The following is a 57,671-nucleotide window of genomic DNA, read 5'->3' as shown; positions in this document are numbered from 1 at the left end:
TCTGATTTTATTTCCGTGAGTTGGTTTTGCCAATAATCCGTTGTCTCTAAATTTTAAACAGATTACCCAAGCCAAATCAGATTCTTCGTCAGTATTGATTACGATAGCATTCAAAAGTCCTTTTCCGCGAACAAGCGTAATTAAATTATTTTTCTCAGCGATTTTATTCAATCCGTCTCTTAAAATAACGCCAAGACGTTCTGCGTTTTCGGCTAATTTTTCGTCTTTAATTACATCTAAAGCTGCAATTGCAACGGCCGCTGCAACAGGATTTCCACCAAAAGTAGATCCGTGCTGACCTGGTTTAATGACGTTCATGATTTCATCATTACATAAAACAGCAGAAACTGGATAAACTCCACCAGAAATTGCTTTTCCTAAAATTAAAACATCAGGCTGAACGTTTTCGTGATGAACCGCCAATAATTTTCCTGTACGCGCAATACCTGTCTGCACCTCATCGGCAATAAAAAGAACATTATGTTTTTCGCAAAGTGCTTTCGCTTTCGCTAAATAACCTTCAGAAGGAACATAAACTCCTGCTTCACCCTGAATTGGCTCTACTAAGAATCCAGCAATATTTTTTGATGAATTTAAAGCATTTTCAAGTGCTTCAAGATTGTCATATTCAATTTTGATAAAACCATCTGTAAAAGGTCCGAAGTTTTTACGAGCCGTTTCATCATTAGAAAATGAAATAATTGTAGTGGTTCTTCCATGGAAATTATTCTCGCACACAATAATCTGCGCTTGATTTTCAGGAATTCCTTTTACTTCATAAGCCCATTTTCTAGAAATTTTCAAAGCTGTTTCAACTGCTTCAGCTCCTGTATTCATTGGAAGAACTTTATCAAAACCAAAATATTTGGTTACGTATTCTTCGTAGTTTCCTAATTTATCATTGTAAAAAGCACGAGAAGTCAAAGTCAGTTTTTGTGCTTGTTCCACCATTGCATTTACAATTTTCGGATGACAGTGACCTTGATTTACCGCAGAATAAGCCGATAAAAAGTCATAATATTTTTTGCCATCAACATCCCAAACGTATACTCCTTCTCCGCGCTCTAAAACTACTGGAAGCGGATGGTAATTGTGAGCTCCATATTTATTCTCTTTTTCAATCAAAACTTCTGATTTTGACGAAAGTGCTTTTTCTGTACTTATCATAATCTGCTTTTTATTTTTACAAAAATATCAAAATTAAATTAAAAAGCGCTTTAAAAATTTATTTTTGACTTAAAAATAACAATTTTAAAGTCAAAAATTATATTTCACAACAACAAAAAGACAATATTTATTTTTAATAGAAAACCAGTTTTATAATCCATTATTAAAAAAAATAATTACTTTTATAAATTAGCAACAACAGATTTTAAAAGATTATCATTGAATGGATTTATTAGACGAATTTGATATTAGTATTATTAAAGAATTGGAAAAAGACGGGAGAATGGCTTTTTCTGCCATTGCCACCAATTTGAAAATATCAAATACAATGGTGCACCAGCGTATTAACAGGATGATAGAACAAGGTGTTATTGGTGGTATAAAGCCGATAATTCAGGAAAAGAAAATTGGATACGATTGGGCTTCTTTTACGGGGCTTACACTAAACAAAGATTCTGATTCTGAACGAATTATTGAAGCTTTAAAGGAAATTCCGGAAATTACAGAATGTTATTATGTAACAGGTTCTTTTACTTTATACATTAAAATCATTGCCAAAAATCACGAACATATGCGCCGTATTCTTTATGAAAAAATTGACGGAATTCCGGGTATTGATAAAACCGATTCTATTGTAGAATTAGGTTGTGCATTTAAAAGAAATATTTCACTATAAATATATTTTTATAGACTGAAAATTTTTGGTTATAAACCTCACAAGATTTTACTTGTGAGGTTTTTTTGTAACATAATATTTCTGATATTTGTTAAAAATTGTATAATTATGAAAAATACCGTACTAATTTTATTCAGTGCAATCTTATTTTCTAACCTTATGAACGCACAATTAAAACCTGTAAAATATACTGAAGGCAGCCAGCAATTAAATGGCTTTTTTATTAAATCTGCCAAAAAAAGCGCCAACAATCCTGGAATCTTACTTTTACCAGCTTGGCTCGGAATTGACAATGCTTCCAAAGGCATTGCAGAAGAACTATCTAAACTAGGTTATCATGTCTTTATCGCCGATATTTATGGAGAAGGAAACTATCCAAAAAATACTAGAGAAGCAGGAAAACAAGCTGGTTTTTATAAAACAAATTATGAAGCTTACCAAAAACGTATTGATACAGCTTTAAAAGAATTAGTAAAATCGGGTGCAAATGCAGACAATATAGTTGCCATTGGATATTGTTTTGGCGGAACTGGCGTTTTAGAAGCTGCTCGAGGTCATCTAAACGTAAAAGGTGTCGCTTCTTTTCATGGCGGTTTAGGCAAAGATGCCAGTAGAAAAATTGAATCAATTTCTACTAAAGTTTTAGTTTGTCATGGAGCTGATGATCCATTTGTTTCAAAAGATGAGATATTGGCATTTCAACAAGAAATGAGAGATTCGAAAGCAGATTGGCAAATGATTTATTATGCAAATTCTGTTCATTCGTTTACCAATCCAGAAGCAGGAAGCGACAACTCTAAAGGTGCTGCTTATAATGCTGTTGCTGCAAAAAGATCTTTTGATCATTTACAGCTTTTCTTAAACGAAGTTTTAAAGAAATAATACCACCCCAACCAAAAACAAATTAATCAAACCAGTTCAATGTCACACAACAAAATTAGAGAAGATAAAACCTGTTTAAATTGTAGACACGTTGTAGAACAAAAATTTTGTCCAAATTGCGGACAAGAAAATAGCGACAGCCGAAAAACTTTTCATCATTTATTTATTCATTTTTTTGAAGATTTAACGCATTACGAAAATGCCTTTTGGAAAACGATTAAAAACTTACTTTTTAAACCTTCAACTCTTACCAAAGAATATCTTTCAGGAAAACGTTTGTCGTATTTAGCGCCTGTGCGACTCTATATTTTTATCAGTTTTATTACTTTTTTATTGATTGCAATGTTTCCAAGTAAAATAACTGAGGATCTAACGAAAAATGACAAAGAAATCACTTCTAATTTTGAAAAAGAAATTAGCAGAGAAAAAGAAAGCTGGAAAGAAAAATCATATTTAAAGTCAAAAACCGTCGACAAATCATATTTTCATTTGAAACCAATGAAAGAAATTGATTCAATTCAGAAATATGGAAAGGAAAGCGAAAAACTAAATGCGACAACTTATTGGGTTTATGAAAAAGCCGTTCATGTTACGGAAAAATATACCAAAAGAGAAATCATTGAAAAATTTATTGAAGCTTTCTTTCATAATCTACCTAAAATTCTCTTTATAGTCATGCCATTTTTTGCTTTTTTCTTGTGGCTTTTCCACAACAAAAAGAAATGGTATTATTTTGACCACGGAATTTTTACCCTCCATTATTTTTCATTTCTGCTGCTCATTTTTCTTATTATGTTTATAATTGATAGGCTTCTTGGTCTTTTTGGAAACGAAAGTCCATTAACGTATGTATCAGGAATTACAACCTTTATTGGCACAATTTGGATGTGTTATTATTTTTATCCTGCACATCACCGTTTTTATGGTGAATCCAGAATTGTATCGTTTGCTAAAAGCGTTTGTTTATTCATAATAAACTCACTTTTTATTTTATTTTTACTAACCCTTTACGTTCTTTACACATTTATTAATTTACACTAACTATAGGAATGAAAAAATTACTCCTTTTATTATTAGTTGTTTCTGCGTATTCATGTAAAACCTCGCAGTCAACAGCAAACAAAGACAACTCAGATCCAACAAAATACATTAATGCTATTTCTGAAAAAGATCTTAAAAAAATGCTTTATACTATTGCTTCTGACGAAATGGAAGGCCGTGAAACTGGTTCTCCAGGACAGAAAAAAGCAGGTCTTTATATGATTGAACAATACAAAAAAAGCGGTGTATCTTTTCCAAAAGGAGCTCAAGATTATTACCAGCACATTCCTGCATCATACTTAAATGCAAGACGTAACGAGAATTTAGCTGACTCTGAAAATATCTGGGCATTCATTGAAGGTTCTGAAAAACCAGATGAAATTTTAGTAATTTCTGCTCATTACGATCACGTTGGAATTAAAAATGGTGAAGTTTATAATGGAGCCGACGATGATGGTTCTGGAACTGTAGCAGTTATAGAAATGGCTAAAGCTTTCGCGAAAGCCAAAAAACAAGGCCACGGACCAAAACGTTCTATTTTGTTTCTTCATGTAACTGGAGAAGAACATGGATTACACGGATCTCGTTTCTATTCTGAAAACCCATTATTTCCAATTGCCAATACAATTGCCGATATCAATATCGACATGATTGGCCGTCGCGATGTTGAACATTCAAACACCAACAATTATGTATATGTAATTGGTGCTGACAGATTATCTTCAGACTTACATAATGCTGTTGTAGCTCAAAATGAGAAATACATTAAAATGGACTTAGATTTTAAATTTAATGATCCTAAAGATCCAAATCATTTTTATGAGCGTTCTGACCATTACAACTTTGCAAAACATGGCATTCCTTCTGTTTTCTTCTTTAATGGAGTTCACGCAGATTACCACGGTAAAGACGATACAGCAGAAAAAATCGAATACGATGCTCTAACAAAAAGAACAAAATTAGCTTTCTCAATTGCTTGGGATTTAGCCAATAGAGAAAATAGACCAGTAGTGGATAAAAAATAAGTTACTAAGGTTCTGAGATTCTAAGGTTCTAAGGTTCTAAGGTTTCTTTAAAACGATTATAAAAAAAGGATGAGTAAAACTCATCCTTTTTTTATAATATATCTTCGGCTCTTATTCTAAAAGACACTAAAAAAAACTTAGAATCTTAGCATCTCAGAACCTTAGCACCTTTACTAGTCATTCATAGAAATCAAAAACTCTTCGTTATTTCTGGTTTTCTTGAAGCGGTCGTTCACGAAATCCATAGATTCTACTGGGTTCATATCAGAAAGATATTTACGCATGATCCACATTCTTTGCAATGTTTTTTCGTCTAATAATAAATCGTCACGACGTGTACTTGAAGAAGTAAGATCGATTGCTGGGAAAATACGTTTATTGGCTATCTTACGGTCTAATTGAAGTTCCATATTACCAGTTCCTTTAAATTCTTCGAAAATTACTTCGTCCATTTTAGAACCCGTTTCTGTTAATGCAGTTGCAATGATACTTAAAGAACCTCCGTTTTCTACATTTCTAGCTGCTCCAAAGAAACGTTTTGGTTTTTGTAATGCATTAGCATCGACACCTCCACTTAAAACTTTTCCAGAAGCTGGCTGAACTGTATTGTAAGCTCTAGCCAAACGTGTAATAGAATCTAATAAAATTACAACATCGTGTCCACATTCTACCAACCGTTTTGCTTTTTCAAGAACAATGTTGGCAATTTTAACGTGCTCTTGCGGTTCTCTATCGAAAGTTGAAGCGATAACCTCGCCACGAACACTTCTTTGCATATCTGTAACCTCCTCTGGACGCTCGTCAATAAGCAAAACAATTAAATATACTTCAGGATGGTTGGCTGCAATTGCGTTTGCAATATCTTTTAAAAGCATTGTTTTACCCGTTTTTGGCTGAGCAACGATCATACCACGCTGTCCTTTACCAATAGGAGAAAACAAATCTATAATTCTAGTTGAAACTGAACTTCCTTTTTCAGCAAGTTTAAATTTTTCTGAAGGGAAAACTGGTGTTAAGTGTTCGAAAGAAACTCTATCACGAACAACTTGCGGATCGTGTCCATTAATTTTTAATACACGAACCAAAGGGAAAAATTTTTCTCCTTCTTTTGGAGGGCGAACCACTCCTTTTACTGTATCTCCAGTTTTTAGACCAAATAATCTAATTTGCGAAGTTGACAAATAAATATCATCTGGAGAAGCTAAATAATTATAATCTGATGAACGTAAAAAACCGTAACCGTCTGGCATCATTTCAAGAACACCTTCACTTTCTATAATTCCATCAAATTCAAAATCTGAATCTCTGAAATTATTGCTTTTTTTATTTTTATGATTAGGGTTTTGATTTTGATTGTTATGATTTCCGTTTCCATTACCATTCCCGTTTTGATTTTGATTCTGATTCGGGTTTTGATTTTGGTTCTGGTTCTGATTTTTATTCTGATTCGGATTGATCTTTTTTGCAGGAGCAATGGCTGGAGTTTTTTCAGCAGTTTCAGCAGTTGGTTCTGAAATAACTGGCTCTGTTGTAGCAGTTTCTAAAACTGGTTCTGCTGTAGCTTCTTTTGTTGCTACTACTTTTTCTTTTTTCAGTGCTACTTTCTTCTCATATGCCGACTTATTGAATTTTACAATTTTAGGCTCTTTCTTTGCTACTGATGATTTATTATCTTGTGCTTCTACAGGCGTTGTTTCAGCAATTGGCTGCGTCGTTTCAGCAATATCATTTTTTTGAACAGTTTCCTCTACTTTATCAAATTCTAAAACGGGTGTATTTTTGGTATTTGCTGCTTTAGTTTTTGCTGGTGCAATTCTAGCACGTTTTGGTTTTTCTTCTTTTGATTCAGAAACTACAGCTGTTTGAGGAGCTTCTGCAGGCGCAAGAGTACTTTCTTGGTGAGCTAAAATCTGACTAATTAAAGTCTCTTTTTTGACACCATTAATCTTAATTGTTTTAGCTAACTTAGCTATTTCTTGAAGCTCAGAAAGCTTCATTTCTTTTAATGCAGAAATATCAAACATGAATATTCTATGAATTTAATTATTTTAAAAGGAAATACTGTAAAAAGAATAGGTAGATAATTAATTTGAATTGACCGCAGTATGAAGTGCTTACGGTATTATGATGCAATAATACGAATAAAATTTAATCATACAATAGTATTTTAAAAAAAGAAAATATATTTTTGTAAAACATTTTTAGACCATGATACAAAGAATTCAAACTGTATATTTAATTTTAGCTTTTGCAGCAACTGGCATTTTAATGCTTTTTGTTCCTTTATGGACAACTGCCGCAGGAAAGCCTTTCTTTTTTATGCAGGACCAACTTTATACTGTTTTATTAGGCTTAACAACTATGCTTAGCATTATTAGTATAATTTCATTTAAAAAGAGACAAAATCAGTTTGTTTTAAACAGACTAAACATAATATTAAACTTAATTTTATTAGGATTATTTGTATATCGATCACTAAATTTATCTGGAGAGGCAGAAGTCTCTGAGAAAGGTATTGGGATGTTTATGCCGATTGTTGCTATCGTGTTATTAGTTTTAGCTAATAAAGCCATCAAGAAGGACGAAGATCTTGTAAAATCTGTAGATCGTTTGAGGTAAACCTATAAACTTAATTTATTTGTGCGAAGAAAACCCGAATTTAACTATTCGGGTTTTTTTATGCCCTATTATATTATAAATCAAGCTTAAAGAGTATAATACAAATATACTTTTCATGATAAATTTGCATTTTCAAATTCAAATAATCATGACGTCAAAAATAAAGATTCATCTCGCTGATGATCATCAGGTATTGATTGATGGACTTTCTAATTTATTAAAAACTGTTCCTAATTTTGAAGTAGCAGGAAGCTCTCTTGATGGCACTACAGTTTACAACGATGTCATTTTAGATCAAGCTGATGTTCTAATTCTAGATATCAGTATGCCTAAAAAAGATGGAATTGAAACTTTAAAAGAATTCAAAGACAAAAAATCTACTTGTAAAGTGATTATTCTGTCTAGTTATGATGATTTAAAAATCATCAAAGAAGTCATGAAACTAGGTGCTAAAGGCTATCTAACTAAAAACTGCGCTGGCGAAAATATTATTGAAGCTGTTGAAGCTGTTCATGAAGGTCAAGAATATTTTAGCGACGCAGTTAGAAAAAAAATCTTCAACACTTTTAAAGATAATCCAAAACTAAACCAAAATGCAGCAATCGAAAATCCCATTTTAAGCCCACGTGAAATTGAAATCATCATATTAATTGCTTTGGAATACAGTGGAAAAGAAATTAGTGAAAAACTTTTCATTAGCTCACATACTGTAGAAACGCATCGCAAGAATATTATGAAAAAACTAAACATAAAAAGCACAATTGGCTTAGTAAAATATGCCCTTAAAAACAATTTGATAAATTCATAAAACAGCATTTATGTTTCGTTTTCATTTTCTCTTATGCTTATTTTTTTCTTTCGCTGTAAAAGGGACCGTTCTTTCTCAACAATTAGCAAGCATATATAAGAATGAAACCATTGCTGCAAATCAAATCAACGAAGCCAATAAATTAACAGACAAAAAGATAGTTAGTTTATCAATCATACTTATTATTATCCTTTTTCTTCTATTTTACTTTTTGTACCAAAACAACAAATTGAAAGAAAAAATAAAACGAAAAGACACGAAGCAAAAAATCCTGCTCAACATTATCAATTCAAGCATTGATTCTCAAGAAATTGAACGAAAAAAAATTGCTTCTTTTCTTCATGACAACATAAACTCATTACTTTCGTCTGCTGGATTACACTTAAACACTTTTACAGTACAGCACGAAATTAAATCTGAAGAAATTCATAAAGCTAAAACTATATTATCTCAAGCTCATGAACTTTTACGAGACATGTCGCACGATTTAGTTCCTTCTCTTTTAGTTCGTTTTGGATTGATTTACGCTTTGGAAGATTTATGCGAAAAAAACTCCAATTCGGCTATTGTTTTCAAATTCTCAAGTTCTATTCCCACAAATAAAAGATACACCGAAAAATTTGAAATGAAGTTATACTTTATAGTAACTGAGTTATTCAACAATATTATCAAACATAGCGACGCAAAAGAATCCAACCTTTCTCTAATTGAGAAAAACAATTTATTGATTCTCCGTATTGATGATGACGGAATTGGTTTTAAAACTCAGAAGCCAAAAGATTTAGAAGGTTTTGGTTTAAACCGAATTAGAGCTCGAATCAAAAAATATAAAGGCACCATTTCAATTACCTCAAAAGAAAACGAAGGAACTCAAATAAAGATCCAAATTCCGTTACCGCATTAAAAATTACTTTGCTCCAATTTCGACAATTTCCAAGTCTTTTATTTTATCATCATCTATTACAAAACGAAGCATAGTTCTTACTTTATGAAATCCGCTTTTTCCAGCAGCTCCCGGATTCATATGCAGTAAATTATTTTTCTTATCAAACATGACTTTCAAAATGTGCGAATGTCCACAAATAAAAAGTTTTGGCGGATTTTGAGTCATTTCTTCTCTTACATTCGGATTATATTTCCCTGGATAACCACCAATGTGTGTAATCCAAACCGAAACATTCTCGCATGAAAAACGATTGTTTAAAGGAAATTCCATTCTTGCCTTTGCATCGTCAATGTTACCGTAAACGGCTCTTAAAGGCTTTAGCTTCTTAATAGTATCCGTAACAACCAAATCACCAATATCTCCAGCATGCCAAACTTCATCGGCTTGATTTACATATTTTAAAATTGTGTCATCAATATGACTGTGTGTATCGGAAAGAAGTAGGATTTTGGTCATTTTCTCGAAGGAGCTAAGGTTCTGAAAAGCTAAGATACTGAGATTTTTTTTAAAGACACTAAGGAACTAAGATTGTAAGAGGCTAAGTTTTTTCTTTAGAGATGAACTTCTATGTTTTTAGCATAATAAAAAAACCGATTTGCTTTCGCAAATCGGTTTTGAGATTTAAACCTTTAAAAGATTTATTGTTTTTTAGGGTTTTTCCCTTCTTTTAATTCTTTAGTATCCATCATTTCCATTAGTTTTAATCCTAACAAACCACTAATAGAACCATCAGAACCACCGTTTCCAGAAATCAAGACATCTGGAATTACTTTGATATTCCCTTTACCAATTTCCTCAGTAACTTTATAACGGGTAAAATTATCTCCACCCATTGCGCTAACTTGTAATTGATAAGATTCTGCAGTAGATTTACCAATTGCCATAATTTTTTCGGCTTCGGCCAAACCTGTTTTAGAAATTCTTTCTGCTTCTGCACTTGCATTTAGCTTAGTTGCTTCGGCCTGTGCTCCCGCTCTTGCTTTTGTAGCTTCGGCTTCTGCGTTCGCACGCATTTTTGTAGCCTCTGCTTCTGCATTTACATTCAGTTTCAAACTGGTTGCATCACCTTCCGCTTTTTTAACAGTTGCGTCTGCGGTTCTTTGCGCAATTTCAACACTTTGTGATGCACGAACAATTTCTTTCTGCATATCAGCAATTGCAGTTTCTTTTTCCATTCCTTGACGCTGTTCTTGTGCCATTCTTTGGGTTTGATAAGTTTTTTGCTCCTCCTCTGCCAGTTTTCTATCTGTCAAAGTTTTCATTAAAGAATCTGGCGGAACAATATCACCAATCAAAGTATCTACAGCATTTACGTTATACTCATCAAGCACTAATTTAATGTGATTTTTTGCCGATTCCTGACGTTCTTTTCTTGTTGTCAAAAACGAAATCACATCGCTATCTTGAGCTGAGTTTCTAAAATAGTTACCAATTGTTGGTTCTAAAACTTGAGAAACCAAGTTATTCATACTTCCAAAACGTGCAATTACTTTTGGTGCTTCTGCTGCGGGAACATGAATAATTTGCGCAACATCCAAATTAAATGGGAAACCGTCTTTTGAACGCACTGTAATTGTAGAAAGATTTTTATCCAAATCATGTGATTCGCTTCTAGCATTTGCCCAGTTTAAAACCAAGTTCGTTGTTGGAACTGCTTCCAATTTTGTTGTATACTTATTCAAGGCATATTTCCCTGGCCCAAAAGGTTCCATCCAAACACCTCGCTGCCCTTTCGAAACAATATTTCCATGTTTAAACGTATCTCCCGTAACATCTTGACCATCTTCTCCAATATAAGAAATCACAACTCCAACGTAACCAATTGGCACATCTGTCATTGGATTTTGTTCTATTAAAATTCCCCATGTATTAATGTAATAAGAACCTGCTAACATAACTTGCGGTTGCAAACCACGATTTCCGCCATGCTCTAAAAATTTGTCAAAATCCTGAAAGTTGTTATGATCATCCACAAATTTACCCGCAATCTGACCTTGCGGAATCGGCTCACCATCAAGAGCTGTCACAATACCAATCATGTTTTCGTAAATCTTGATTTGATCTGCAACTACAATTTCAAATAAGAATGTGTTTATACGATATGATCCAGTAGTAATAAAAGCCGTTTGACGTCCTTTTTGCCCTCCATTATTTAGAAAAGAAGTGGCATCTTGAAAATTATCACTTTCTACTTTTCTGGCTAAGATTCTTCCGGTTGGGATTTCTTTACCGTCTTTACTTAAAACCAAACCAATTTTACCTTCTGGGATAATTGTGAAACCTGTCATATCAATTGAATACTGCCAAATCCACATTCCCCAATACAATCCCGGAGCCAGTGTTTGAGCTTGATATCCAGCTTCTCCTTTTGTAGCAATAATTCTGCCATCTGGGAGCGACCTATCCGCTCCAAATAAAACGAATTTTTTGGTTACTAAACCAATTTTATCCTCAGGAACAATGACCATTCCGAAGAAAACACGCAAAATAAATTTGTAAAAAACAATAGCGAATAAGATTAAAATTATCCACCAATAAGAAGTAATTTCATTCATAGTTTTTGATATTTAGTAGCACAAACATAATAGAAATATTTCCTGTTAAAATGAAATATTTTAAAAATTAACATTTGAAGTTTTTCTTGCAAAAAATGTTAAAAAACAGCTTCGTTTCCATCGTTGGAATTTTCGTTTTCTGACACGTTTTTTTGCTCTGTCAACTGTGATTTGCATTTTGCGTTTTAATAGATTTTAACACTAGTTTCATCATTCTGCTGGCCGAAGATGTCGAGTTTTGTTTTTAGTTTTTATCTTAATGACTGTTTTTTATTTTAAAAAATACCAAAGATATTCTACCTATTATATATGTATAATTTTCAATTTATTTTTACCAATACAATGCATCGTATTTCTACAGATACAAATAGTAAAAAAACTCAAAACCTTAGCATCTCAGGATCTTAGTATCTAAAAAAAAACTTAGCCCCTTAGCAACTCAGAATCTTAGCATCTTTTAAAAAAACCTTTGTACCTTTGCACCTCAGAACCTCTGTCCCTTAAAATGAGATATTTTATTCAATTTGCTTACAACGGAACACATTATCATGGCTGGCAGATACAGCCCAACGCATCTTCCGTTCAGGAAACTTTAAATAAAGCTTTTTCAGTTTTACTGAATGAACCCATAAGTATTATGGGTGCTGGAAGAACAGATACTGGCGTACATGCAACTGAAATGTTTGGGCATTTTGATACTGAAAAAACTTTGGACGTTTCTGTATTGGTTCATAAACTGAATTCTTATTTACCAAAAGACATTGCCATTTTTGATATTATTCTGCTTCATGACGATGCGCATTGCCGATTTGATGCTACAAGACGAACTTACGAATATCATATCAATACGGTTAAGAATCCGTTTTTACAGGAATTGAGTTGGTATGTAACTCAAAAATTAGATGTTGATTTGATGAATGAAGCAGCTCAGTTACTATTGAAACATACCGATTTTCAATGTTTCTCAAAAGTGAATACAGATGTCAATACTTTTGATTGCACAATTTTTGAAGCATTTTGGAAACAAGAAAAAGGAAAACTTATATTTACGATTTCTGCAAATCGGTTTTTAAGAAACATGGTTCGTGCCATTGTTGGAACTCTAATTAATATAGGTTTACATAAAATTACGCTGGAGGATTTTGAAAATATCATTGCCAGCAAAAGCAGAGAAAAAGCGGGATTTTCGGTTCCTGCACATGGTTTATATTTAACCAAAATTGATTACGATTATTTATAAGCTGTAAGCTGTAGGCATTAAGCTTTAATCTTTGCGCCTATAGCCTAAAGCCTATTGCTTAAAGCATAAAAAAATAGATGAAAGCAAAAGCATTCGATACAGGATTATTCAAACGAATTTTAAAATATACAAAGCCTTATAAATGGCGTTACTACGGCGTAATTGTATTTGCCGTTTCACTTTCTATTTTCGCTGCACTCCGTCCCTATTTATTAAAAGAAACGGTTGATGGTTACATCAAAACTCATGATAAAATGGGCTTATTAATGTATATCATTTTAATGGGAGTGGTTTTATTGATGGAGGTTTTCTCTCAGTTTTATTTTGTTTATTGGGCCAATTGGCTCGGACAGGATATTGTAAAAGACATTCGAACTAAACTTTTCAAACACATTCTGAGTTTTAGAATGAAATATTTCGATTTAGTACCGGTTGGACAATTGGTTACTAGAGCCGTTTCAGATATTGAATCGATTGCACGTATTTTCAGTCAAGGGTTATTTATGATTATAAGCGACTTGATGAAAATGATGGTCGTACTGATTTTTATGTTTTACATGAACTGGAAACTGACTTGGATTGTGGTTGTTGCAATGCCAATCTTGGTTTATGTTACGAGAATTTTCCAACGTAAAATGCAGGTTGCTTTTGAGGAAGTGAGAACGCAGATTGCTAATATGAATTCTTTTGTGCAAGAACGCGTAACAGGAATGAAAATCGTACAGCTTTTTAATCGCGAAAAAATCGAAGCCGAAAACTTCAAAGAAATCAACAACAAACATAGAGTGGCTTGGATTAAAACCATTTTGTACAACTCGATCTTCTTTCCAATTGCCGATATTATTTCTTCTATCACTTTAGGATTAGTTGTGGTTTATGGCGGTTTCAGAATTTTAAACGGAGATCATTTTACCACTTTTGGAGATTTGTTTTCGTATACAATGTTCATCGGAATGCTATTTAATCCGCTGAGACAAATTGCAGATAAATTTAACGAGATGCAGTTGGGAATGATTGCTGCCAATCGTGTTTTTGATATTATTGACACACAAGATCATATTCAGGATACAGGAAAAATTGAAGCTCCTGTTTTTAATGGAAGAATTGATTTTAAAGACGTTCGTTTTAGCTATATTCCGGAAGAAGAAGTGATAAAAGGAATCGATTTATCGGTTTCGGCTGGACAAACAGTAGCAATTGTTGGTTCGACTGGTGCGGGAAAATCTACGATTATTAATTTATTGAATCGCTTTTACGAAATCAACAGTGGTACAATTTGTATTGATGGAGAAAATATAGAAGACTATACTCTGGCTTCTCTTAGAAAACAAATTGCTGTCGTTTTACAAGATGTTTTTTTGTTCGCCGATACGATTTTCAATAATATCACTTTACATAATCAGGAAATTACCCGAGATATGGTAATTGATGCCGCGAAGAAAATTGGTGTGCATGATTTTATTATGAACCTTCCAAATAATTATGATTTTGATGTAAAAGAGCGCGGTGTTATGCTTTCATCTGGACAACGTCAGCTTATTGCTTTTTTACGTTCTTATGTAAGCAACCCAAGTATTTTGATTTTAGACGAGGCAACTTCTTCTATTGATACATATTCTGAAGAAATGATTCAGCGCGCAACAGAAACAATTACAAAGGGAAGAACTTCTATTATCATTGCGCATAGATTGGCAACAATTGTAAATGCAGATAAAATTGTAGTAATGGACAAAGGTTTGATTGTGGAACAAGGAACACATCAGGAATTACTCACTAAAACTGACGGCTATTACAAAAACTTATACGACTCGCAATTTTCGGTCGCTAATTAGCATTACGAAATCACTTACATTATTCATTGTCAAAATCTCACAAAAAATTAATACGCTAAAAGGACTATCTCTTCATGTATATTAAGAAAATTACTTTAATATAATTTAAAATTAAACGTTTATTCTTACAAATAAATAAGTATCTTTAAAAAATTAATTAATCATTTTTAAAAAATACTTATGAAAAAAAATTTACTGTTTCTCGTTTTCTTTTTAGCCTTTTCAGCGAATGCATTCTCAATGCAAATTTTTGTAAAAGTTGTTGGTTCTTTAGAAACTATAACTCTTGAGGTGGAGAGCTCTGATACCATTGATTATATCAAGTTTAAAATAATGGACAAAACAGGAATTCTTCCTGATTCGCAAAGGCTTATATTTGCAGGAAAACAACTAGAAGACAGCAGAACATTATCAGATTATAACATTCAAAAAGAAAGTACAATACATCTAGTTATTAGAAAGTCAATGTAAAAAATAATTTTTCTTATAGAGAAAAACAAAAACACACTTCTAAAAAGTGTACAATAATAAAATAGTAGGGTTTGACTTTAATTAAAAGGTTAAACCCTTTTTTCATAAAACCGTAGAATTGATTTTAAATTTTTATTCATTCGAATCTGATGCAATTTTCAGCAGCTAATTAATTTTACGAAATTTCCTATATACTTTAAATTCAAAATCTTACAAGAATTAAAACACCAAAAACACAAAAATCTACTATATTTTGGGAAAATTCATTTTAATATTTCTCAAAAACATTACTTGTATTCCTACAAATAAACATGTAAGTTTGATGAATAAATAATCATTTTTAAAAAATACCATGAAGAAAAAATTACTTTTTATCGTTTTATTTTTAGCGTTTTCGCTTAATGCATTCTCAATGCAAATTTTTGTAAAGACTTTGACTGGGAAGATCATAACAATTGAAATTGAAAGTTCAGATACTATTGATAATCTTAAGGCTAAAATATTTGACAAGGAAGGAATTCCAGTTGAATGCCAAAGAATAATATATGCAGGAAAACAGCTTGAAGACGGTAGAACACTATCTGATTATAACATTCCTAAAGAAACTACAGTGCATATGGTTCTTAGAACTCCTCCTTGTAATTAATTTGTTTCTCAAAGCAAATAGGATTAAAACCAGAAGGGTTTGACTTTAATTAAAGTCAAACCCTTTTTTTTCTATAATTTTTTAATAGATTCTAATTCCACTCTAATCATATATATGCATTTTTCCATGAACAAAAAGGAAATCATTAAATTGAAAACTCGGTTTTGACCAATAAAATAATGCTAATTTAATCTAAAATTGACGTTTGTTCCAAAATTAAAAAACTGCATATTTCACAATTTGTGATTTAAAATCCGACTAAAAACTGTCAAAATGATTTCAAAACGTTAAAATAGCGTTATAGAAATCATAAAATTGACATTTCAGTATCAAGTAGATAGCCGAAATTTTTGGTTTATTATTTATCTTTGAGAGTATAGAAATCAAATGTAAAAGAATATGCCACAAAACAGATTTTATCCAAACGAACAATTTAAAGAAATAGAAATAAACGCCTCATTACAATTAAAATATGCCATTTCAAACAGAGGAAGATTAATAAGTTTTACTGACGAAATTGAAAACGGCCGAATACTAAAAGGTGGCTTAAGTGACGGATATCCAACTTTCCGTTTTAAGGTTAAAAAAGACGACAAAATCGTAAACAAATACCTCTTCTTGTATAAATTAGTTGCTCAATATTTTATTCCGAAAGATTCAGAAGATCAAACTTATGTACTGCATCTGGATTACAACAGAAGCAACGATGACATCAGCAATTTACGTTGGGCAACCAAACAGGAAATGATGGCACACAGTCGTAAAAGTCCACGCGTTATTCAGGCGAAAAAAAACCTAATCGAACATAATCTAAAAGCCGACGGAAGAAAATTAACAACCACAAAAGTGATGTTAATTAAAAAAATCTTAGCGCGCCCTGAACAAAAAACACGTCTTAAAATGATTGCCAAACAATTTGGCGTAAGCGAAATGCAAATCAGAAGAATTGCCAGTGGAGAAAACTGGGGACACGTGAAAATTTAATTATTAATTGTGAATTATTAATTCATAAAACATAGTTATAAAAGCCACAGATTACACAGATTAACACAGATTTTTTTAAATCATTTTAATCCTAATAATCTGTGGCTTATTTTTTTTTTAGACTAGACGTTTTGTAATTATTAATCATATCATACGTTTATCAGCTTGCCAATTCAAAACTGACAACTTTTTTAGATTTATTTCCAAAATCACAAAAATCAATTCAGAATTCACAATTTACAATTCACAATTTACAATTCACAATTACTTCATTTTCTGTGAAAAGGTCAAAATCTATGTTTTTAAAAACAAATTTTCAGACGTTCGTTTAAAATAAATCCTTAAATTCGCAATCACAAATAACAAAAGAATAAATCGGAAGATGAGTTTCGGAATTGTAGACTTCATTTTTCGATAGTTAATACTAAAAACAAAAAAAATGAAATACGACGTTATTGTTTTAGGAAGTGGTCCTGGAGGATATGTAACAGCGATTAGAGCTTCTCAATTAGGCTTTAAAGTAGCTGTAGTAGAAAAAGAAAATCTTGGTGGAGTTTGCCTTAACTGGGGATGTATTCCAACAAAAGCACTTTTAAAATCTGCTCAGGTTTTTGATTATTTAAAACACGCTTCTGACTACGGATTGAAAGTTTCTGAATTCGATAAAGATTTCCCAGCTGTTATTCAACGTAGCCGTGGTGTTGCAGAAGGAATGAGCAAAGGAGTTCAGTTCTTAATGAAAAAAAACAAAATTGACGTTATCGAAGGTTTTGGTAAACTAAAACCAGGAAAAAAACTTGACGTTACAGATAAAGATAATAAAGTTACAGAATATAGCGCTGATCACATTATCATCGCTACTGGTGCTCGCTCTCGTGAGTTACCAAACTTACCACAAGACGGTGTAAAAGTAATTGGATACCGTCAGGCAATGACATTGCCAACTCAACCAAAATCTATGATTATTGTTGGTTCTGGAGCAATTGGAGTTGAGTTCGCTCACTTCTACAACTCAATGGGAACTGATGTTACTATCGTAGAATTTATGCCAAACGTAGTTCCTGTAGAAGATGAAGATATCTCAAAACAATTTGAGCGTTCTTTGAAAAAATCTGGAATTAAAGTAATGACTAACTCTTCAGTTGAGCGTATTGACACAACTGGTGCTGGAGTTAAAGCTTTCGTTAAAACAGCAAAAGGAGAAGAAGTTTTAGAAGCTGACATCGTACTTTCTGCAGTTGGAATTAAAACAAACATTGAAAATATCGGATTAGAAGAAGTTGGTATCGCTGTTGATAGAGATAAAATCTTAGTAAACGCTTACAACGCAACTAATATTCCAGGATACTATGCAATTGGAGACGTTACTCCAGGTCAAGCTTTAGCACACGTAGCTTCTGCTGAAGGTATCAACTGTGTTGAAAAAATCAAAGGTTTACACGTTGACCCAATCGATTACGGAAACGTTCCTGGTTGTACTTATGCTACTCCAGAAATCGCTTCTGTTGGTTTAACTGAAAAACAAGCAAAAGAAAAAGGTTACGAATTAAAAATTGGTAAATTCCCATTCTCAGCTTCTGGAAAAGCAAAAGCTGCTGGAAATGCTGACGGATTCGTAAAAGTAATCTTCGATGCAAAATACGGAGAATGGTTAGGATGCCACATGATTGGTGCTGGTGTTACAGATATGATTGCTGAAGCAGTTGTAGCTCGTAAACTAGAAACTACTGGTCACGAAATCCTTAAATCTATCCACCCTCACCCAACAATGAGCGAGGCTGTTATGGAAGCTGTAGCTGACGCTTACGGCGAAGTAATCCACTTGTAAAAATATACCGTTTTACGGTTATATATAATTTTTCAATTTATAAAAATCCGATTTACGAAAGTAGATCGGATTTTTTTATTTCTATCATTTACATCTCTCCATTTTTGTTTCAAAAGATCTTCGTTTTAAGGTTAACAAAACTTAAAAAAATCAAAAAGATAAAATAACGGCTTTATTTAAAGTAATAAAAAGATTACTTTTATAATTCATATAAAATGTATTCTAATGGAAGAAACAAAAATATTCTACGCCGACGGAGAAAATCCAAAAATGATCGAAGCTTACAGAAAAGCTCAAGAAACCTTTAAATACTTCTGGAGAGAATTATCTTGGGAATACAGACGCATAATTCCGGGATTGGATGTTGCTTGCGTAAAACTAGCTTTTACTCAGGAAATAGACGGAGAAACTGTTGTTGAACATATGTGGATTAATGATGTAAACTTTGATGGTGAAAACATTTACGGAATCTTAGTAAACGATCCAGACGAATTAACAAACGTAAATAATGGAGATGAAATAGCAATTCCAGTCAATCAAATCAGTGATTGGTTATTTGCTATCAATGGTAAAACTTACGGAGCTTTTACAATTCAGGCGATGCGTTCTGAAATGAGCGATGAAGAAAGAGAATCTCATGATGAAGCTTGGGGATTAGATTTTGGTGATTTCAATGACATTCTAGTGGTTAATGAACAAAAAGAAAATCCAGAAAACCTGATCGAACATCCGATGAGCAAAAACATGAAAGAAAGTCTTATTGAATTTCTAAAAAACAATCCTGAAGAAATTTCAGGGAAAGATGATTTAGGCTATACATTTCTACACCGCGAAGCAATTGCTGGAAATAGGAGTTCTGTTGAAATTATAGTAGAATCTGGTGCCGATTTGAAAGCAAAGAATCAATTTGGCAAAACCGCCTTAGATTATGCAAAAGAATTAAAATGGGATCATTTACTTCCCTTACTACAATAAAAAATCAAAGAATCCGATTTGCCAAGGTAAATCGGATTTTTTACTGGATTCTATGAGAAATAAAATTGATTTTTAATAACATTTTCGAGATAAATTTTTAATAATAAAGCAGTAGTTTTGCACCGCCCAAAACATATCTGCCATGAAAAAAATAATTTGCTTTTTATCTTTAGTTCTTTTTTTACCGCAACTTTTTTTTGCACAAACAAAGACCGAAACCCAAAACATCTTTGCAAAATCTTATGATTATGTAAATGATTTTGAACACATTCTTACACCAAAACAAGTCAAAGATCTCAATGATTTTTTAAAAGCAAGTGAAGCCAAAACCAAATCTAAAATCCTTATTGTTAGTGCGGCATCTGTAAGTCCGTACAGTGATTTAAACGAATATTCTAGACATCTAGACAATTATTTATTTTCTAAACTAAAAATTGATACCGCTGTGCTAATTGTAATTAGCAAACAGCTGAGACAGATTCAGTTTCAAGGAGTTGCTAAGATAGGCGCTAAAATTACTGATCCAGAATTAAAGGAGATTATTTCGACTTATGTAATTCCTGAATTGAAAAAAGGAGATTATTTTAAAGGTCTTCAAGCAGGCACGCTTCAATTAGTAAAAAAAATAGAATAACAAACACAATCCGATTTGCTCCAACAAATCGGATTTTTTTATGCTTCGAATTCAATTTTATCCAATAAAAACAATATCTTGTATAAGTTTTAAACTACAAATCTATCGAAATGAATTTAGATGAATATAAAAAAGCTTTTTCAGAAGACGACGCTGTTGGCTGGTTAGAAATTGATAAAGAATTTGATCAATTGTATCCTGGTCAAGAACCTAAACATTTTGCACCAGCAATTAGTTATATGCTTGGCGGAGAACATCCGCTTGACGGAGTAAGCTATTACGAAAGTAAAAATCAGGAAGACCATTATCATTTTGTCACTTACGGTTTTTCTGAATTGTATTATAATGAAGAAAAAGTAGAAGGCGAATTCAGCAAATGGGGATTCGAACTTACTTTCAGATTAAAACCTTTTGAAGCAGATAACGGAAACCCAAGTTGGGCTGTGGCTCTTTTACAAAACATTGCCAAATATGTTTTTAGCAGCGGTAATTGGTTTGAAGAATTTCATTATATGCCTGCAAACGGACCAATTAGACTGGATACCGAAACTGAGATTACGGCTTTAGTTTTTGTAAATGATCCTGAAGTTAAGAAAAAACAAACACCTCATGGAGAAGTTTCCTTTTTGCAAATTGTAGGTATAACATCTGAAGAATACGAAAACATTAAAGAAAATCCAGAGACAGTTGAGGCTTTAGTTAACAAATTAAAAGAGCATAATCCTTTATTAATTACCGATTTAAATCGAAAAAGCTAAATATCAAATGATTGATTATAATAACAAAATTTTCAAACCTGTAAGTAATACCGAAAACGGAGAAACTTCCAACGAAACGGTCTTTCATTACAAACAAGAAGGAAATATTTTAACCTCTGAATATTCTGGCGGAAAAATCATTAAAGGACATTTAATTGGCTTAGTTGATAAAATGGGAAATATCGAAATGAGATATCATCAAATAAACGAAAAAGGTGAATTAATGACAGGCTTTTGCAGTTCGAAACCTGAGATTTTATCAGATGGAAAAATAAGGCTTCAAGAAACCTGGCAATGGACTTCTGGAGATTTATCAAAAGGAAATTCAGTGCTTCAAGAACAATAATCAATATAAACTCGGTTAAACAATGAAAAAAAATCTGTTACTTTTTCTCCTTTTTACAAGTCTGTCGTACGCACAAACTAAAAAAGAAATTCTAGTTGGCGAATGGGAAGGAACTGATATGCATGGAACAAAAAATAAAATGATTTTTACTTCAGATAATTTTATTTCGATGACGATTAATGGCGAATTTATCGATGGGAAAAATTTTATAATCAGAGGTGGAAAAAATGACGGAAAAAAAGCGTTATTGAAATATGAAATTGACGAATCTAAAGTTCCAGTAACGTTAGATGCTATTGCAATTGCCATAGAAAAAGGTAAAGAAGTTGAAAAAGGTAGAATACTAGCTATACTAGATTTTAAAAGTAATAATGAAATCAGAATCAATCTTGGCTTAAACGGCACCAGAGCTACCGAATTTAATGAAGCGAACGAGGATAGCACAATTTTGTTAAAAAGGATTTAAATCTAAAAATGCATGTTAAGCATAGTCGAATTTAGAAATCAGGATTTAAAAGCGCTACAAAATATTTTCTTAGAAGAAAGAAAAAGAACTTTTACATGGCAAGATATTTCTCAATTTGAATTAGAAGATTTTATCAAACAAACTCAGGGTGAATATATTCTCACGGCATTTTGGAATGATATTCCAGTTGGTTTTATTTCGATTTGGATGCCTAATAATTTTATTCATCATTTGTATGTAGATTATAATTATCAAGGAAAAAATGTTGGTTCTGAATTATTGAAAGCGGCGATTTCGAAAACTAATTTTCCGCTGACTCTAAAATGTCTGGAAAACAATAAAAAAGCGATTGATTTTTATATTAAAAAAGGATTTATTGAAAAAGAAAAAGGACATTCTAGCAACGGAATTTATATATTATTTGAGTTAACAAAAGAGGTAAAATAATTAAATACGGAAACTATGAATCAGGAAATTCAAAATTACAACGATTCGCAAAGTTTAGAAGACAAAGAAATCTGCAATCTTCTTTATTCTATTATAAATAAAAATTTAGCTCAAGCCGAAAGCAAAATCTGGCACGCGCATCCGGTTTGGTTTCTAGACGGAAACCCGATTGTAGGATATAGCAAACTAAAGGGCTCAGTAAGATTACTTTTTTGGAGCGGACAATCTTTTGATGAAGAACAATTGCAAAATGAAGGTTCTTTTAAAGCTGCGGAAATGCGTTATACCCAAAGTGATCAGATCAACGAAGAGGATGTAAAACGCTGGCTCGAAAAAGCAAAAACAATTCAATGGGATTATAAAAATATTGTAAAAAGAAAAGGAGTTCTAATTCGATTAATGACCAAACCATATTAACCAAAAACCACAATGAAATTATTTCAATTATTTGCCTTTATTTTAATAACATCAACAAGCATTTCACAAACAAAAATGAAACCAGTAGAAGACCTTATAGATCTAAATGATTCTGGATGGAAATCGGTAAAAGAATGGAGCAAATCTGCTCAAAATAAAGTAGAAATACTTCCTGCCGATCCGCAAAAAGCTAAAAACGCTTTGTATAATACGCAAGTAACAACAGCATCGCCAATGGGTGCTATCATTTACAGAACAGGTGGAATTTTAATCGATAACGGTTGGATTCGAATTTTGGGTTCTGGAAGCGCCAAACTTAATCGAAGTCTTCCTGATTGGAACAAAGGAAAATCTTTTAAAGAATTTGGAGAAACGCCATCTTTTCTTTTAATCGCAGACGATGCTCTGGGCGGATTCTATTTATTAAATGGCGGTGCGCTCGGAACAGATTTGGGCAACATTTATTATTTTGCTCCAGATAATTTAGAGTACGAACCTCTCGACATTACATATTCTCAGTTTTTAGAATTCTGTTTTAATAATGATTTAGATAAATATTACTCGGGAAGCCGTTGGGAAAACTGGAAAAAAGAAGTTGCTACTTTAAAAGGCGATCAAGTTTTTAATTTTTATCCGTTTTTATGGACAGAAGAAGGAAGCGACATTAATAAAGTTGAAAGAAAAGCTATTCCTGTTGAAGAACAATATAATCTTAATTTAGATTTGAGAAAACAATTGGGTCATCAATAAAAAATTCCCAACTCATAAATAGTAAAAATGATACAAGAAGAAAACCCAGAAAAATCAGTTTTTGAAGAAATTCCAACCGAGAAAATCTATTCTAAAACAGCCGTAAGCGCCGGAACTTTCTTTGGAGGTCCATTCGTTGCCGGATATTGCATTGCAGAAAATTTTAAAGCTTTTAATGATTTCGAAAAAGCCAGAAACACCTATATCATTACAGTGGTTTCTACTATCTTAATCACTATAATTGCTTTTAATATACCTGAGAATTTTCCAAGTGTCGTTTTTCCTGCAGTTTATGCATTTATTACTTCTTTTATAATTCAGACTTACCAAGAAAAAGATATTGAAAAACATGTCAATAATGGAGGTGAATTTTTTAACGGATGGCGAGTTTTTCTTATTTCTATTATAAGCGTGGTTATTTTGTTAGCTATAATTTATGCTATAGCCTATTTATTACCGCAATTATAAATTATTAAAAAAGATGATTTTTCAAAAAGTAAAAGTTTATCATTTATTCTGGATTACAGCTCTAATTATTTTATTAATAGGAATCTGCATTTCAGAAGACACCCTAGACGTTAATATTCACGATACCTATTTTGTAATACGTTACTTTGAAATTTCGATTGTTCTATTTACCCTCTATTTTCTAATGGGACTTGGTTATTGGATTGTTCAAAAAATCTTTAAAAAACAACTCATACATCCCCTAACCGTTATTCATTCCTTTATTTTAATTGGAAGCTTTTTAATTTATTGGGGCATTTTTCTTTATAACAAACTTTTTAGAGATAATGATTTTCCTTTATTTGACAATTATTTACTAATAAATCTGGTGTTAACTTCAGAAATTTTCGTTATACTTTTTATTGCCTCACCAATTTATATTGCAAATTTTATGATTGCATTCTTAAAAAAAGAAAAAGCATAAATTGTCTGAAATGCACCTCAAAATAGTCTTTTAAACACCTCAACTATTTGATTTTTAGATTGTAATTTTACTTTACTAATTTCTAAATCAATCAAAATGAGTGCACAAGATTTTACCACAACCCTACTCGTTAATCAATCACCGGAAGAAGTTTTTAAAGCCATACAAAATGTTCGTGGCTGGTGGTCGGAAGAAATTGAAGGAAAAACAGCAAATAAAGGTGACGAGTTTAAATATCATTATGAAGATGTACATCGTTGTAAAATAAAGTTAATTGAAGTAATTCAGAATCAGAAAATCGTTTGGCTGATTGAAGAAAATTATTTCAGCTTTACTAAAGATGATACCGAATGGACGAACACAACTGCTGTTTTTGATATTTCAAAACAAGAAAACAAAACCCAACTTACTTTTACACATGTTGGTTTGGTTCCAGAATACGAATGCTTTGAAGTTTGTAAATCGGGTTGGACCAATTACATTCAAAACAGCTTAAGAAAACTGATTGAAACGGGAAAAGGCGAACCCAATGCAACTGGAAAACCACAAACAGAAACCGAAAGAAAGCTTTCTGAAAAATAATAGTTTTCTTCATTAATATTATTTTAGGCTAAGTCAATCAGAGATTTGGCTACATCTATTTGCTTGATGCTGCGCAACTTTGTATCATCAAAAAAATAGTATTATGAAAATTATCATTACAGGTTCTTTGGGGAACATCAGCAAACCTTTAGCGAAAGCTTTAATCAAAAATGGACATCAAATTACTGTAATTGCAAGTAGCAATGACAGAAAATCTGAAATTGAAAATCTGGGTGCTTCTGCAGCAATTGGTTCTGTAAACGATGTTGTTTTTTTAACTGAGACTTTTACAGGTGCAGATGCCGTATATTGCATGATTCCTCGTGCAAATTATTTTGATCCGAATCTTGATTTAGACGCATTTACACGAACAATTGGAAATAATTATGCCGAAGCCATCACAAAATCTGGCGTAAAACGTGTGGTGTTTTTAAGCAGTGTTGGCGCGCATTTAGAAAGCAATTCTGGAATTATTCAGCGTTATAACGAAATTGAGGCGGTTCTGAACAAACTTTCAGATGTGTCAATCACCTTTATGCGTCCAACTTCTTTTTATTACAATTTACTGGCTTATATTCCGCAGATTAAAAATAAAGGTTTTATTGCCACAAATTATGGTGCTGACGAATTGATTCCGTGGGTTTCTCCAAACGATATTGCAGAAGCAATTGCCGAAGAGCTTACAACTCCGCTTGACGGAAAAAAAATACGTTATGTGGCAAGCGAAGAACTTTCTGGACATCAAACGGCAAAAATTTTAGGTGAAGCAATTGGAATTCCGGATTTAAAATGGAATTTGATTAGTGACGAAGAAACCTTAAACGGACTTATTTCTGTTGGAATGCAACCCAAAATTGCAAAAGGTTTGGTAGAAATGTACGCTGGGCTTTACAACGGTTTATTGGCAGAAGATTACTATCAAAATCGTCCGGCAGTTTTAGGAAAAACAAAATTGGCAGATTACGCAAAAGAATTTGCTGCTATTTTCAATCAAAATTAATCTATTGGCTTCATTATTTTAACACATAGGGACATAGTCTTTTGATGCTTTAAAAAAGGCGTTTCACTAATTTAAATGCATATAGTTTAACTATGTTTGGAAACTTGTTTCTTTTGATCTCTTTTTCCACACAATCGCAACGCTTCAATACTATGTTTCTATGTGTTAAATTATTATTTTTTTTAATTACAACAAAAAGCTAAAATTAAGTAACTTGTACTATGGCAAATCAGCAACCTCTTCGATTTAAAAGCATCAGCGAATTTCATGATTTTCGAGATTTGCCAAAACCCGAACATCCTTTGGTGAGCGTTTACAATTTTGAAGATCTAAAATATTTAAATAGCGAAGAACCCAAAAGTTTAATGCTCGATTTTTATTCAATTGCGTTAAAAAGAAATGCCAATGCTAAAATGCGTTATGGCCAGCAGGAATACGATTTTAAAGAAGGGGTTTTGATTTTTCTTTCGCCTGGACAAGTATTTTCTATTGAAGGAAATTCCGAAATGCAGCACACAGGATGGTCTTTGTTGATTCATCCTGATTTTCTTTGGAATACGCCGCTTGCGCAAAAAATCAAACAATATGATTATTTTGGTTATGCAGTCAATGAGGCATTGCATCTTTCTGATAAAGAAGAAAATATGCTAATTGACATTATCAAAAATATTCAGCAGGAATATCAGTCTAATATTGATAAATTCAGCCAAGACGTTATTATTGCCCAAATTGAATTGTTTTTAACTTATGCCGAACGATTTTACAACCGGCAATTTATTACCAGAAAAATTAGCAGTCACCAGATTTTAGCACGTTTAGAAAAACTATTGGAAGATTATTTTACTGATGATTCTATAAAACAAAAAGGACTTCCGACGGTACAATTTATTGCCGAAAACTTAAATGTTTCTCCAAACTATTTAAGCGGATTACTGAAAACACATACTGGCCAAAGCACACAACAGCATATTCACAACAAACTGATTGAAAAAGCAAAAGAAAAACTTTCAACCACCAATTTATCGATTAGCGAAATCGCATTTGATCTTGGTTTTGAGCATCAGCAGTCGTTTAGTAAATTGTTTAAAACCAAAACCAATAGTTCTCCGCTAGAATTCAGACAATCTTTTAACTAATTGCTTTATTTTTCATAAATTCGTTACATAAAAAACGAAAATTATGAATCCATTTTTAAGAAATACTTTGGCCGTAATTGCCGGTCTTATAATCGGAAGTGTTGTCAATATGAGTATCCTTTTAATCAGCGGTTCTATAATTCCGGCTCCAAATGGCACAGACGTTAGCACAACCGAAGGACTAAAAGCTGCAATGCCTCTTTTTGAGCCAAAGCATTTTCTATTTCCCTTTTTAGCACACGCTATTGGAACATTTGCTGGCGCACTCACAACAGCTTTAATCGCCTTTAAGCACAAAACAAAATTAGCTTTCGGAATTGCAGCCTTCTTTTTATTTGGTGGCATTGTGACTATTTTCACTTTACCTTCTCCGATCTGGTTCAATTTTGTTGATTTGATTTTTGCATATATACCTACAGCTTATTTGGCTTCTAAAATTGCTGTAAAAAAGAAAATCTAAAATGAACACTTCTCCTAGTATAAAACCAGCAAAAAAATGTTACGAGCATTTAGGAGGAAAACTTGGCGAACTGCTTTTAGAAAACTTTATCGAGAAAAAATGGATTGCCAAAAAAGATCCTTCTGACAAGCATTTTTATATTACAGAATTAGGCGAAAAAGAGTTTTCTAAACTTGGTATTGATTTCTCAGAAATCAAATCGGAAGTCCTTTAATTTTATAAATTTCTTTGCTTTTTCTACAAATATTATAGCGCTTTATTTCATAACTTAGTTTGTTTTTAAATTTTGAATTATGACTAAGAAAGAAATCGCAAAAAACTTCCTGACATTGGCAGCAAAAGGACACTCTCACGAAGCTTTTCGATTATATGTTGGGAAGAATTTCAAGCATCATAACACGCACTTTAAAGGTGATGCCGAGACTTTGATGCTAGCTATGGAAGAGTCTGCCAGAACAAACCCGAATAAGGTTTTTAAAATTCATCATCTTTTGAGAGATGGAGATTTAGTTGCTGTACATTCGCATCTCAAACAAACTCCATCTGATATTGGTTTTGCTGTTGTTCACATCTTAAAATTCGAATCAGAAAAAATCGTAGAACTTTGGGATTTAGGACAGCCTATTCCGAAAAATAATATTAATGAAAATGGAATGTTTTAGATTAATTGTTAATGATTAATTGTTAATGATTAATTATAAAATGAGAATAAAAACTAGACCTATAAACTAAAAATAAAAACTATCAACTAATCAATGAACTCAATTTTTAAATTTTCTTCTTTTTTATCCTTATTACTAATTTTTTCCAGCTGTCAATCTTCCGCGCAAAAAAAAGATGATTATAAAAAAAGCATTGATAGTTTAGTTCAAAATACGAATCCTACATTTAATGGTGTTGTTTTGGTTTCGCAAAACGGAAAAACATTGTATTCTAAGGTTAAAGGCTATTCAAATTTCGAAACAAAAAAACCTTTAAAGATCGATACACAATTTGAAATTATGTCCAATAGCAAATTAATTGCTGCCGTTTTACTTTTACTAGAAGTCGAAAAAGGAAAAGTGGATCTGAATGCTCCAATTAAAAAGTACCTTCCTGAATTAAAACAAACTTGGGCAGATTCTGTAACGGTTCATCAGCTTTTAAATCATTCGCACGGAATTGTCGATTTACAAAAACCACTAATTTTTAAACCTGGAACCGATTTTAAATATGGAAATCTAAGTTTTAATCTTGTTGGAAAAATTGTAGAATTCAGTTCTAAAAAAAGTTATAGAGAAGTTGCCGAATCACTTTTTAAGAAATTAAAAATGAATCATACTTTTTGTTATTCAAAAGATAAAGAGCAAAATCTGGCAACGGGTTATTACAATATAAACAATCAGTTTAAACCCGATACATCAAGACAAATTAATGATGAAACTTTAGGTGGAGATGGCATAATTTCTACCGTTTCAGATTTAGCAATCTGGAATAATAATCTTCATAAAGGAAAAATATTAAAACCAGAATCCTATAAATTGTTAACCAAAAACACAATTCTATCACAACATAATTTCTTCGGAAAAGAAAAAGACGGTTATGGTTACGGCATTCGAGTTATAGAAAAAGAACTTTATAAATATCTTGGACACACAGGCTTAGGAGATGGATTTTCTTCTGTAAATTTGTATTTTCCGGAAAGCGATATAAGTTTAATAGTTTTAGAAAATCAGATGCCAGAAGATTCTAAATTGTTTTATGCCTCTGAATTTAAAATCAAAAACATCTTATTCAAAAGTGATTTATTAAATAAAAAATAACTCCAAATGGCAAAAAATAAAACTACCGAAACCGAAAGCAGCGTTGTTGATTTTATAAATGCTGTTGAAGATGACAAAAAGAAAAATGATGCTTTTGAACTTCTAAAAATAATCCAAGAAACAACTGGTTTCGAACCCAAAATGTGGGGACCAAGTATTATTGGTTTTGGAAGTTATCATTACAAATATGAAAGCGGTCACGAAGGCGACGCTCCATTAGCTGGTTTTTCGCCAAGAAAAGCTGCTACAACGGTTTATTTTTATTTGCCTGAAAAAGAAAGAGAAGAACTTTTACCCAAGCTCGGAAAACATACTTCTTCTAAAGCTTGTATTTATATTAAAAAACTAACTGATATTGATATTGAAATCTTAAAAAACATAATTTCACTTTCTATTGAATACACTCAAAAACTATATCCCTCAAAGTGAAAATACATGAACAAGCTATTTTTTTCAATTGCAATTGTGAGAACATCGCAAAATGAAATAGATGGTTTCATTTTGGAATGCATATTTGCATTAATTTTAATTACAGTTTTTATTTTGTGTCTTTACAATCGAAAAAAAGTTTATACATACATTATACAAAGGGATACTTATAATAATCTCGCTAATATTAGATTGTATCTTGGTTTACTTTTATTAATAACGGTATCTATTGTATTTATTTATCAATTTTTCAGCAAAATTTTTTCAAAAATATTCTAACAATAAAATTTTTCATTCTCAATAAAATGATCACATTCATAATTCTTATAATCCTAATAGCTTTCGCAGTTTACAGATTTCTTCAACATCCAAAATTTGGAAAAGCGCCTTCTGGAGAAAGACTGAATGTAATTCAGCATTCGCCTCAATATAAAAACGGAAAATTCGAAAATCAAAGTCTTACGCCAGATCTTGCCGAAGGAGAAAGTATGGCTGGAGTTTTACTTGAATTTTTCTTCAAAAAAGTAGAAAGAAAAACTCCTACAGATTTAATTCCGTCGATTAAAACCAATTTACACGAACTTCCAATTGATCAAGATGTTTTAATTTGGTTTGGACATTCGTCTTATTTTATTCAGCTTGAAGGGAAACGATTTTTAATTGATCCTGTTTTTAGCGGAAATGCCTCCCCTATTCCCGGAACAACAAAATCTTTTAAAGGTTCAGATATTTATACTGTTGATGATATTCCAGAAATCGATTATTTGCTGATTACCCACGATCATTATGATCATTTGGATTATGATACAATTCTGAAATTAAAACCTAAAGTAAAAAAAATAATTACGGCTCTCGGCGTTGGTTCGCATTTTGAATTTTGGGGATTTCCATCAAACAATATTATCGAAAAAGACTGGTACAGTACCATTCAATTAGATGAAAATCTCGTTCTTCATACTACTCCATCCAGACATTTTTCGGGAAGAAGTTTCAAAAGGTGCAATACGCTTTGGACTTCTTTTGTTTTAGAAACTAAAGATTTTAAAATGTATTTAGGCGGCGACAGCGGTTACGACAAACATTTTGCAGAAATTGGTGAAAAATATGGCCCTTTTGATATAGCATTACTTGACAACGGACAATACAATCAAAAATGGAAATATATTCATAATATGCCAGAAGATGTCATAAAAGCCATGAAAGATTTGAAAGCAAAAAGAGTTTTTCCCGTTCATTCTTCTAAGTTTGCTTTGTCGCTTCATTCTTGGGACGAACCTTTAAAGAAAGTTACTGAACTGAATAATTTAAGTGAAAATCCTATTCCGCTAATTACGCCAATGATTGGAGAAAAAGTGGAATTGAAAAATGAAAAACAAGAATTTAAACAATGGTGGCTTAACCTGAGATAATTGATAATTGATAATTGATAATTGATAATTGATAATTGATAATTGATAATTGTTAATTGTTAATTGTTAATTGCAATGTCACCCTGAGCGAAGTCGAAGGGCGCTCCAATTAACACTCGGGCTTCGACTTCGCTCAGCCTGACAATGAAACCAATACCTGAAGCTTCAAAGTCGAAACTTGAAACTTGAAACTTGAAACTTGAAACTTCAAACCTGAAACCTGAAAACCAATGAAACCAAAAATATACTATCTAGCAATTGCCTTTGTAATAACAATAAACCTATTTTCTCAAAATACTTATGTTTTTTTGGGTTCTTATAATCGTGATAAAACAGCAGAAGCTATTCAGGTTTATCAATTGGATACTTTAAGCGGGAAATTGACCAAATTTACTTCAGTTAAAAACATTGTAAATCCTTCTTATCTAACGGTTTCACCAAACGGAAAATATATTTATGCCTGCACAGACACCAAAACTCCAAATGCAGGAAGTATAAGCAGTTTTGAATTTAATCCAACAGCAAAAACACTTACTTTTTTAAATAGTCAAAGAAGCGGTGGCGAAAATCCTGTTTATGTTTCGGTTCATAAAAGCGGAAAGTGGATTGCAAATGCGAATTATACAGAAGGAAGCGTTTCTGTTTTTCCAATTTTAGAAAATGGCAAAATCGACTCGATTGCACAGAATTTTCAGTATATGGACGGAAGTGTCAATAAAGAAAGACAAACGAGATCGCACGTGCATTCGTCTGTATTTTCTCCGAATTGCGATTATTTGTTTTTACCTGATTTAGGTGCTGACAAAATTCGCTGTTATGCTTTTAATGAAAATCAGAAAAAACCTTTAGTTGAAACTAAAAACCCTTTCACCAAAACTGATTTAGAAGCTGGACCAAGGCATTTTACTTTTCATCCAAATCAAAAATGGGCATATTGTATTGAAGAAATGGCTGGGCAAATAAGTGTCTACAGTTATGACAATGGTGTTTTAAATAAAATCCAGCGCATTGCAACGCATCCTGATAAAATAAAAGACGGTTTTGAAAGCTCTGATATTCACATTTCGCCAGATGGAAAATTTCTCTATGCTACCAATCGAGGTAAAGAAAACAACATTGCTATTTTTTCAATTGATGAAAATGGACTTCTAAAAAACATTGGTTATCAATCGACTTTAGGAAAACATCCACGTGTTTTTGCCATTGATGAAAGCGGTAAATTTTTAGTGGCTTCTAATGTTCAAACTGGAAATGTAATCGTATTTAAAAGAAATTCGAAAACGGGGTTATTAAAGAAAGTTGGAAAAGAAATTAAAATGCAGGATGTCTCTTGTGTTCAGATTAAAAGGATTTGATATTTATTTCAAAAAACTAATTCAAAAAAAATAAAAAAATGACAACACCATATTTCAATTTACAGCCTAATAATTTAGAAGATAATGTTATAAAACTTATTCCTTTAGAAGAACAACATTTTGAAGGATTGTTTGAAGCTGCTTCAGATCCTTTGATTTGGGAACAGCATCCATCAAAAGACAGAAGCAATAGAGAAGGTTTTAGAACATTCTTCGATGCTGGACTAGAATCTAAAGGCGCTTTTTTAATTTTAGACAAACAAACCAACGAAATTATTGGAACAACTCGTTATTACGATTACAAACCAGAAAATTCAAGTATTGCAATTGGATATACTTTTTTAGCAAGAAAATTTTGGGGCGGACCTTATAATAAATCATGCAAAAAATTATTGATTGATTATGCCTTTCAGCATGTAAATTCGGTACTCTTTCATGTCGGAGCAGAAAATTTCCGTTCGCAAAAAGCGGTTCTAAAACTTGGAGCAGAAAAAGCAAGAGATATGATTATTACCGCAAATGGCGTAGATATGCCTTATTTTGAATATGAATTAAAGAAAAAAGAATAAATGAGAAAAGAAATAATAAAGAAGAAAGATTCTCTTGCATCTTTCTTCTTGAATCTTTTCCCTTTCTCAAAAAATAAAAAAAATGAAAAGAATAACAGTCTTCTGTGCCTCTAGTTTTGGTACAGAAAAAATATATGAAGAACAAGCTACTGCTTTAGGAAAAACTTTGGCAGAACAAAACATAGAATTGGTTTACGGCGGTGCAAATGTAGGTTTAATGGGCGCTGTTCCGGATGGCGCATTAAATGCTGGAGGAAAAGTAATTGGTGTGCTTCCGAACTTTTTACGATCTAAAGAAATTGCCCATTTGGGTTTAACCGAATTAATTGTCGTAGAAAGCATGCACGAACGCAAAACCAAAATGAATGATTTATGCGATGGTGTAATTGCGCTTCCTGGCGGTTTTGGGACTCTAGAAGAACTTTTTGAAATGTTGACTTGGGCGCAATTGGGACTTCATAAAAAACCAATCGCAATCTTAAATGTAAATGGTTTTTACGATTCGCTAATTGAATTGCTTCAAACAATGACAACAAAAGGTTTGTTAAAAGAAGTAAATAGAGAAATGCTTTTGGTTAGCGACAACATTGATGATTTATTACATCAAATGAGAAATTATACTGCTCCTACAGTTGGTAAATGGATTGATAAAAAAGAGGTTTAACAATAAAAAAGACACAAAGTTTACTTGTAATTTGATACATTCGCAATCCAATTAACTAACCAAAAAACATGAAAAAAATTACCTTTTTATTATTTGCCTTTTCTTTAATTACTTTTAAAACAATTGCACAAGAATCTAAATTTAAACTCGGAATACAAGGCGGTTTAAATTATTCAAGTTTTAGAGGCTATGATTCTTATGCAGACGAAAATCCAGGTTTTGCTTATGTGTTCGGAATTTCTTTACAACATCAAATTCAAGAAAACTTATCTATAAAAGCCGATTTGAATTATGAAAGGAAAACACAAAACTTTAAAGGTACAGTAGAAGTATTAAATCCAGAAGTTCCAACAGGACCAATGGAAGGCAATTATCGTTTTAAAACTACAGCTTATTTAAATTATATTGTGCTTCCGATTATGCTGAAATATAATTTTTCTGCAGATAAAAGTTTTTATGTAAATGGCGGACCATATTTGGGTTATTTATTGAAATCGGGCATAAAATCTAAATCCAATATTCCGGGCGTAATAAATGCAGACGATGAAGATACGGACCGTAAAAAATCTTTAGATTTTGGACTTTCAGCAGGAATTGGAAAAGAATTCAAATTAGATTCTAATCATCTGATTTACGTCGAAATAAGAGAAAATCTTGGACTTCAAAATATTTCTAAAACAGAAGTAATAAACGATGGCACGATAAAAACCAATTCATTAAATTTATTAGTCGGATTTACATTTAATTAAATTTTGACACTTTTACTGCAACTATTTCATAAATTAGAGGTCGCAAGAAAAAATTGAAGTTTACGTTGTAAACCAACTTCTTACATCTAACTCATAACTTCTAACCTCAAAAAAATGAAAACAGAAAACAACAAATTTGCAAGAGCCGAAATGCTAATTCGAAAACCTGTTTCAGAGGTTTTTCAGGCTTTTTTGGATCCACAGATTACTAGTAAATTTTGGTTTACAAAAGGATCTGGAAAACTAGAAGAAAACCAAAAAACAGAATGGACTTGGGAAATGTATGGTTTTTCACTTTCGGTAAGAACAGTGGTTCTTCAGGAAAATAAAAAGATTGTAATTGAATGGGGAAATCCAGATGAAATTACATTGGTAGAATGGGTTTTTAATCCGTTAAATGAACATGAGACTTTTGTTAGTATAACAAACTCAGGTTTTCATGGTGATACAGATAAAATAATCGATCAGGTGCGAAACTCTACTGAAGGTTTTACTTTGGTTTTGGCTGGAGCAAAAGCGTATTTAGAGCATAATTTACAGCTAAATTTGGTTTTAGATCGTTTTCCTAAAGGATTAGCGTAATGTTTATTTAAACGCAAAGGTTTTTAACGCAAAGACCGCAAAGATTTACGCAAAGTGCGCGAAGTTTTTTTGAGAATCATTAAAATGAAAAGTTCGCAAAGCTTTGTTTGGGTAAAACTTTTAGAAATAAAAATTATATGGACAAATCCTTTATAGACAAAGCTTTGCGAACTTAATAAAGATTCTGCTTAGGCTCACTTAAAAGATTTAACTGAAAAGGTTTTTAACGCAAAGCCCGCAAAGGTTTTACGCAAAGTGTGCGAAGTTTTTTTTTTGAGAATCATTAAAAATGAAAAGTTCGCAAAGCTTTGTTTAGATAAAACTTTTAGAAATAAAAATTATATGGACAAATCCTTTATAGACAAAGCCTTGCGAACTTAATAAAGATTCTGCTTAGGCTCGCTTAAAAGATTTAACTGAAAAGGTTTTTAACGCAAAGCCCGCAAAGGTTTTACGCAAAGTGCGCGAAGTTTTTTTGAGAATCATTAAAATGAAAAGTTCGCAAAGCTTTGTTTAGGTAAAACTTTTAGAAATAAAAATTATATGGACAAATCCTTTACAGACAAAGCTTTGCGAACTTAATAAAGATTCTGCTTAGGCCCGAAATTAAAAAAACTTAGCGCACTTTGCGTTAAAAAAAACGTCCTGCTTATAAAAACCTAAAACCTGAAACCTGAAACTTGAAACTTGAAACAAAAACCATGGAAACAAAGAAACCCGAAAATATCGATGAATACATTGGCGGATTTCCGAATGATGTTCAGGAAATTTTAGAGAAAGTGAGAATGACGATTCAGAAGGCGGCGCCAGATGCAAAAGAAAAAATCAGTTATTCGATGCCCGCTTTTGAACAAAATGGAATTGTAGTTTACTTCGCTGCCTACAAAAACCATATCGGATTGTACGCATTGCCAACTGGACATGAAGCTTTTGCAGCGGAACTTTCTAAATATAAATCAGGAAAAGGTTCTGTTCAATTTCCATTGAAAGAAAAAATGCCTTACGATTTGATTACAAAAATTGTAAAATTTAGAGTGAAAGAAAATTTGGAAAAAGTAAAAAAGAAATAGCTTAAATTTGAAGTATTGCTGACCACAAAACTCATATTCAATGAAAAAATTAAACCTTCTATTTATCGTTTCTATTTTTCTCGTAAGTAATTTGAGTTTCGCCCAGAATGAATCAGCAATAGAAAAAGAAATTCTAGAACTACACAAACCAACTAAAAAAATTCGGGATTCAATTGTTGCTTTGCAAAAAGGAATTGTTCCAAAAATAGAAACCGAAACAGATTCCATTGTAAAAAACCAATTAATACTTCGTCTGGATGATTTAGAAAATGCAAAAGATCAAAATGACATTAACGAATTAAAGCTTGATTTTGTTTTCGCTAAAAGTCACCCAAACTCATTTCGTTCTTTACAATTAATTCGAATTCATGTTAATCGTTTTATTGGAATGAATTTCTATGACACTTTTGTAGACGTTTTCAACAATTTTTCGCCCGAAATAAAAAACTCTGAAAAAGGACTTGAAATGGCAGAAAAATTGAAATATTTCAAACAAAGTAAAGTCGGAAGTCAAGCACCTGAATTTTCTTTAAAAGATATTAACGACAAAACTATTTCGCTAGATGAATTTAAAGGCAAACAATACGTTTTAATAGATTTTTGGGCAAGCTGGTGTGGACCGTGTCGCGAAGAATTGCCATACATTAAAGAATTGTATCAAAAATACCATCAGCAAGGTTTTGAAATAATTAGCGTTGCAAAAGATGACAAACCAGATCTTTGGAAAAAAGCTATAGCAAAAGAAAAAATAGAAATGTGGAGACACATTTTTACCTCAGAAGATACTAAAAGTATACTCACAGATTACTTTGTACAAGGAATTCCACACAAAGTTCTAATTGACAAAAATGGCATTATTATTGGGAAATGGAAAGGCAGTGGAGAAAACAACAAACACGATCTACAAAAGCAATTAAAATCTATTTTTGAAGCCGAATAATATATTTCTAATGAATAATCTAACCGAACACTACAACCAACTTTATAAAACTTCTGCTGAAACAATCTCAGCAGGAAAATACTCAATAGATTTAGAACTTAAGAATGAATCTGATTCTCGTTTCGGAATTACGTTACTCATACGTCCAAATGAAGAAATAAAAGCCAATATTCAGCATTTTATCAAAGAATTAAAAAAAGTAGAGCCGGAACAGTATTTTTACCCAGATTCAGACATTCACGTTACGGTTATGTCTATTATTTCGTGTTCTACAGCTTTCACTTTAGATCAGATTTCACCAAAAGAATACATTGAAATTATTTGCAGAAGTTTGGTAGATGTTGAGAAAATTAAAATTCATTATAAAGGTGTAACTGCTTCTCCATCTGCGTTAATGATTCAAGGATTTCCAAGTGATGAAACATTGAATAATTTACGAAATAAACTTAGAGAAAATTTCAAAAAATCAGGATTACAGCAAAGTATGGACAGCCGTTATTCTATCTTTACGGCACATTCTACTATAATGCGTTTTCAGGAACAGCTTCAAAATCCGAAAAAACTAATTGAAACTGCTGAAAAATTTCGTGATTATGATTTCGGAGAATTTGAGGTAAAAAATTTAGAATTGGTTTATAATGATTGGTATCAGCGTAAAGAAACAACAAGAGTTTTGGGAGATTTTGGACTGAGGTAATTTTTTTCTGCCACGAATTCACGAATTAATGCATTTCCATCTTATTAACTTTAATTATATATCACTCGAATCTTGTCAAAAATCAGATAATTTATTTGAACTTCCCAAAATGCCATAAAACTCCAGACGGATCGTGTAGGAAACATTCGCTTCCCCAATCTAAATATCGTATCGGAGTTAATTTTGCTCCTTCAAATTTTTCTGGAAGATTTAGAGCTAAAAGTTTACTATAATAACTTTCTACATCTTCAACTTCTACAAAAATCATGGTATTGTCAATCCAGTCTTTAACGTAAGCATCTTGCAGATAAAAGGCGATTTCATTAGCTTTAAAAACAGACATTTTTGCATCTAAAACCGTTTCTTCAAAACCTAAATGACTGTAGAAACTTCTTGAAATTTCGAAATTTTTAGAACCAATAAATGGTCTGATTGATTTTATATTCTTTTCCATTTTAGTTTAATTTTCAATTTAAAAATCTATGTTATCCAATTGACAAAACCAATTGGGCTGACAATCTGTAATGACGCAACCACCTTGTTTAGATGTTACTTTTTCATCTTCTTCTTTAGAAATTATTTTGCCATTTTTATCCGTGAGATTACCGTTCTTGTCTCTATATTTAATTTTCATAGTAAATCCATAAACAATTGGAATTACTTTATCATTCTTCTTACAGACAGGACAGATGTTTCCTTTACCTTCGCTGTATGGACAAACTGAAGCATAGGGAATTTCAATATGTTTAATTTCATTTTCTTTTAAACATAAATTATAAATAATATTGGTTAGATATGTTCTCGGTGAAATAAAAATTCTTAAAGTGTCAGTTCCTAAATTATTAAAAACAAAACTTAAATCATGATTTACTTTTACACTATCAATTCTTTTTCCTGCTTTTAATATTACAAATGTATTTTCAGATACACTTTTGTAATTTTCAACATCTTTTAAAATCAATTTCCCTGTTAGTTTTCCATTTTGAGAAAATCCAATAAGCGACATAAAAAGAAGAAACAAAAGTATATTAATCCTCATTGTTAAAGAATTACAAGTTTATATCATTATAAAAGATTAGAAACCATTTGTTATTTATTAGTTTAAACTGTCTTTCCACTTCAAAACCACTATCTGGAATCCAAAATTTCTCAGTAACTAAAGAATCTGTTTTTACTACTGAATGTTCATATTCTCCTATTTCCGTTCCTTCTGCTACGGGAATAACCTGAAATTGCCAGTTCTTTCTTGTCCACTCGTGTTGTTCAAAACCAGAAATATGTTTCCCTTCAATCGGAAAATCTACTCTTGAAACTTGGAATAAAGAATCTGCATGAAATTTTTTGTTGAAATCTTCAAAGTTTTCGGATTGTATTTTAGTTTTTACTAAATCCTTTTCGGCACTATCTTTCTGAGATTTCACATTCGCTTTGTCTTTATTTCCATTACAAGAAATCAAGACCAAAACAATTAAAATGACGATCTGCTTAGAAAATTTGATGTTCATTTTTAATTAAGATTCAATTCCTAAAGTTAAAATTGTATTTCCGTTTTCTTTATAAACCTGAATAGAAGATAGCGCTAAATCAGCTAAATCATGCCCCCAAATACCATACTTTCCATTCGTCTGATTTCTATTATACATTTTTCTCTCTTTCATCGGTACGGTTTTTATTGTTGCCGATTTTTCTTCATCTTGGTATAATTTCTGGTATTCTTTGGTTATTTCCTGCACCAATAATTCTCTATTAAATCCTTTTTTCGATTTTAAATCAAACTTATAAATGTTAGTCAAAGGATAATCTATTACTACGGTAATTTTCTCTTCCGCAATGACAATTTCATCTTTATTTATAAGATTTGGAAGTTCATTTTCAGACTTTTCGATATTAACCCAAGGCTGAATTCCATCTTCAAAATCCTTTTTATCTGCTTTTATCTGAAAAGAAATATCTTTCACAAACAAGCCAGATGATTTCGCTTGATTTTGAGCTGCTTTATTTTCTCTATCAATTAGCGTTTTCTCATACTCCTCATCTGAACTTATCGCATTTTGGCTAATCTTATTTTTACAACCGATAAAAAAAGAAACTGCTAGAATTATAACCAAAATTTTAAATTTCATACTCTGATTTACATTTTATTGAAACGTCCTCTACTCTTTCCTCTTTATTCTTTATTCTTTCCTCTTTACTCTATTCTCTACATTCTCTTCTCTCCACACCTAATTCTTCTTCAAAATACTTCCCAATCCGCGTCCAATTTGCTCAATTGCTTCAATTCCTTTTGCTAAAGGTGAAGCTGTAAAATCTTCGTAAGCATCCATGGCACTTTCTTTGCGATCGTCTTGCGGATAAACTAGAATTACATTGCTATCGTCAAATGATTTTTCGAATTTCTGAGGCAGTTTATCAAAAATCGATTGATACGAAACAGAGCCTTTTCTAGAAAGATTGAAAACCACTAAATCTGTTGATTTCATTTCGTCTGAAATAGACTCAAAATCTTCCCAATCTGAAACATTTTTAAAACCAAATTTGGCGTTCAATTTCAAATTATTAGCAATCTGCTGAATAGTTTCGTGCGTTTTATATTCGGCATAAATCACAATCGGAATACTTAATTCTTGTGATAAACGAGTGACTTTTTGTATCAATAAATGAAAACCGATTCCTCTTTCTGAAAATGGCGGACAAACAAAAACCAATCTTTTTTCTTCGATGAAATTCTTTTGAAATCTACAGATAAATAGATTTTTATCGACATTATTGATAATTGAATCTACGTTTTCACCAAAAATTTTATCCAAAAACCCAGTCTTTCTAGGCCATCCAACAATTACGATGTCAGACATAATTTCTTTTGAAGTTCTCGCAATTCCGCTTGCAGGATTATGATCGATTCGCGCAATTGTATTGATTTTTACTTCCGAAGCTGAACCTTGAATTACAAATTTATCGACCGCTTTTTTGTATTTTAAAATATTCTTCTCTGCTTGATTATTATTCGGAACAATCGTTAGCAAAGTCACAGGGTTTGATGATTTTTTATCTTTAATTAAAAGTGCAAAATCCAATAAACTAGCTGCGGCAGAGGTTTTAGCTAGCGGAATCAAAATATGCTCATCTAAAATCTGATCATGTTCTGTATCTTCATGTGAAATCTCTTCTTCGCAAATAGCAATTTTCTTTGCTGCTTTCTCTGTTGCAAAAGAAGCCACAATACAAGTAATCAGAATTAAAATAATAGTTCCGTTTAAGATATTTTCATCTAATATTTTTGCTTTAAAACCAACCAAAATTACGGCAAGAGTTGCGGCAGCGTGCGCACTGCTCAATCCAAAAATAAGCTGTCTTTCGGTTTTGCTATATTTGAAAACTACTTGCGTAAAAAACGCCGCAATCCATTTTCCGAAAATAGCAACAACACTCAAAGTTGCAGCCACAATCAAAGCTGTAGGTCCGCTAAGAATAACACTTACATCAACTAGCATTCCTACGGAAATCAAGAAAAACGGAATAAATAAAGCGTTTCCAATAAATTCTATTCTATTCATTAAAGCTGACGAATGCGGAATTAGCGGATTTAAAGCCAAACCTGCAACGAAAGCTCCAATAATAGGCTCTACTCCTGCTACTTCTGCCAAAAAGGCCGCGAAGAAAACGACAGAAAGTACAAAAATATAATGAGCGTGTTTTTCACTTTCCAGCTTCTTAAAAAACCATTTGGCAATTCTTGGAATAACCAAAAACATAATTGCAGAAAAAATAGCCAAAGAAACCGTCAATTTAATCCAAAACGCCTGATTTAGATTCCCTTGACTGCTTCCCATAATTACGGCAAGAATAATCAGAACGGCTGTATCTGTTAAAATAGTTCCTCCAACAGTAATGGCAACGGCTTGATTTTTTGCAATTCCTAATTTGCTTACAATCGGGTACGCAACCAAAGTGTGCGTAGCAAACATACTTGCAGTTAAAAAGCTGGCATTAAAGTCATATTGCAATAAATAATAACAAACAGGAAATCCAATTGAAAGCGGGAGAATAAAAGTAAAAAAGCCGAACAGAACACTTTTGTTTCTATTGGCTTTAAATTCATTCATATCCAATTCTAGCCCCGCAATAAACATAATGTAAAGAAGTCCGATAGTTGAAAATAAATCAACTGCTGAGTTTTTAGCTAAAATATTTAATCCGTGAGGACCAATGATAACACCTGAAATAATAAGTCCTATAATTCCGGGAATATTAATCTTTTTAAGTAAAATTGGTGAAAGCAGGATAATAAAAAGTATTAACGAAAAAATCAATACTGGATTGCTTAGTGGTAATTCGAATTCTTGTAATAGATGTTTGAAAAATTCTATCATATGGTAACTTTATCTTCTTGTGGCATTATAATTTGTAAAAAGACATTTCAGAATTAAAACAAAATCCAGGAAGTATTAATATTAAAAATCAAGTCTTTTGCGGACTCGTTCCTTTACAAAAATACCGAAAAAAGGTGAACTTTTTACGGAAACTGCATATTAAGGATTTAAATTTATTTTGTTGTCAAATTATTAAAATTTAATATATTTTTTAACAAATACGCAAGATTAACATTCAAAGATGAATATTCATTGCATTATTCAATTATCTTTGTCTTAACAAAAAACAAACAATGGAAGAATGTATCTCTGTTTTTGATATGCTTAAAATTGGCGTTGGCCCTTCAAGTTCACATACTTTGGGACCTTGGCGCGCTGCTGAACGCTTTCTTGAAGAGTTGAAAGAAGAAGCAATTTTAGACGATATTACACGAGTAAAAGTCGATTTATACGGGTCTCTTTCTTTAACTGGAAAAGGACACGCAACCGATCTTGCTGTTATGCTAGGTCTAAGCGGACAAGATCCCGAATATATTCCAGTTGAAGATATTGCGGGAATCATTAAAAAAATTGAAACGAATAACGAAATTAATTTGGGCAACCAAAAAGTGATTCCGTTTTTCTTTCTTCAAGACATTGTTTTCAATAAAGACTTTCTTCCTTTTCATGCTAATGGATTGAAATTTACAGCTTACAAAGCTGACGATTCTGAATATGAATCTACTTTTTATTCTATTGGTGGTGGCTTTGTGGTAAAAGAAGAACGAACCAATGCTAAACAAAAAGAAGCTATAAAGTGTGCTTTTCCATATCCAATTCAAAATGCTGCTGAGTTATTAAACTACACCATTTCTGAAAATAAATCAATTTCTGAAATTGTATATGAAAATGAAATTTCAATGCGTCCTGAAGCCGAAGTGCATTCAGAATTAATGCGTATTTGGAATACGATGCTGGAATGTATGTATATTGGCTGTCATTCGGAAGGAATACTTCCAGGCGGGCTTCATGTGCGTAGAAGAGCTTTCGATATGCATCAAAACTTAATTGGATTATCTAATTATAATGATCCACAAAGTTGGTTGCAAGAAATTAGAAAAACCGAGGTTAAATTTCGTCAAATCCTAAAATGGGTTAGTTGTTTTGCACTTGCAGTGAATGAAGTAAATGCTTCTTTAGGACGAGTTGTAACTGCTCCAACAAACGGAAGTTCTGGAGTAATTCCTGCAGTTTTAATGTATTATATGGTTATTGAAAACCATGATGCTGGCGAGAAAGAAATCAAACAGTTTTTGATGGTTGCTGGCGAAATTGGAAGTATCTTTAAAAAAGGTTCTACTATTTCTGCTGCAATGGGCGGATGTCAGGCAGAAATTGGCGTTTCGTCATCAATGGCCGCTGCCGCACTTTGCGAATTAATGGGCGGAACTCCTGCTCAGGTTCTTATGGCTGCAGAAATTGCAATGGAACATCATTTAGGGCTAACTTGCGATCCAATTGGCGGTTTAGTTCAGATTCCGTGCATTGAAAGAAATACTATGGGAGCTATCAAAGCCATTAATGCCGCAGAATTGGCTTTAGAAACCGATTCTAAAAATGCTAAAGTTCCTTTAGACAAAGTAATTAATACAATGTGGGAAACGGCAAAAGACATGAATTCTAAATACAAAGAAACCTCTGAAGGCGGACTTGCAATTGCCGTAAATATGGCTGATTGTTAAAAAATATTTTTTTGCCGCAGATTAAAGGGATTAAAATGATTTTTCTAATCTGCTGATTTTAGTAGATTTAAAAAAGTCAATTTTTCAATAAAAAAATCTGTAAAAATTCTTTTAATCTGTGGCTAAAAAAACAAACAAACTTCATTAAAAATACCTCATACCTATTCTATTGTAATGGAAGACAGTCAATTTAGATTAGATTTTAAGAAAGGAAAAACATTTTCTGCCGAAATATTCTATTATTGCTGATTCTCATCTTACAATTATTCAATACTTTTACAATATCAAAAACAAAAAAAATGTCAGTAGCAAAGAAAGATTATAAAAGAATCACAACTAAGTCATTAATTGAAATGAAAAGTAATGGAGAAAAAATCTCTATGCTTACAGCTTATGATTATACAATGGCAAAAATCGTTGACACAGCAGGTGTTGATGTTATTTTAGTTGGAGATTCTGCATCAAATGTGATGGCTGGTCACGAAACGACTTTACCAATTACTTTAGATCAAATGATTTATCATGCTTCTTCTGTTGTTCGTGCTGTCGAAAGAGCTTTAGTTGTAGTAGATCTACCTTTTGGAAGTTACCAATCGGATCCTAAAGAAGCTTTACGTTCTTCTATCAGAATCATGAAAGAAAGTGGCGGGCACGCGGTAAAACTAGAAGGCGGAAAAGAAATTAAAGAATCTATTAAAAAAATATTACATGCTGGAATTCCAGTAATGGGCCATTTAGGCTTAACACCTCAATCTATCTACAAATTCGGAACTTACAGTGTTCGCGCAAAAGAAGAAGAAGAGGCTGAAAAACTAATTGAAGACGCTCAAATGTTGGAAAAAATAGGCTGTTTTGCAGTAGTTTTAGAAAAAATTCCAGCAGATTTGGCCAAAAAAGTTGCTGATAGCATTTCGATTCCAGTAATCGGAATTGGTGCCGGAGGCGGTGTTGACGGTCAAGTTTTAGTAATTCACGATATGCTGGGAATGAATAACGAATTCAGTCCGCGTTTTTTACGTCGTTACCTAAATCTTTACGAAGAAATGACTAAAGCTATAAGCCAGTATGCAGCTGATGTAAAGTCTAGCGATTTCCCTAATGAAAAGGAACAATATTAATTTTTTTAAGATGCTAAGATTCTAAGTTGCTAAGGTTCTAAGTTTTTAGGTTCAAAGTGACAAAGTAACAAAGGTTCAAAGATTAAATTGAGAAGATAATTGCCTCCAGCTTTAGCTGGAGGTTTCTTTTTAAACTGCTACATGGCTTTAGCCTAACTTTTTCTATTCAAATTTTAAATAAAAAATGAAAATTCTTTCTAATAAAGATAACTTACAGATATTGCACGAAGACAATCATATAATTGTGATTAACAAGCGTGTTGGTGATATTGTACAAGGAGACAAAACTGGCGATAAACCTCTTTCTGATATTGTGAGAGAGTACATTAAAATAAAATACAATAAGCCTGGCGATGTTTTTTTAGGAGTAATTCATCGTTTAGACAGACCAACAACCGGAATTGTTGTTTTTGCAAGAACTAGTAAAGCTTTATCGCGAATGAACGAACTTTTCAGCAATCGCGAAACTAAAAAGACTTATTGGGCTGTTGTAAAAAATAAACCAAAAGAAGCAAAAGCAAAATTGGTTCATTATCTGAAAAGAAACGAAAAAAACAATACTTCAAAAGCGCATTCAAAAGAAGTTCCAGATAGCAAATTAGCGAGTTTAGATTACACTATAATCAAAGAATTGCAGAATTATACAGCTTTGGAAATCAACTTGCATACAGGTCGTCATCATCAGATTCGTGCACAATTAACTGCAATTGGCTCTCCAATCAAAGGTGATTTAAAATATGGTGCTGATAGAAGCAATCCTGATGGCGGAATTCATCTTCATGCCAGAAAATTGACTTTTGTACATCCAGTTTCGAAAGAAAACATTACGATTATCGCGCCTACTCCAGATGATCCGATTTGGAATGCTGTATGATTTTTATGATTTAATTGTTAATTTTTAAAATTTTATCGATTAACTTGCAGAGAGTAAAAAACAAGCTGATCGAAAAAATGGATTATAAAAGTGACATTGGTTATCGAAAAGAAACACTGAAAAAGTTATTGTACAACATTCAAAAAAGTGAAGATTTAATCATTCAAGCTTTATATGATGACTTTAAAAAACCAGAGTTTGAAGCTGTTGTTACAGAAACTCATTATGTAATTTCAGACCTTAAAAACACCATTAAAAATATAAGCTCTTGGGCAAAATCCAAACGCGTTTTCCCTTCACTTCTTAATTTTCCTTCTAGCGATTATATTTACAAAGAACCTTACGGCGATGTTTTAATTATTGCTCCTTGGAATTATCCTTTTCAATTGGCTTTATGTCCTTTAATAGCTGCCGTCGCAGCTGGAAACAAGGTTAGTTTAAAACCTTCGGAACTCACACCTCACACTTCTGCAATTATTGCAAAAATTATAGAAAAAACGTTTCACATTAATCATGTAGAAGTTTTTGAAGGAGGAATCGAAGTATCAAATAAATTACTGGCACAACGTTGGGATTATATCTTTTTTACCGGCAGTATTGCTGTAGGCAAGATTGTTGCAAAAGCGGCTGCAGAAAATCTGACCCCAATAACTTTAGAACTAGGTGGTAAAAATCCGTGTATTGTAGATGAAACTGCCGATTTAAAATTAGCCGCAAAACGTATTGTCTGGGGAAAATTCATCAATGCTGGTCAAACTTGTATCGCACCCGATTATATCTTGGTTCAGAAAAACATGAAAGTCAATTTTATAAGTTATTTAATTGAAGAAATCATTAAAGCTTATGGAAAAAAAATAGACAAATCTCCCGATTTTGCTAGAATTATAAATATCAAAAACTGGTATCGTTTAACAAATATGATTCATGGCGAGCATATTTTGTTTGGAGGAGAAAGTGATGCTAATAAGCTGTACATTGCTCCAACACTATTGGAAGATCCAGATTTAGATAGTCCAGTTATGAAAGAAGAAATTTTTGGTCCTATTCTTCCAATTCTTACATATGAAAACCAAAATGACATTGAAAACGTCGTTAGCCGTTATGAGAAACCTCTTTCATTTTATATTTTTAGTGAAAATAATTCTTTCGCCAAAAAATTAATTTCGAAGTACTCTTTTGGAGGAGGTTGCATAAACGATACTGTAATTCATTTCTCTAATAAAAGACTACCTTTTGGCGGAGTTGGACACAGCGGAATGGGCGCATATCACGGCCAGCGTAGCTTTGATACTTTTTCTCATCACAAAGCAATCGTAAAAAAAGGAAATTGGATTGATTTACCCATGAGATATGCCCCTTACAAAGATAAACTGGCATCGATAAAACGCATTTTAGACTGGCTTTAAAATAGTTACATTACGGCGGAATGTTTTGTAGATTTTTATACGGATTTGATTTAAAATATTATATTTACGTCAAGATACTTATAAAAGATTACAAGTCTATAAAACAATTTTACGCAAAAAATGAAATCTACACTTGATCAAATTGAGGACATTAAAAAAAATGGCTATTCTCTTGATTTTGCTACGACCTTTGATCACGCCTTCGAAAATTATAAAAAAATAGCCGTTTATTCTGGACTTATCTTTTTAGTCTTTTCAGTCATTGTTGCTATCGCTTACATGGGAACAATTACTGCTATTTTCGGTATAGAAAATATTAAAAAAGATTTCCTTGAAGAATACAGTAAACGAAAATTATCTGGAGAAGAACTTTTAGTTCACTCTATTGGTTTAGCAGTATTGACAGGTTTACTAGCTCCATTTATGGCAGGTTTTTTTAAAATGGCCGATCATGCAGATAGAGACGTAGAGTTTAAAGTATCAACAATTTTCAGTTATTACAAAGCTCCGTATTTTGTTCAATTATTTATAAATGCCTTTATTCCTGCTTTAGTTGGAACAGCTATTTCGGGCATAATTAAAAACATTGACAACACTGCTATCGGAAATACTATTTCTTTTGTAATACCGTATTTTATCTCTTATCTTATGTTTTTATCCATTCCGTTAATTGTATTCGGAAAACTAAAAGGTATAGAGGCTATAAAATCAAGTTTTATTATTGTTACCAAAAATCCGCTTACCATATTTTCTTTTTTCATTTTAGGATTTATCGGCTCTCTTGTCGGTATTATTGGCTGTGGTGTGCTTGTCTTTTTTACCATCGTCTTTAATACTTCAATGATTTATGCAACATATTATGCGATATTTGGAATTAAACAAGAAGATTCAATTGATTCAATTGGAAATTCAAATGTAGATTAAAATCGAAAAATCTCATTTTCGAAGAGACTAACCAACTCTTTTTAAGATTTTTCAAAGGCTTTTTAGTAAACCAACTACCCCAAATTCTATGGCCGTGGACTGTAGTTTTTTCAATTCGGTAATTTCAGGAATTTCCAGTATTGGAAATACCTTAGACGCTATTATGGCAAGTTGGAAACTAATCACTGCAGACATTATATTCTATAATAATCCTAAGCTTATTATTTTAGGATTATCTCTTTTTGCCTTTCTTGCATTACTTATTTATCAGTTTTTTAGAATTAAAGCAAAAATTGGATATTTTATTGAAAAAAAGAAAGAACAAGATACTGTTAGCAAAGAATATCAACTTTATATATTATTCTTTGGAATTGCAGTAATTGTAATCGAAATTATCAATGAAATTTTCAAAATTAGGCCTAAAAGTCTTTTAATTTTAAATGTTTCAATTGGCGTTGGCGTTTTGCTTATTTATGCTGTTACCGATAAAATAAAATGGCTACGAGACAAAATTCAGCAAATCTTTATTTTTTGTTTTTTCATTTACATGAGCTATGTAGGCTCAAATATTATCATACTTCGCAATGATGTTGTTCCGATAATTGTTTTTTTAATTTCTTTTTTCTTTTCTTACAACATCCTCAAACCAATAAAAATCTATTGGCTTTTTGTTGGTTTAGTTTTTACATTTCTAATTCTAACAATAGCTTTTCAGCTCATTCCCATAAAATCTTCTATTTTACTGATTAATTTCTGTATTTTAATTTTCATTATTAACCAAGTAAAATATGCCGTTTTATTAAACAATCGTGACAATTTTAGATTTGCTAATGAAATCGTACACAAAGGAAATTCACTTACCATAGCATCTAATCAGAACGGAGAAATTTTATTTTGCAGTGAAACTATAACCGATATTTTAGGTTATTTGCCAGAAGAAGTTATGGGATTGAAATTTTGGCAATTAACTCAAGACTCTGAATTTACAGCAAAGTTAAATTCTATACAGGATCAAGAAGACAAAATCTACATTCGTAAATTGAAATGTAAAAATGGAGAGTTCAAATACATTCAATGGAAAGACAAAAAATTCTCTGAGGATTTAATTATCAGCATTGGTCAAGACGTTACAGAGCAGATTATTGTTCAAAACCAATATAAAAATCTGATTCAGACAGCAACAGATATTATTTTTGAATTTGATGCTAATGGAAATTTTACTTTTATAAATGAATTTGGTATTTCAATTCTAGGTTATTCAGAAAATGAAATTATTAAAAAACACTATTCTAGCTTTATTCGAGAACAATACGTTAAAAGTGCAGCAGATTTTTATTCCAATTTAGTTATAAATGAAGCTAATAATCCAGTTATAGAAATTCCGATTTTTAAGAAAAATGGAAAAGAAATGTGGATTTCTCAAAAAGTTACTGTTCGCAGAAACGAATTTGGACAATTTGCAGGTTTCTCAGGAATAGCAAGAGACATTACCGAAAAAAAGAACATAGAAAAAGAGAAAAAAAGACGTCTTAAAAAAATTGAAGCCTATAATAATTCGACAAAAAAACTATCTACAACCGATTTTAGCAAATACGACAAACTAAATACCGTAATCGATTTAATTCTAAAAGAAGCAGCTACAATAAGTAGTGTAGACCGTTTAAGTTTCTGGAAATACGACAGCGATTTAATCACATGTCAAAACTTATATAGCCTTGACAATCAAAATCTAAACGATAAAAATATTTTAAACAAAGAATCGTATCCAATTTATTTTGAAACCTTAAGCAACAAAGCTATTATCAATGCACCAGATGTTTTCAACAAATTAGAAACGTCAGAATTTCAAAAATTATACTTTACCCAAAACAACATCAAATCTATGCTAGATGTCCCTATTTTCTTGACAGGGCAATTGGCAGGAGTTGTTTGTTTTGAAAGCACGGAGAAAAAACGAGAATGGGACAATGAAGACATCAATTATGCAAGAACAATCTCAGACGTTATTTCACTTGCCATTTCTTCGCAAATGCGATTAGAAGCTGAAAGAAAATTAGAATTCAAAAGCGATCTTTTATCGGCGCTTTCATTGTGTACCGAAAAATTCTTACTGAGCAAAACTACCGAACAAATGTTTCAGGAAACCTATAACATTATAGGAAGAGCTGCAAAAGTAGATCATATGTATTATTATGAAAAAGATCCGATCTATAATACTGTTTATCAAAAATACAAATGGTCTCGCGAAGGTGTCGCTCATCAGATTACGCCTCTGCGCCATATGACGGAAGAAAATTTGAAAGAGATTTACGATGCTGCGCAACAGAAGAAAATTGTAAACACTTTAACGAGAGAGCTTGGCGAAGGTTTCTTTAAAACCCTCTTAATCAATAACGAAATTCAATCTATCTTAATTCTCCCTCTTTACATAAATGATCTTTTTACTGGTTTCATAGGTTTTGATGATTGTTTTAATGAAAGAAAATGGTCTGAAGACGAAATCAATATTTTTCAGGTTTTAGCCAATAATATTTCTTCTGCTTTAGAAAGAAATCGCAACGAAAGTAAAATACTTGAAAGTGAAGAGAAATTTAAATTAATAGCCAACAATATCCCTGGAACTGTTTATCTATCTAAATTTGATGCTTTTTCTACCAAAATTTTCCTAAATGACGAAGTTTTGAATTTAACTGGATATTCAAAATCAGAATTTATAGAAAACAACCTATCATTTCTTTCTTTAATTCATCATGATGATAAAGAAGAAGTAATCAACAATCAAATTGATAATCTACAGAACGGAATGCCGTTGCATAATGTTTATCGAATTAAAAGAAAAACCGGAGAATATATCTGGATTGAAGAATTTGGAGATGTTATAAAACGAGATGACGAAATTGAATTTGTTGGCGGAATTTACTTCGACATTACCAATAAAAAGGAAATTGAAGATGCCATAAAAGCCAAACAATTAGCAGAAGCAGCCAGCAAATCTAAATCTGATTTCTTAGCCAATATGTCGCACGAAATTAGAACACCTCTTAACGGAATTATTGGTTTCACTCATTTATTAATGAAAACGGAACTGGAAGAAATTCAAGAAAAATATATGACTACGATAAATCAATCGGCGCATTCGCTGCTTGAAATTGTGAATGACATATTAGATTTCTCTAAAATTGAAGCAGGGAAACTGGAACTTTTTATTGATCTTTACGATATCAATAAGGTTTTGGCACAGGTTTTTGACTTAATTGTTTACGAATCAAATCAAAAAAATCTGAGCTTGGAGTTGAACATTGACACTGATGTTCCAAAATTCATCTGGACCGATATTGTCCGAATCAAACAAATCCTGATTAATCTTCTTTCTAATGCTATAAAATTTACAACCGAAGGTTCTATCAAATTAAATGTTTCTGTTCTAGAAAAAAAGAAAAACAATTATCATCTGATTCGTTTTGCTGTAATTGATACCGGAATTGGAATTCTCGAAAAAAACCAAAAGAAAATTTTCAAAGCTTTTTCGCAAGAAGATAGTTCTACAACGAGAAAATTTGGAGGAACAGGTTTAGGATTAACCATTTCAAATCAATTGCTAGCTCTAATGGAAAGCCGACTACAGCTTGAAAGCAAAATAGACGAAGGAAGTACATTCTTTTTTGATTTGAATTTAAAAACAAGCAATCAAAGCATTAACGATAAATACAACACAGAACTAAAAAGTCTAAATATCGAATTAGACTCCGAAAATGCAGAACGCGACGGCAATGCCATTACATTTTTGATTGTAGAAGACAATAAAGTAAATATGCTACTTCTAAAAACAATCATTAAAAACCTCTATAACAATGCTTTTATATACGAATGCGAAAATGGATATGAGGCAATACAAAAGTTTGAACAGATTAGTCCGACCATCATTTTTATGGATATTCAGATGCCAATTATGAACGGTTACGAAACCGCAAAAGCCATTAGAAATAGCCCTAAAGGTCGTGACATACCGATAATTGCAGTGACTGCTGGAACAGAAAAAGAAGAAAGAAACAAATGTATTTCTGCCGGAATGGACGATTATATTTCTAAACCTATTATGAAAGGAATTGTTGAAGAAGCATTAACAAAATGGCTGGGATAATATTTAGTTTTCAGTCACGGTCGCAGTTTTCAGTTTAAAACTTTCAAATACGACTAAATACCAAACATTAATCTTGCAATTGAGAAATTTATCATAAAAAATCTATAAATTCGTACATCCTTTTAGATAATCAGTTTAAAAACAAATCAATATGAAATGGCAAGGCAGAAGACAAAGTGATAATGTAGAAGACCGAAGAGGTATATCTGGCGGAAAAGCCGTAATCGGCGGTGGAATAATTGGTATCATTATCCTTTTAGTAAATGTTTTCGGAGGCGAAAATGCCCAAATGATTACTCCTGTTTTAGAGCAACTGCAAGGTGGACAAAATCAACAGACCGAAGCAGCAGCACCTTTAAGCAAAGAAGATGAAGAAATGGGGAATTTTGTGAGAGTTATTTTGGCAGATAATGAAGACATCTGGAGTAAAATTTTTGCTGAACATGGCATGACTTACGAAAAACCAAAATTAGTTCTTTTTAAAGGTTCTGTACAAACTGCCTGTGGCGGTGCATCATCTGCTTCTGGTCCTTTTTATTGTCCTGGAGACCGAAAAGTTTATATGGATTTAGCTTTTTTTGAAGAATTAAAAACCAAATTTGGAGCAAAAGGAGGCGATTTTGCCATTGCTTATGTAATTGCTCATGAAATTGGACATCATATTCAGACTTTATTAGGAACATCTGCAAAAATGCGTCAAGATCAGCAAGGAAAAAGCGAAGCAGAAGCAAATAAATTATCAGTCGCTTTAGAATTGCAAGCAGATTTTTATGCTGGAGTTTGGGCACATTACAATCAGGAAAATTTAGATCCAGGCGATATCGAAGAAGCCTTAAGTGCCGCAAATGCAGTTGGAGACGATGCTATTCAAAGTAAAATGCAAGGACATGTAGTTCCAGATTCTTTTACGCACGGATCATCTGAACAAAGAATGTATTGGTTTAATAGAGGTTACAAAACTGGCGATATTAAACAAGGAACTACATTTGAAGAAATTCGATAATACATAAACCAAATATAATAACCACCAAAAAAAGCACAACTTAGCAGTTGTGCTTTTTTAATTTTCAATATTTTAAATTCCAAATCTTACAAGATTGAAACCTTTATTTATAAAAAAGAAACATAACAAACTGATCTATTTTCGTCTTCGTCTAAATTGTCAATCAATATATGAAAACATAGCCAGCGGTTTCAACCTCTGGAACGTAACGTTACCAAAACGCATATCCACATCGTCAACGCGGTTGAAACCGCAAGCTATATTTTAAATTGGAATTTGGGATTTTGTGTCTTGAAATTTGTTTAAGTATAAAAACAAAAAAGCCTTGAATTTCTTCAAGGCTTTAAATCTGGGTGGCTGACCGGGTTCGAACCGGCGACCCGCGGCACCACAAACCGCTACTCTAACCAGCTGAGCTACAACCACCATTTTTCTGCTTAGCGAGTGCAAATATAGAACAAAGGTTGAGTTCTACAAAGAAAAAAATGAAAAATTTTCATAAAAATTATATCAAATCTTCTAAGCTGTTGACTGCCAAACATCTTTCAACTGTAAAACCTTCAGCAAAATCTTTCCCAACTAGTCTTCCTAGGTCTTGCGCACGATAATTTAAGCTTTCAAAGAAGTTTTTACTCGTAATTGGTGTTGCAGGTTCTTTCGAATTCGGATCATAAAATTGTGTTTTATAAGCCGAAATCGCTTCTACTTTCTTTTCTTCGAATCCCGTAATATCTACAACGAAATCTGGAGTAATATTTTTCCACTGAATATAATGATAAACCACTTTTGGTCTCCAAGCTTCTTGTGGCTTGCCATCAATCGAAGTTTCGATTTTCATTAAACCAGAAAGAAAACAAGCATCAGAAACTAATTTGCTTCCTTTTCCGTGATCGATATGACGGTCATCGATTGCGTTACACAATACAATTTCTGGTTTGTATTTACGGATCATTTTTATAACCTCCAATTGATGTTTTTCGTCATTTACAAAAAATCCATCACGCATGCGTAAATTTTCACGCACTAGAACGCCTAAAATCTTCGCCGCATCTTTTGCTTCCTGATCTCTGGTTTCAGCTGTTCCACGCGTTCCTAATTCACCGCGTGTTAAATCAACGATTCCTACTTTCTTCCCAAGAGAAACCTCTTTTAAAATGGTTCCCGCACAACCCAATTCTACATCATCCGGATGTGCACCAAAGGCTAATATGTCTAGTTTCATTTGTTTTTTGTTTGTTTTGTTTCAGGTTTAAAGTTTCAAGTTACGTGTAGAACGTGAAACCTGAAACTTTAAACTTTAAACTATTTTTAAGCTATTTTCAATACTCTTTTCATCGTCATCGATTTGTTGACGCTTTCCTCCCATTCTTTTTCTGGGATACTTTCTTTTGTTATACCACATCCCATGTACAGAATAGCTTTGTTTTCTAGGATTTGCATGCTTCGCAAATTTACGAATAAATCAGAACTAGCTTTGCCTTCATTAAAACTGCTATTAAGTTCACCCAAGAAACCGCTGTAAAAAGTACGATCATACTTTTCGTTTTCTATAATAAAGGCTTTTGCTTTTTTCTTTGGCAAACCACAGACAGCCGGCGTTGGATGAAGCGTATCGATCACTTCTTCCAAAGTAGAATTCTCTTTTAAAACTCCTGAAATATCCGTTTTAATATGCCAAATTGATCCAGCTTTCAAACTATACGGCTCAGAAACGACTACTGAAGCAGCAAACTCACGAAGTCTTTTTACAATAAAATCGGTTACAAACTGCTGTTCGTCTTTTTCTTTTTGCTGCCAAATAATTTCTGATTGATTACTGTCTTTCTGAGTTCCTGCCAAAGCCATAGTTTCAAAAACATTTCCGTTTGCTTTTAAAAGTTTCTCCGGCGTTGCTCCCATCCAAAAACCGACATTAGGATGAAAAAAGCAGTAACAGAATGTTGCAGGATATAATTGAACTAAATGCTGAAAAGTTTCAATAAAATCAAATTCGGATAAAAGCACTTCTTCACTACGTGACAAAACTACTTTTTTGAATTCCTCGTTTTTAATTGCTTGAATTCCCTGAGCGACTAAATATTCATATTGAAATTTAGCTTCGGGATCAAAACTCAAATCATCAATTTCGATTGAATTAAATGATGTAGTTTCTTTTTCAGACGTTATAATTTCAGATTCATTTTCTGGAATAAGAATCAATTGCCTTTCATCAAATGAAGCAAAAACAAATCCTTTTTCAGTGTAATCAGTAATCTTATATAAACTATTATTTTGCTGCAAAAGCCCGTATAGACTTTCAGCATTGGGTTTTGAGTAAATTACAAAAGGTAAATTTTTATTGTAATGTTGTTTTGTTTTTGAAAAAAAATTATTCATGTTTTAAAAGTTGAACTTGGTAATCTAAAAGTTCTTTTTTTGTTTGGAAGAAAGTTCTTGAAATAACAAAATGATAATTCATAAGTGATTCTGTTAATAATTGCAATACTTCTTCCAGATATTGATTGCCATTAAAATAAACCCATTCTTCAGATAAATATTTATTGAATGAAGCTCTTATTTCTACAGTTATCACTGGTTCATAAACAGCATCATCTAAGAGTTTTTCAATTTGTTTTCTAAATTTCACTTCTTCTTTTTTCAGAAGTTTCATTCCCTCATTAATCACTTCGACTGTACATGTTCTGTAAATAAACTCAGAAGCATGCATCATTTTCACATAAAAATCTATTTTGTAATCATAGCTTTTATCTAATTCGAAGATTTTTTTGTAAAGTTCATTTAGCTCAATATCTTTATTTTGATTTTTTGCCAATTCTAAAAAGTACAAATAGATTTGCTTGTCATTTTCAATGATTTCTTCTTTGATTTTCTTTAAATCAAGCTCTAATTCATTTACTAGTTCTTGAGCATTTTTAGCAAAAAACTTATGCCCATCATAAGAGAATGATTTTATTTTGAAATTTCCGCTTACAATCTGCTTCAATGTATTAATATCATTTTCCAAAGAAATTGTACTGTAAATTAAATCAACTGCATTATTACTAAACAAATCCTTAAGATTTTTTTGAGGTAATTTTCCAGCTAAAGAATTCAAATCGAGAACTTCAATATTTTTACTATCGTAATATTTGTTATAAGTAGCATCAAATGAATTAGCAAAAAAATCATTCTTGTATTCTTTTACAAACTCTTCATTATTATGAAAAACAACAGTATTCTCGTATGAGATTGAAGAAAACACTTTGTTTGTAAACTTGTTTTGCAATGCAACACCATCTTTAAATAACCCAATAGCTAACGCATTATTTTCGTTGATAACATCCAAATTCAATCTTTCTAGCTCCTTAATTCTGTCTTCAGTACTTGGATGTGTTCCCCATTTATTTTCAATTACCAGTTTAGACTTATTAAACCTGCTTAAAAATTCTGGTGTTAATTGAGGTAAATCATTTTCTACCTTTAAATTGCTATTTACAGCAATAAAATTCATCACAAATGCTTGTTGTGAATAGAGGTTCTCCGTTGTTATCGAATCTGGGATTTTTTTTCCGTAATACTCTAAAACGGTAGTAAAAGAATGATCTGCAAGATCTAGCCTTAATAACGAAGTAATTAAAGGTTTTGACCCAGTAACACTAGCTGCAACAGCATCTGCATGAAACTCCATTTGTCTCGATAATGCATGATAACTAATGTTTACAACATTATAAACTTGCTGTAAAATCCATTGAATACCTGCAACAATTTTAACGGCAAGCGCAGTAAAAAATGCAAAATATCCATTTACACTTCCCCAACTTTGAGCTATCGAGTTATACGAATCATTATCATAAAGCATATTATGAATAATTTGATTCACATTATAAACATAACTGCCCACTTTCATGCTTTTTTGTGAAAAATGTCCAAATTCGTGTGCAAGAATAGCTTTAAGTTCAATTTCTGAAACAGAATTGACAAGACCAACTCCTATCTGAAGATTTTTCTTAATTGGCAAAAACATACTCCAAAAAGTCGAATCGTAAAAAACACAGGCATTAACATCTGAAGACAAATACACTTTTTTGGGAAAATCAGTTTCTACAACATTTACAATTTCATCAATAAAAGCAAACAATTTGGGTTCGTCTTCACGGGTAATTTCAATTAAATGAGAGCGATCGATCTTATGTTTTACAAACATAAACTTAAAGAGAAAAATCAAAACAAGAATTCCCATGCACAAA

The 57,671-nt window shown here is 32.1% G+C and carries 59 protein-coding genes and 1 tRNA gene (2 of these 60 only partly in view); 47 read left to right on the top strand and 13 right to left on the bottom strand.

Annotated features, from left to right (window positions below):
- Positions 1–1,167, bottom strand: partial view of an ornithine--oxo-acid transaminase gene (gene rocD / locus HNP35_RS10185; RefSeq protein ID WP_184161044.1) — the 5' portion only. 87 nt of this gene lie to the left of the window's left edge; only the first 1,167 of its 1,254 coding nucleotides appear in the window; it begins with the start codon at positions 1,165–1,167; its stop codon lies beyond the left edge, outside the window.
- Positions 1,168–1,390: 223 nt separating this feature from the next.
- Between rocD and HNP35_RS10180 the strand changes: the two genes are divergently transcribed.
- The 4 genes from HNP35_RS10180 (at position 1,391) to HNP35_RS10165 (ending at position 4,791) form a co-directional block, all read left to right on the top strand.
- Positions 1,391–1,843, top strand: coding sequence for an Lrp/AsnC family transcriptional regulator (locus HNP35_RS10180; RefSeq protein ID WP_091491630.1), 453 nt, complete (start codon positions 1,391–1,393; stop codon positions 1,841–1,843).
- 108 nt (positions 1,844–1,951) lie between these two features.
- Positions 1,952–2,725: a dienelactone hydrolase family protein gene (locus HNP35_RS10175; RefSeq protein WP_184161042.1), complete on the top strand. Its 774-nt coding sequence runs from the start codon at positions 1,952–1,954 to the stop codon at positions 2,723–2,725.
- A gap of 39 nt (positions 2,726–2,764) precedes the next feature.
- Positions 2,765–3,766 (top strand): DUF3667 domain-containing protein, encoded by a 1,002-nt coding sequence (locus HNP35_RS10170; protein ID WP_184161039.1) that lies wholly within the window; start codon positions 2,765–2,767, stop codon positions 3,764–3,766.
- 8 nt (positions 3,767–3,774) lie between these two features.
- Entirely contained in the window at positions 3,775–4,791 is a 1,017-nt protein-coding gene (locus tag HNP35_RS10165) for a M28 family peptidase (RefSeq protein WP_184161036.1), read from the top strand.
- Positions 4,792–4,964: 173 nt separating this feature from the next.
- On the opposite strand, the gene rho is transcribed toward HNP35_RS10165, so the two are convergent.
- Positions 4,965–6,815: a transcription termination factor Rho gene (gene rho, locus HNP35_RS10160; protein ID WP_184161033.1), complete on the bottom strand. Its 1,851-nt coding sequence runs from the start codon at positions 6,813–6,815 to the stop codon at positions 4,965–4,967.
- Positions 6,816–6,999: 184 nt separating this feature from the next.
- Here rho and HNP35_RS10155 point away from each other — a divergent pair, with 184 nt between their 5' ends.
- The 3 genes from HNP35_RS10155 (at position 7,000) to HNP35_RS10145 (ending at position 9,122) form a co-directional block, all read left to right on the top strand.
- Complete coding sequence (locus tag HNP35_RS10155; protein WP_184161031.1) at positions 7,000–7,410, top strand: DUF4293 domain-containing protein; 411 nt, start codon at positions 7,000–7,002, stop codon at positions 7,408–7,410.
- Between the two features lie 148 nt (positions 7,411–7,558).
- The gene (locus HNP35_RS10150) at positions 7,559–8,218 is read left to right on the top strand and encodes a response regulator transcription factor (protein ID WP_184161027.1); all 660 of its coding nucleotides are present in this window, start codon (positions 7,559–7,561) and stop codon (positions 8,216–8,218) included.
- 229 nt (positions 8,219–8,447) lie between these two features.
- Complete coding sequence (locus HNP35_RS10145) at positions 8,448–9,122, top strand: sensor histidine kinase (protein WP_246453436.1); 675 nt, start codon at positions 8,448–8,450, stop codon at positions 9,120–9,122.
- Positions 9,123–9,125: 3 nt separating this feature from the next.
- On the opposite strand, the gene HNP35_RS10140 is transcribed toward HNP35_RS10145, so the two are convergent.
- Together HNP35_RS10140 and HNP35_RS10135 are read right to left on the bottom strand one after the other, a co-directional pair.
- Complete coding sequence (locus HNP35_RS10140; RefSeq protein ID WP_184161021.1) at positions 9,126–9,620, bottom strand: metallophosphoesterase family protein; 495 nt, start codon at positions 9,618–9,620, stop codon at positions 9,126–9,128.
- Positions 9,621–9,802: 182 nt separating this feature from the next.
- Positions 9,803–11,719: an SPFH domain-containing protein gene (locus HNP35_RS10135; RefSeq protein WP_184161018.1), complete on the bottom strand. Its 1,917-nt coding sequence runs from the start codon at positions 11,717–11,719 to the stop codon at positions 9,803–9,805.
- Between the two features lie 505 nt (positions 11,720–12,224).
- Here HNP35_RS10135 and truA point away from each other — a divergent pair.
- The 33 genes from truA to HNP35_RS09970 all read left to right on the top strand — a co-directional run bounded on the left by truA (position 12,225) and on the right by HNP35_RS09970 (position 37,888).
- Complete coding sequence (truA, locus tag HNP35_RS10130) at positions 12,225–12,959, top strand: tRNA pseudouridine(38-40) synthase TruA (RefSeq protein ID WP_184161015.1); 735 nt, start codon at positions 12,225–12,227, stop codon at positions 12,957–12,959.
- A 77-nt stretch (positions 12,960–13,036) separates the two neighbouring features.
- Positions 13,037–14,791 carry an ABC transporter ATP-binding protein gene (locus tag HNP35_RS10125; RefSeq protein WP_184161012.1) on the top strand — a complete coding sequence of 585 codons (1,755 nt, stop codon included), beginning with the start codon at positions 13,037–13,039 and terminating at the stop codon, positions 14,789–14,791.
- A gap of 180 nt (positions 14,792–14,971) precedes the next feature.
- Positions 14,972–15,262: a ubiquitin-like protein gene (locus HNP35_RS10120; RefSeq protein WP_221433436.1), complete on the top strand. Its 291-nt coding sequence runs from the start codon at positions 14,972–14,974 to the stop codon at positions 15,260–15,262.
- Between the two features lie 352 nt (positions 15,263–15,614).
- On the top strand, positions 15,615–15,908 hold the full coding sequence (locus HNP35_RS10115) for a ubiquitin-like protein (RefSeq protein WP_246453434.1): 294 nt from the start codon (positions 15,615–15,617) through the stop codon (positions 15,906–15,908).
- 399 nt (positions 15,909–16,307) lie between these two features.
- Positions 16,308–16,892, top strand: coding sequence for an NUMOD4 domain-containing protein (locus HNP35_RS10110; RefSeq protein WP_184161009.1), 585 nt, complete (start codon positions 16,308–16,310; stop codon positions 16,890–16,892).
- Between the two features lie 439 nt (positions 16,893–17,331).
- On the top strand, positions 17,332–18,720 hold the full coding sequence (gene lpdA, locus HNP35_RS10105; protein ID WP_184161006.1) for a dihydrolipoyl dehydrogenase: 1,389 nt from the start codon (positions 17,332–17,334) through the stop codon (positions 18,718–18,720).
- A 225-nt stretch (positions 18,721–18,945) separates the two neighbouring features.
- Entirely contained in the window at positions 18,946–19,695 is a 750-nt protein-coding gene (locus HNP35_RS10100) for a DUF2314 domain-containing protein (RefSeq protein ID WP_184161003.1), read from the top strand.
- Between the two features lie 142 nt (positions 19,696–19,837).
- Complete coding sequence (locus HNP35_RS10095) at positions 19,838–20,329, top strand: TPM domain-containing protein (protein WP_184161000.1); 492 nt, start codon at positions 19,838–19,840, stop codon at positions 20,327–20,329.
- Between the two features lie 110 nt (positions 20,330–20,439).
- Entirely contained in the window at positions 20,440–21,087 is a 648-nt protein-coding gene (locus tag HNP35_RS10090; RefSeq protein WP_184160997.1) for a suppressor of fused domain protein, read from the top strand.
- Between the two features lie 7 nt (positions 21,088–21,094).
- Positions 21,095–21,433 carry a n-acetylglutamate synthase gene (locus tag HNP35_RS10085; RefSeq protein WP_184160995.1) on the top strand — a complete coding sequence of 113 codons (339 nt, stop codon included), beginning with the start codon at positions 21,095–21,097 and terminating at the stop codon, positions 21,431–21,433.
- A 22-nt stretch (positions 21,434–21,455) separates the two neighbouring features.
- Positions 21,456–21,899, top strand: coding sequence for a hypothetical protein (locus tag HNP35_RS10080; RefSeq protein WP_184160992.1), 444 nt, complete (start codon positions 21,456–21,458; stop codon positions 21,897–21,899).
- Positions 21,900–21,911: 12 nt separating this feature from the next.
- The gene (locus tag HNP35_RS10075) at positions 21,912–22,346 is read left to right on the top strand and encodes a GNAT family N-acetyltransferase (RefSeq protein ID WP_184160989.1); all 435 of its coding nucleotides are present in this window, start codon (positions 21,912–21,914) and stop codon (positions 22,344–22,346) included.
- 15 nt (positions 22,347–22,361) lie between these two features.
- Positions 22,362–22,763, top strand: coding sequence for a DUF1801 domain-containing protein (locus HNP35_RS10070; protein WP_184160986.1), 402 nt, complete (start codon positions 22,362–22,364; stop codon positions 22,761–22,763).
- Positions 22,764–22,775: 12 nt separating this feature from the next.
- Positions 22,776–23,513, top strand: a complete 738-nt coding sequence (locus HNP35_RS10065; RefSeq protein ID WP_184160985.1) for a DUF2625 domain-containing protein — start codon at positions 22,776–22,778, stop codon at positions 23,511–23,513.
- Positions 23,514–23,540: 27 nt separating this feature from the next.
- Positions 23,541–23,981 carry a hypothetical protein gene (locus HNP35_RS10060; RefSeq protein WP_184160982.1) on the top strand — a complete coding sequence of 147 codons (441 nt, stop codon included), beginning with the start codon at positions 23,541–23,543 and terminating at the stop codon, positions 23,979–23,981.
- 13 nt (positions 23,982–23,994) lie between these two features.
- A complete protein-coding gene (locus tag HNP35_RS10055) occupies positions 23,995–24,444 on the top strand; it encodes a hypothetical protein (RefSeq protein ID WP_184160979.1) in 450 nt (149 codons plus the stop codon).
- A gap of 96 nt (positions 24,445–24,540) precedes the next feature.
- A complete protein-coding gene (locus HNP35_RS10050; RefSeq protein WP_184160976.1) occupies positions 24,541–25,026 on the top strand; it encodes an SRPBCC family protein in 486 nt (161 codons plus the stop codon).
- Between the two features lie 103 nt (positions 25,027–25,129).
- A complete protein-coding gene (locus HNP35_RS10045; protein WP_184160973.1) occupies positions 25,130–26,026 on the top strand; it encodes an SDR family oxidoreductase in 897 nt (298 codons plus the stop codon).
- A 221-nt stretch (positions 26,027–26,247) separates the two neighbouring features.
- Entirely contained in the window at positions 26,248–27,162 is a 915-nt protein-coding gene (locus HNP35_RS10040; RefSeq protein WP_184160970.1) for a helix-turn-helix domain-containing protein, read from the top strand.
- 43 nt (positions 27,163–27,205) lie between these two features.
- On the top strand, positions 27,206–27,622 hold the full coding sequence (locus HNP35_RS10035; protein WP_184160967.1) for a hypothetical protein: 417 nt from the start codon (positions 27,206–27,208) through the stop codon (positions 27,620–27,622).
- Between the two features lies 1 nt (position 27,623).
- Positions 27,624–27,836 carry an ArsR family transcriptional regulator gene (locus tag HNP35_RS10030; RefSeq protein ID WP_184160964.1) on the top strand — a complete coding sequence of 71 codons (213 nt, stop codon included), beginning with the start codon at positions 27,624–27,626 and terminating at the stop codon, positions 27,834–27,836.
- Between the two features lie 79 nt (positions 27,837–27,915).
- On the top strand, positions 27,916–28,284 hold the full coding sequence (locus HNP35_RS10025) for a nuclear transport factor 2 family protein (protein ID WP_184160961.1): 369 nt from the start codon (positions 27,916–27,918) through the stop codon (positions 28,282–28,284).
- Between the two features lie 93 nt (positions 28,285–28,377).
- Complete coding sequence (locus tag HNP35_RS10020; protein ID WP_184160956.1) at positions 28,378–29,424, top strand: serine hydrolase domain-containing protein; 1,047 nt, start codon at positions 28,378–28,380, stop codon at positions 29,422–29,424.
- Positions 29,425–29,430: 6 nt separating this feature from the next.
- Complete coding sequence (locus tag HNP35_RS10015) at positions 29,431–29,853, top strand: DUF1801 domain-containing protein (RefSeq protein ID WP_184160953.1); 423 nt, start codon at positions 29,431–29,433, stop codon at positions 29,851–29,853.
- Between the two features lie 305 nt (positions 29,854–30,158).
- On the top strand, positions 30,159–31,262 hold the full coding sequence (locus HNP35_RS10010; protein ID WP_184160950.1) for an MBL fold metallo-hydrolase: 1,104 nt from the start codon (positions 30,159–30,161) through the stop codon (positions 31,260–31,262).
- Positions 31,263–31,492: 230 nt separating this feature from the next.
- Positions 31,493–32,617, top strand: coding sequence for a lactonase family protein (locus tag HNP35_RS10005; RefSeq protein WP_184160947.1), 1,125 nt, complete (start codon positions 31,493–31,495; stop codon positions 32,615–32,617).
- 38 nt (positions 32,618–32,655) lie between these two features.
- Positions 32,656–33,186 (top strand): GNAT family N-acetyltransferase, encoded by a 531-nt coding sequence (locus tag HNP35_RS10000; protein WP_184160944.1) that lies wholly within the window; start codon positions 32,656–32,658, stop codon positions 33,184–33,186.
- 82 nt (positions 33,187–33,268) lie between these two features.
- Positions 33,269–33,850, top strand: a complete 582-nt coding sequence (locus HNP35_RS09995) for a TIGR00730 family Rossman fold protein (RefSeq protein WP_184160941.1) — start codon at positions 33,269–33,271, stop codon at positions 33,848–33,850.
- A gap of 68 nt (positions 33,851–33,918) precedes the next feature.
- Positions 33,919–34,599: a porin family protein gene (locus HNP35_RS09990; RefSeq protein WP_184160938.1), complete on the top strand. Its 681-nt coding sequence runs from the start codon at positions 33,919–33,921 to the stop codon at positions 34,597–34,599.
- A gap of 114 nt (positions 34,600–34,713) precedes the next feature.
- Positions 34,714–35,181: an SRPBCC family protein gene (locus HNP35_RS09985; RefSeq protein ID WP_184160935.1), complete on the top strand. Its 468-nt coding sequence runs from the start codon at positions 34,714–34,716 to the stop codon at positions 35,179–35,181.
- Positions 35,182–35,882: 701 nt separating this feature from the next.
- Positions 35,883–36,251, top strand: coding sequence for an iron chaperone (locus HNP35_RS09980; protein WP_184160932.1), 369 nt, complete (start codon positions 35,883–35,885; stop codon positions 36,249–36,251).
- A 40-nt stretch (positions 36,252–36,291) separates the two neighbouring features.
- Positions 36,292–37,191: a TlpA family protein disulfide reductase gene (locus HNP35_RS09975; protein WP_184160929.1), complete on the top strand. Its 900-nt coding sequence runs from the start codon at positions 36,292–36,294 to the stop codon at positions 37,189–37,191.
- A gap of 10 nt (positions 37,192–37,201) precedes the next feature.
- Positions 37,202–37,888: a 2'-5' RNA ligase family protein gene (locus HNP35_RS09970; RefSeq protein WP_184160926.1), complete on the top strand. Its 687-nt coding sequence runs from the start codon at positions 37,202–37,204 to the stop codon at positions 37,886–37,888.
- Positions 37,889–37,979: 91 nt separating this feature from the next.
- On the opposite strand, the gene HNP35_RS09965 is transcribed toward HNP35_RS09970, so the two are convergent.
- The 5 genes from HNP35_RS09965 to HNP35_RS09945 all read right to left on the bottom strand — a co-directional run bounded on the left by HNP35_RS09965 (position 37,980) and on the right by HNP35_RS09945 (position 42,258).
- Entirely contained in the window at positions 37,980–38,342 is a 363-nt protein-coding gene (locus tag HNP35_RS09965) for a glyoxalase (protein WP_184160923.1), read from the bottom strand.
- An 18-nt stretch (positions 38,343–38,360) separates the two neighbouring features.
- Positions 38,361–38,927: a hypothetical protein gene (locus HNP35_RS09960; protein WP_184160920.1), complete on the bottom strand. Its 567-nt coding sequence runs from the start codon at positions 38,925–38,927 to the stop codon at positions 38,361–38,363.
- Between the two features lie 10 nt (positions 38,928–38,937).
- Complete coding sequence (locus HNP35_RS09955) at positions 38,938–39,393, bottom strand: hypothetical protein (protein WP_184160917.1); 456 nt, start codon at positions 39,391–39,393, stop codon at positions 38,938–38,940.
- Positions 39,394–39,399: 6 nt separating this feature from the next.
- Positions 39,400–40,011 (bottom strand): hypothetical protein, encoded by a 612-nt coding sequence (locus HNP35_RS09950; protein ID WP_184160914.1) that lies wholly within the window; start codon positions 40,009–40,011, stop codon positions 39,400–39,402.
- 99 nt (positions 40,012–40,110) lie between these two features.
- Entirely contained in the window at positions 40,111–42,258 is a 2,148-nt protein-coding gene (locus HNP35_RS09945; RefSeq protein WP_184160911.1) for a cation:proton antiporter, read from the bottom strand.
- Positions 42,259–42,551: 293 nt separating this feature from the next.
- Between HNP35_RS09945 and HNP35_RS09940 the strand changes: the two genes are divergently transcribed.
- The 7 genes from HNP35_RS09940 to ypfJ all read left to right on the top strand — a co-directional run bounded on the left by HNP35_RS09940 (position 42,552) and on the right by ypfJ (position 53,445).
- Positions 42,552–43,979, top strand: coding sequence for an L-serine ammonia-lyase (locus HNP35_RS09940; RefSeq protein WP_184160908.1), 1,428 nt, complete (start codon positions 42,552–42,554; stop codon positions 43,977–43,979).
- Positions 43,980–44,278: 299 nt separating this feature from the next.
- Positions 44,279–45,097, top strand: coding sequence for a 3-methyl-2-oxobutanoate hydroxymethyltransferase (gene panB / locus HNP35_RS09935; protein WP_184160905.1), 819 nt, complete (start codon positions 44,279–44,281; stop codon positions 45,095–45,097).
- A gap of 184 nt (positions 45,098–45,281) precedes the next feature.
- Positions 45,282–45,971: an RluA family pseudouridine synthase gene (locus tag HNP35_RS09930; protein ID WP_184160902.1), complete on the top strand. Its 690-nt coding sequence runs from the start codon at positions 45,282–45,284 to the stop codon at positions 45,969–45,971.
- Between the two features lie 77 nt (positions 45,972–46,048).
- Positions 46,049–47,377, top strand: coding sequence for an aldehyde dehydrogenase (locus HNP35_RS09925; protein ID WP_184160899.1), 1,329 nt, complete (start codon positions 46,049–46,051; stop codon positions 47,375–47,377).
- Between the two features lie 120 nt (positions 47,378–47,497).
- The gene (locus tag HNP35_RS09920; protein ID WP_184160895.1) at positions 47,498–48,301 is read left to right on the top strand and encodes a hypothetical protein; all 804 of its coding nucleotides are present in this window, start codon (positions 47,498–47,500) and stop codon (positions 48,299–48,301) included.
- Between the two features lie 88 nt (positions 48,302–48,389).
- Complete coding sequence (locus tag HNP35_RS09915) at positions 48,390–52,442, top strand: PAS domain S-box protein (RefSeq protein WP_184160892.1); 4,053 nt, start codon at positions 48,390–48,392, stop codon at positions 52,440–52,442.
- A 151-nt stretch (positions 52,443–52,593) separates the two neighbouring features.
- On the top strand, positions 52,594–53,445 hold the full coding sequence (gene ypfJ, locus HNP35_RS09910; RefSeq protein ID WP_184160889.1) for a KPN_02809 family neutral zinc metallopeptidase: 852 nt from the start codon (positions 52,594–52,596) through the stop codon (positions 53,443–53,445).
- 352 nt (positions 53,446–53,797) lie between these two features.
- On the opposite strand, the gene HNP35_RS09905 is transcribed toward ypfJ, so the two are convergent.
- From HNP35_RS09905 to HNP35_RS09890, 4 genes are all read right to left on the bottom strand, one after another.
- A tRNA-His gene (locus HNP35_RS09905) sits at positions 53,798–53,871 on the bottom strand.
- A gap of 79 nt (positions 53,872–53,950) precedes the next feature.
- The gene (gene bshB1, locus HNP35_RS09900; protein WP_184160886.1) at positions 53,951–54,667 is read right to left on the bottom strand and encodes a bacillithiol biosynthesis deacetylase BshB1; all 717 of its coding nucleotides are present in this window, start codon (positions 54,665–54,667) and stop codon (positions 53,951–53,953) included.
- 86 nt (positions 54,668–54,753) lie between these two features.
- A complete protein-coding gene (locus HNP35_RS09895; protein ID WP_184160883.1) occupies positions 54,754–55,821 on the bottom strand; it encodes a chorismate-binding protein in 1,068 nt (355 codons plus the stop codon).
- A protein-coding gene (locus tag HNP35_RS09890; protein WP_184160879.1) for a M48 family metallopeptidase crosses the window boundary here: on the bottom strand, positions 55,814–57,671 show its 3' portion. Its footprint extends 203 nt past the window's final position; only the last 1,858 of its 2,061 coding nucleotides appear in the window; its start codon lies beyond the right edge, outside the window — the gene reads right to left on this strand; its stop codon occupies positions 55,814–55,816. Before HNP35_RS09890 ends, HNP35_RS09895 begins: the two co-directional genes overlap by 8 nt.

The sequence above is a fragment of the Flavobacterium notoginsengisoli genome (assembly GCF_014207905.1).
GTDB classification, from domain to species: domain Bacteria; phylum Bacteroidota; class Bacteroidia; order Flavobacteriales; family Flavobacteriaceae; genus Flavobacterium; species Flavobacterium notoginsengisoli_A.
This window is presented reverse-complemented; position numbering and strand designations above follow the sequence as displayed.

Excerpts from the sequence above, each read along its gene's own strand:
- HNP35_RS09950 (WP_184160914.1), bottom strand. The coding sequence starts at position 40,011 with ATGAAATTTAAAATTTTGGTTATAATTCTAGCAGTTTCTTTTTTTATC.
- HNP35_RS10095 (WP_184161000.1), top strand. The coding sequence starts at position 19,838 with ATGAAAAAAATAATTTGCTTTTTATCTTTAGTTCTTTTTTTACCGCAA.
- HNP35_RS09995 (WP_184160941.1), top strand. The coding sequence starts at position 33,269 with ATGAAAAGAATAACAGTCTTCTGTGCCTCTAGTTTTGGTACAGAAAAA.
- HNP35_RS09920 (WP_184160895.1), top strand. The coding sequence starts at position 47,498 with ATGAAATCTACACTTGATCAAATTGAGGACATTAAAAAAAATGGCTAT.
- HNP35_RS10070 (WP_184160986.1), top strand. The coding sequence starts at position 22,362 with ATGAATCAGGAAATTCAAAATTACAACGATTCGCAAAGTTTAGAAGAC.
- HNP35_RS10110 (WP_184161009.1), top strand. The coding sequence starts at position 16,308 with ATGCCACAAAACAGATTTTATCCAAACGAACAATTTAAAGAAATAGAA.
- HNP35_RS10015 (WP_184160953.1), top strand. The coding sequence starts at position 29,431 with ATGGCAAAAAATAAAACTACCGAAACCGAAAGCAGCGTTGTTGATTTT.
- HNP35_RS10025 (WP_184160961.1), top strand. The coding sequence starts at position 27,916 with ATGACTAAGAAAGAAATCGCAAAAAACTTCCTGACATTGGCAGCAAAA.
- HNP35_RS09925 (WP_184160899.1), top strand. The coding sequence starts at position 46,049 with ATGGATTATAAAAGTGACATTGGTTATCGAAAAGAAACACTGAAAAAG.
- HNP35_RS10170 (WP_184161039.1), top strand. The coding sequence starts at position 2,765 with ATGTCACACAACAAAATTAGAGAAGATAAAACCTGTTTAAATTGTAGA.
- HNP35_RS10050 (WP_184160976.1), top strand. The coding sequence starts at position 24,541 with ATGAGTGCACAAGATTTTACCACAACCCTACTCGTTAATCAATCACCG.
- HNP35_RS10005 (WP_184160947.1), top strand. The coding sequence starts at position 31,493 with ATGAAACCAAAAATATACTATCTAGCAATTGCCTTTGTAATAACAATA.
- bshB1 (WP_184160886.1), bottom strand. The coding sequence starts at position 54,667 with ATGAAACTAGACATATTAGCCTTTGGTGCACATCCGGATGATGTAGAA.
- HNP35_RS10155 (WP_184161031.1), top strand. The coding sequence starts at position 7,000 with ATGATACAAAGAATTCAAACTGTATATTTAATTTTAGCTTTTGCAGCA.
- HNP35_RS10090 (WP_184160997.1), top strand. The coding sequence starts at position 20,440 with ATGAATTTAGATGAATATAAAAAAGCTTTTTCAGAAGACGACGCTGTT.
- HNP35_RS10035 (WP_184160967.1), top strand. The coding sequence starts at position 27,206 with ATGAATCCATTTTTAAGAAATACTTTGGCCGTAATTGCCGGTCTTATA.
- HNP35_RS10080 (WP_184160992.1), top strand. The coding sequence starts at position 21,456 with ATGAAAAAAAATCTGTTACTTTTTCTCCTTTTTACAAGTCTGTCGTAC.
- HNP35_RS09990 (WP_184160938.1), top strand. The coding sequence starts at position 33,919 with ATGAAAAAAATTACCTTTTTATTATTTGCCTTTTCTTTAATTACTTTT.
- HNP35_RS10045 (WP_184160973.1), top strand. The coding sequence starts at position 25,130 with ATGAAAATTATCATTACAGGTTCTTTGGGGAACATCAGCAAACCTTTA.
- HNP35_RS10100 (WP_184161003.1), top strand. The coding sequence starts at position 18,946 with ATGGAAGAAACAAAAATATTCTACGCCGACGGAGAAAATCCAAAAATG.
- rho (WP_184161033.1), bottom strand. The coding sequence starts at position 6,815 with ATGTTTGATATTTCTGCATTAAAAGAAATGAAGCTTTCTGAGCTTCAA.
- HNP35_RS09945 (WP_184160911.1), bottom strand. The coding sequence starts at position 42,258 with ATGATAGAATTTTTCAAACATCTATTACAAGAATTCGAATTACCACTA.
- HNP35_RS10055 (WP_184160979.1), top strand. The coding sequence starts at position 23,995 with ATGATTTTTCAAAAAGTAAAAGTTTATCATTTATTCTGGATTACAGCT.
- lpdA (WP_184161006.1), top strand. The coding sequence starts at position 17,332 with ATGAAATACGACGTTATTGTTTTAGGAAGTGGTCCTGGAGGATATGTA.
- HNP35_RS10120 (WP_221433436.1), top strand. The coding sequence starts at position 14,972 with ATGAAAAAAAATTTACTGTTTCTCGTTTTCTTTTTAGCCTTTTCAGCG.
- HNP35_RS09965 (WP_184160923.1), bottom strand. The coding sequence starts at position 38,342 with ATGGAAAAGAATATAAAATCAATCAGACCATTTATTGGTTCTAAAAAT.
- HNP35_RS09960 (WP_184160920.1), bottom strand. The coding sequence starts at position 38,927 with ATGAGGATTAATATACTTTTGTTTCTTCTTTTTATGTCGCTTATTGGA.
- HNP35_RS10060 (WP_184160982.1), top strand. The coding sequence starts at position 23,541 with ATGATACAAGAAGAAAACCCAGAAAAATCAGTTTTTGAAGAAATTCCA.
- HNP35_RS09895 (WP_184160883.1), bottom strand. The coding sequence starts at position 55,821 with ATGAATAATTTTTTTTCAAAAACAAAACAACATTACAATAAAAATTTA.
- HNP35_RS10075 (WP_184160989.1), top strand. The coding sequence starts at position 21,912 with ATGTTAAGCATAGTCGAATTTAGAAATCAGGATTTAAAAGCGCTACAA.
- HNP35_RS10125 (WP_184161012.1), top strand. The coding sequence starts at position 13,037 with ATGAAAGCAAAAGCATTCGATACAGGATTATTCAAACGAATTTTAAAA.
- HNP35_RS10020 (WP_184160956.1), top strand. The coding sequence starts at position 28,378 with ATGAACTCAATTTTTAAATTTTCTTCTTTTTTATCCTTATTACTAATT.
- HNP35_RS10115 (WP_246453434.1), top strand. The coding sequence starts at position 15,615 with ATGAAGAAAAAATTACTTTTTATCGTTTTATTTTTAGCGTTTTCGCTT.
- ypfJ (WP_184160889.1), top strand. The coding sequence starts at position 52,594 with ATGAAATGGCAAGGCAGAAGACAAAGTGATAATGTAGAAGACCGAAGA.
- HNP35_RS09985 (WP_184160935.1), top strand. The coding sequence starts at position 34,714 with ATGAAAACAGAAAACAACAAATTTGCAAGAGCCGAAATGCTAATTCGA.
- HNP35_RS10040 (WP_184160970.1), top strand. The coding sequence starts at position 26,248 with ATGGCAAATCAGCAACCTCTTCGATTTAAAAGCATCAGCGAATTTCAT.
- panB (WP_184160905.1), top strand. The coding sequence starts at position 44,279 with ATGTCAGTAGCAAAGAAAGATTATAAAAGAATCACAACTAAGTCATTA.
- HNP35_RS10010 (WP_184160950.1), top strand. The coding sequence starts at position 30,159 with ATGATCACATTCATAATTCTTATAATCCTAATAGCTTTCGCAGTTTAC.
- HNP35_RS10135 (WP_184161018.1), bottom strand. The coding sequence starts at position 11,719 with ATGAATGAAATTACTTCTTATTGGTGGATAATTTTAATCTTATTCGCT.
- HNP35_RS10030 (WP_184160964.1), top strand. The coding sequence starts at position 27,624 with ATGAACACTTCTCCTAGTATAAAACCAGCAAAAAAATGTTACGAGCAT.
- HNP35_RS09955 (WP_184160917.1), bottom strand. The coding sequence starts at position 39,393 with ATGAACATCAAATTTTCTAAGCAGATCGTCATTTTAATTGTTTTGGTC.
- HNP35_RS10175 (WP_184161042.1), top strand. The coding sequence starts at position 1,952 with ATGAAAAATACCGTACTAATTTTATTCAGTGCAATCTTATTTTCTAAC.
- HNP35_RS09980 (WP_184160932.1), top strand. The coding sequence starts at position 35,883 with ATGGAAACAAAGAAACCCGAAAATATCGATGAATACATTGGCGGATTT.
- HNP35_RS09915 (WP_184160892.1), top strand. The coding sequence starts at position 48,390 with ATGGCCGTGGACTGTAGTTTTTTCAATTCGGTAATTTCAGGAATTTCC.
- HNP35_RS10000 (WP_184160944.1), top strand. The coding sequence starts at position 32,656 with ATGACAACACCATATTTCAATTTACAGCCTAATAATTTAGAAGATAAT.
- HNP35_RS09975 (WP_184160929.1), top strand. The coding sequence starts at position 36,292 with ATGAAAAAATTAAACCTTCTATTTATCGTTTCTATTTTTCTCGTAAGT.
- HNP35_RS10065 (WP_184160985.1), top strand. The coding sequence starts at position 22,776 with ATGAAATTATTTCAATTATTTGCCTTTATTTTAATAACATCAACAAGC.
- HNP35_RS09970 (WP_184160926.1), top strand. The coding sequence starts at position 37,202 with ATGAATAATCTAACCGAACACTACAACCAACTTTATAAAACTTCTGCT.
- HNP35_RS10085 (WP_184160995.1), top strand. The coding sequence starts at position 21,095 with ATGATTGATTATAATAACAAAATTTTCAAACCTGTAAGTAATACCGAA.
- HNP35_RS10150 (WP_184161027.1), top strand. The coding sequence starts at position 7,559 with ATGACGTCAAAAATAAAGATTCATCTCGCTGATGATCATCAGGTATTG.
- HNP35_RS10140 (WP_184161021.1), bottom strand. The coding sequence starts at position 9,620 with ATGACCAAAATCCTACTTCTTTCCGATACACACAGTCATATTGATGAC.
- HNP35_RS09940 (WP_184160908.1), top strand. The coding sequence starts at position 42,552 with ATGGAAGAATGTATCTCTGTTTTTGATATGCTTAAAATTGGCGTTGGC.
- HNP35_RS10165 (WP_184161036.1), top strand. The coding sequence starts at position 3,775 with ATGAAAAAATTACTCCTTTTATTATTAGTTGTTTCTGCGTATTCATGT.
- HNP35_RS10180 (WP_091491630.1), top strand. The coding sequence starts at position 1,391 with ATGGATTTATTAGACGAATTTGATATTAGTATTATTAAAGAATTGGAA.
- HNP35_RS09930 (WP_184160902.1), top strand. The coding sequence starts at position 45,282 with ATGAAAATTCTTTCTAATAAAGATAACTTACAGATATTGCACGAAGAC.
- truA (WP_184161015.1), top strand. The coding sequence starts at position 12,225 with ATGAGATATTTTATTCAATTTGCTTACAACGGAACACATTATCATGGC.